The 56,544-nt window shown below is 66.4% G+C and carries 57 protein-coding genes (2 of these 57 cut by a window edge); 25 read left to right on the top strand and 32 right to left on the bottom strand.

The window, feature by feature from the left end:
- On the top strand, positions 1 to 1,764 hold the 3' portion of the coding sequence (locus N536_RS0117215; protein WP_029114730.1) for a CaiB/BaiF CoA-transferase family protein. The gene continues 642 nt to the left of window position 1, outside the view; the window shows 1,764 of its 2,406 coding nt (coding positions 643-2,406); its start codon lies beyond the left edge, outside the window; the stop codon is at positions 1,762 to 1,764.
- Positions 1,765 to 1,816: 52 nt separating this feature from the next.
- On the opposite strand, the gene N536_RS0117210 is transcribed toward N536_RS0117215, so the two are convergent.
- From N536_RS0117210 to N536_RS0117200, 3 genes are all read right to left on the bottom strand, one after another.
- Positions 1,817 to 2,656, bottom strand: a complete 840-nt coding sequence (locus N536_RS0117210) for a mycofactocin-coupled SDR family oxidoreductase (protein WP_029114729.1) — start codon at positions 2,654 to 2,656, stop codon at positions 1,817 to 1,819.
- Between the two features lie 156 nt (positions 2,657 to 2,812).
- Entirely contained in the window at positions 2,813 to 3,613 is an 801-nt protein-coding gene (locus tag N536_RS0117205) for an acyl-CoA thioesterase II (RefSeq protein WP_029114728.1), read from the bottom strand.
- A 48-nt stretch (positions 3,614 to 3,661) separates the two neighbouring features.
- The gene (locus N536_RS0117200; protein WP_081809246.1) at positions 3,662 to 4,378 is read right to left on the bottom strand and encodes a TetR/AcrR family transcriptional regulator; all 717 of its coding nucleotides are present in this window, start codon (positions 4,376 to 4,378) and stop codon (positions 3,662 to 3,664) included.
- Positions 4,379 to 4,537: 159 nt separating this feature from the next.
- Between N536_RS0117200 and N536_RS0117195 the strand changes: the two genes are divergently transcribed.
- Entirely contained in the window at positions 4,538 to 5,725 is a 1,188-nt protein-coding gene (locus N536_RS0117195; RefSeq protein WP_029114726.1) for an acyl-CoA dehydrogenase family protein, read from the top strand.
- Between the two features lie 10 nt (positions 5,726 to 5,735).
- On the opposite strand, the gene N536_RS0117190 is transcribed toward N536_RS0117195, so the two are convergent.
- From N536_RS0117190 to N536_RS0117160, 7 genes are all read right to left on the bottom strand, one after another.
- The gene (locus N536_RS0117190; protein WP_197040165.1) at positions 5,736 to 6,476 is read right to left on the bottom strand and encodes an acyl-CoA dehydrogenase family protein; all 741 of its coding nucleotides are present in this window, start codon (positions 6,474 to 6,476) and stop codon (positions 5,736 to 5,738) included.
- Between the two features lie 71 nt (positions 6,477 to 6,547).
- Positions 6,548 to 7,690 carry an acyl-CoA dehydrogenase family protein gene (locus N536_RS0117185; protein WP_036436660.1) on the bottom strand — a complete coding sequence of 381 codons (1,143 nt, stop codon included), beginning with the start codon at positions 7,688 to 7,690 and terminating at the stop codon, positions 6,548 to 6,550.
- Positions 7,687 to 8,136: a nuclear transport factor 2 family protein gene (locus tag N536_RS0117180; protein WP_029114723.1), complete on the bottom strand. Its 450-nt coding sequence runs from the start codon at positions 8,134 to 8,136 to the stop codon at positions 7,687 to 7,689. The genes N536_RS0117185 and N536_RS0117180 overlap by 4 nt, the downstream gene beginning before the upstream one ends.
- Positions 8,120 to 9,340 (bottom strand): amidohydrolase family protein, encoded by a 1,221-nt coding sequence (locus tag N536_RS0117175; RefSeq protein WP_029114722.1) that lies wholly within the window; start codon positions 9,338 to 9,340, stop codon positions 8,120 to 8,122. Before N536_RS0117175 ends, N536_RS0117180 begins: the two co-directional genes overlap by 17 nt.
- A 1-nt stretch (position 9,341) precedes the next feature.
- On the bottom strand, positions 9,342 to 9,671 hold the full coding sequence (locus tag N536_RS0117170; RefSeq protein WP_029114721.1) for a hypothetical protein: 330 nt from the start codon (positions 9,669 to 9,671) through the stop codon (positions 9,342 to 9,344).
- A complete protein-coding gene (locus N536_RS0117165; RefSeq protein WP_029114720.1) occupies positions 9,664 to 10,998 on the bottom strand; it encodes an aromatic ring-hydroxylating dioxygenase subunit alpha in 1,335 nt (444 codons plus the stop codon). The genes N536_RS0117170 and N536_RS0117165 overlap by 8 nt, the downstream gene beginning before the upstream one ends.
- A 2-nt stretch (positions 10,999 to 11,000) precedes the next feature.
- A complete protein-coding gene (locus N536_RS0117160) occupies positions 11,001 to 11,531 on the bottom strand; it encodes a carboxymuconolactone decarboxylase family protein (RefSeq protein WP_029114719.1) in 531 nt (176 codons plus the stop codon).
- Between the two features lie 268 nt (positions 11,532 to 11,799).
- On the opposite strand from N536_RS0117160, the gene N536_RS0117155 reads away from it, so the two are divergent.
- The 9 genes from N536_RS0117155 (at position 11,800) to N536_RS0117115 (ending at position 20,888) form a co-directional block, all read left to right on the top strand.
- The gene (locus tag N536_RS0117155; RefSeq protein WP_029114718.1) at positions 11,800 to 13,092 is read left to right on the top strand and encodes an amidohydrolase family protein; all 1,293 of its coding nucleotides are present in this window, start codon (positions 11,800 to 11,802) and stop codon (positions 13,090 to 13,092) included.
- A 139-nt stretch (positions 13,093 to 13,231) separates the two neighbouring features.
- On the top strand, positions 13,232 to 14,398 hold the full coding sequence (locus N536_RS0117150) for an acyl-CoA dehydrogenase family protein (RefSeq protein WP_029114717.1): 1,167 nt from the start codon (positions 13,232 to 13,234) through the stop codon (positions 14,396 to 14,398).
- Complete coding sequence (locus N536_RS0117145; protein ID WP_029114716.1) at positions 14,398 to 15,171, top strand: SDR family NAD(P)-dependent oxidoreductase; 774 nt, start codon at positions 14,398 to 14,400, stop codon at positions 15,169 to 15,171. The genes N536_RS0117150 and N536_RS0117145 overlap by 1 nt, the downstream gene beginning before the upstream one ends.
- Positions 15,171 to 16,409 carry a CaiB/BaiF CoA-transferase family protein gene (locus N536_RS0117140; RefSeq protein ID WP_051574565.1) on the top strand — a complete coding sequence of 413 codons (1,239 nt, stop codon included), beginning with the start codon at positions 15,171 to 15,173 and terminating at the stop codon, positions 16,407 to 16,409. The genes N536_RS0117145 and N536_RS0117140 overlap by 1 nt, the downstream gene beginning before the upstream one ends.
- Positions 16,406 to 17,212, top strand: coding sequence for an enoyl-CoA hydratase/isomerase family protein (locus N536_RS0117135; protein ID WP_036436657.1), 807 nt, complete (start codon positions 16,406 to 16,408; stop codon positions 17,210 to 17,212). The genes N536_RS0117140 and N536_RS0117135 overlap by 4 nt, the downstream gene beginning before the upstream one ends.
- Positions 17,212 to 18,357, top strand: a complete 1,146-nt coding sequence (locus tag N536_RS0117130) for a thiolase family protein (RefSeq protein ID WP_029114713.1) — start codon at positions 17,212 to 17,214, stop codon at positions 18,355 to 18,357. The genes N536_RS0117135 and N536_RS0117130 overlap by 1 nt, the downstream gene beginning before the upstream one ends.
- A 22-nt stretch (positions 18,358 to 18,379) precedes the next feature.
- Entirely contained in the window at positions 18,380 to 19,528 is a 1,149-nt protein-coding gene (locus N536_RS0117125) for an acyl-CoA dehydrogenase family protein (protein WP_029114712.1), read from the top strand.
- Positions 19,529 to 19,701: 173 nt separating this feature from the next.
- A complete protein-coding gene (locus tag N536_RS38735; protein WP_081809245.1) occupies positions 19,702 to 20,382 on the top strand; it encodes a TetR/AcrR family transcriptional regulator in 681 nt (226 codons plus the stop codon).
- Entirely contained in the window at positions 20,379 to 20,888 is a 510-nt protein-coding gene (locus N536_RS0117115; protein WP_029114711.1) for a hypothetical protein, read from the top strand. Before N536_RS38735 ends, N536_RS0117115 begins: the two co-directional genes overlap by 4 nt.
- Positions 20,889 to 20,891: 3 nt before the next feature.
- Here N536_RS0117115 and N536_RS0117110 read toward each other — a convergent pair whose 3' ends face one another.
- From N536_RS0117110 to N536_RS0117095, 4 genes are read right to left on the bottom strand one after another with little or no spacing between them, the layout of a single operon-like run.
- A complete protein-coding gene (locus N536_RS0117110) occupies positions 20,892 to 21,893 on the bottom strand; it encodes an NADPH:quinone oxidoreductase family protein (RefSeq protein ID WP_029114710.1) in 1,002 nt (333 codons plus the stop codon).
- Between the two features lie 5 nt (positions 21,894 to 21,898).
- On the bottom strand, positions 21,899 to 22,945 hold the full coding sequence (locus tag N536_RS0117105) for a phosphotransferase family protein (RefSeq protein ID WP_029114709.1): 1,047 nt from the start codon (positions 22,943 to 22,945) through the stop codon (positions 21,899 to 21,901).
- Positions 22,942 to 24,243: an acyl-CoA dehydrogenase family protein gene (locus N536_RS0117100; protein ID WP_029114708.1), complete on the bottom strand. Its 1,302-nt coding sequence runs from the start codon at positions 24,241 to 24,243 to the stop codon at positions 22,942 to 22,944. The genes N536_RS0117105 and N536_RS0117100 overlap by 4 nt, the downstream gene beginning before the upstream one ends.
- Positions 24,244 to 24,259: 16 nt before the next feature.
- Entirely contained in the window at positions 24,260 to 24,919 is a 660-nt protein-coding gene (locus tag N536_RS0117095; protein WP_029114707.1) for a TetR/AcrR family transcriptional regulator, read from the bottom strand.
- Between the two features lie 209 nt (positions 24,920 to 25,128).
- Between N536_RS0117095 and N536_RS0117090 the strand changes: the two genes are divergently transcribed.
- On the top strand, positions 25,129 to 26,556 hold the full coding sequence (locus N536_RS0117090; protein WP_029114706.1) for a wax ester/triacylglycerol synthase family O-acyltransferase: 1,428 nt from the start codon (positions 25,129 to 25,131) through the stop codon (positions 26,554 to 26,556).
- Here the strand turns inward: N536_RS0117090 and fadD12 are convergent, their stop codons facing one another.
- Both fadD12 and N536_RS0117080 read right to left on the bottom strand, forming a co-directional pair.
- On the bottom strand, positions 26,557 to 28,107 hold the full coding sequence (fadD12, locus tag N536_RS0117085) for an acyl-CoA ligase FadD12 (RefSeq protein WP_369798434.1): 1,551 nt from the start codon (positions 28,105 to 28,107) through the stop codon (positions 26,557 to 26,559).
- Between the two features lie 90 nt (positions 28,108 to 28,197).
- Positions 28,198 to 29,025: a lysophospholipid acyltransferase family protein gene (locus tag N536_RS0117080; protein WP_029114704.1), complete on the bottom strand. Its 828-nt coding sequence runs from the start codon at positions 29,023 to 29,025 to the stop codon at positions 28,198 to 28,200.
- A gap of 220 nt (positions 29,026 to 29,245) precedes the next feature.
- On the opposite strand from N536_RS0117080, the gene N536_RS0117075 reads away from it, so the two are divergent.
- The 3 genes from N536_RS0117075 to N536_RS0117065 are packed head-to-tail and all read left to right on the top strand — an operon-like array spanning position 29,246 to position 31,040.
- A complete protein-coding gene (locus N536_RS0117075) occupies positions 29,246 to 30,535 on the top strand; it encodes a cytochrome P450 (RefSeq protein ID WP_029114703.1) in 1,290 nt (429 codons plus the stop codon).
- Positions 30,535 to 30,723, top strand: a complete 189-nt coding sequence (locus tag N536_RS0117070; protein WP_029114702.1) for a ferredoxin — start codon at positions 30,535 to 30,537, stop codon at positions 30,721 to 30,723. The genes N536_RS0117075 and N536_RS0117070 overlap by 1 nt, the downstream gene beginning before the upstream one ends.
- A 32-nt stretch (positions 30,724 to 30,755) precedes the next feature.
- Positions 30,756 to 31,040 (top strand): DUF1330 domain-containing protein, encoded by a 285-nt coding sequence (locus tag N536_RS0117065; RefSeq protein ID WP_029114701.1) that lies wholly within the window; start codon positions 30,756 to 30,758, stop codon positions 31,038 to 31,040.
- Positions 31,041 to 31,152: 112 nt separating this feature from the next.
- Here the strand turns inward: N536_RS0117065 and N536_RS0117060 are convergent, their stop codons facing one another.
- From N536_RS0117060 to N536_RS0117025, 8 genes are all read right to left on the bottom strand, one after another.
- A complete protein-coding gene (locus N536_RS0117060; protein ID WP_029114700.1) occupies positions 31,153 to 31,350 on the bottom strand; it encodes a ferredoxin in 198 nt (65 codons plus the stop codon).
- A complete protein-coding gene (locus N536_RS0117055; RefSeq protein ID WP_029114699.1) occupies positions 31,347 to 32,549 on the bottom strand; it encodes a cytochrome P450 in 1,203 nt (400 codons plus the stop codon). Before N536_RS0117055 ends, N536_RS0117060 begins: the two co-directional genes overlap by 4 nt.
- Before the next feature lie 160 nt (positions 32,550 to 32,709).
- Complete coding sequence (locus N536_RS0117050; RefSeq protein ID WP_029114698.1) at positions 32,710 to 33,501, bottom strand: NAD(P)-dependent oxidoreductase; 792 nt, start codon at positions 33,499 to 33,501, stop codon at positions 32,710 to 32,712.
- Positions 33,501 to 34,319 carry an NAD(P)-dependent oxidoreductase gene (locus N536_RS0117045; RefSeq protein WP_029114697.1) on the bottom strand — a complete coding sequence of 273 codons (819 nt, stop codon included), beginning with the start codon at positions 34,317 to 34,319 and terminating at the stop codon, positions 33,501 to 33,503. The genes N536_RS0117050 and N536_RS0117045 overlap by 1 nt, the downstream gene beginning before the upstream one ends.
- A complete protein-coding gene (locus tag N536_RS0117040) occupies positions 34,319 to 35,203 on the bottom strand; it encodes an alpha/beta hydrolase (protein ID WP_029114696.1) in 885 nt (294 codons plus the stop codon). The genes N536_RS0117045 and N536_RS0117040 overlap by 1 nt, the downstream gene beginning before the upstream one ends.
- The gene (locus tag N536_RS0117035; protein WP_029114695.1) at positions 35,200 to 36,855 is read right to left on the bottom strand and encodes an OB-fold domain-containing protein; all 1,656 of its coding nucleotides are present in this window, start codon (positions 36,853 to 36,855) and stop codon (positions 35,200 to 35,202) included. Before N536_RS0117035 ends, N536_RS0117040 begins: the two co-directional genes overlap by 4 nt.
- Positions 36,848 to 37,090, bottom strand: coding sequence for a ferredoxin (locus tag N536_RS38730; RefSeq protein ID WP_051574564.1), 243 nt, complete (start codon positions 37,088 to 37,090; stop codon positions 36,848 to 36,850). The genes N536_RS0117035 and N536_RS38730 overlap by 8 nt, the downstream gene beginning before the upstream one ends.
- The gene (locus tag N536_RS0117025; protein ID WP_029114694.1) at positions 37,087 to 38,394 is read right to left on the bottom strand and encodes an NADH-ubiquinone oxidoreductase-F iron-sulfur binding region domain-containing protein; all 1,308 of its coding nucleotides are present in this window, start codon (positions 38,392 to 38,394) and stop codon (positions 37,087 to 37,089) included. Before N536_RS0117025 ends, N536_RS38730 begins: the two co-directional genes overlap by 4 nt.
- 45 nt (positions 38,395 to 38,439) lie before the next feature.
- Here N536_RS0117025 and N536_RS0117020 point away from each other — a divergent pair, with 45 nt between their 5' ends.
- Positions 38,440 to 38,913, top strand: a complete 474-nt coding sequence (locus tag N536_RS0117020) for a hypothetical protein (protein WP_036436653.1) — start codon at positions 38,440 to 38,442, stop codon at positions 38,911 to 38,913.
- Positions 38,914 to 38,930: 17 nt separating this feature from the next.
- On the opposite strand, the gene N536_RS0117015 is transcribed toward N536_RS0117020, so the two are convergent.
- From N536_RS0117015 to N536_RS0117000, 4 genes are read right to left on the bottom strand one after another with little or no spacing between them, the layout of a single operon-like run.
- Entirely contained in the window at positions 38,931 to 39,803 is an 873-nt protein-coding gene (locus N536_RS0117015; protein ID WP_231514557.1) for an alpha/beta fold hydrolase, read from the bottom strand.
- 17 nt (positions 39,804 to 39,820) lie between these two features.
- Positions 39,821 to 40,210: a Rieske (2Fe-2S) protein gene (locus tag N536_RS0117010; protein WP_029114691.1), complete on the bottom strand. Its 390-nt coding sequence runs from the start codon at positions 40,208 to 40,210 to the stop codon at positions 39,821 to 39,823.
- A 1-nt stretch (position 40,211) separates the two neighbouring features.
- Entirely contained in the window at positions 40,212 to 41,363 is a 1,152-nt protein-coding gene (locus N536_RS0117005; protein WP_029114690.1) for an amidohydrolase family protein, read from the bottom strand.
- A 21-nt stretch (positions 41,364 to 41,384) separates the two neighbouring features.
- Complete coding sequence (locus N536_RS0117000; RefSeq protein WP_029114689.1) at positions 41,385 to 42,494, bottom strand: amidohydrolase family protein; 1,110 nt, start codon at positions 42,492 to 42,494, stop codon at positions 41,385 to 41,387.
- A gap of 266 nt (positions 42,495 to 42,760) precedes the next feature.
- Between N536_RS0117000 and N536_RS0116995 the strand changes: the two genes are divergently transcribed.
- A complete protein-coding gene (locus N536_RS0116995; protein WP_029114688.1) occupies positions 42,761 to 43,759 on the top strand; it encodes an acyl-CoA dehydrogenase family protein in 999 nt (332 codons plus the stop codon).
- The gene (locus N536_RS0116990; RefSeq protein WP_029114687.1) at positions 43,743 to 44,918 is read left to right on the top strand and encodes an acyl-CoA dehydrogenase family protein; all 1,176 of its coding nucleotides are present in this window, start codon (positions 43,743 to 43,745) and stop codon (positions 44,916 to 44,918) included. The genes N536_RS0116995 and N536_RS0116990 overlap by 17 nt, the downstream gene beginning before the upstream one ends.
- Positions 44,919 to 45,296: 378 nt before the next feature.
- On the opposite strand, the gene N536_RS0116985 is transcribed toward N536_RS0116990, so the two are convergent.
- Genes N536_RS0116985 through N536_RS0116970 form a run of 4 tightly spaced genes read right to left on the bottom strand, consistent with a single transcriptional unit; the run spans position 45,297 to position 48,520 of the window.
- Positions 45,297 to 46,661 carry a cytochrome P450 gene (locus N536_RS0116985; protein WP_029114686.1) on the bottom strand — a complete coding sequence of 455 codons (1,365 nt, stop codon included), beginning with the start codon at positions 46,659 to 46,661 and terminating at the stop codon, positions 45,297 to 45,299.
- 31 nt (positions 46,662 to 46,692) lie between these two features.
- A complete protein-coding gene (locus tag N536_RS0116980; RefSeq protein ID WP_029114685.1) occupies positions 46,693 to 46,884 on the bottom strand; it encodes a ferredoxin in 192 nt (63 codons plus the stop codon).
- Positions 46,885 to 46,927: 43 nt separating this feature from the next.
- Positions 46,928 to 47,788 (bottom strand): mycofactocin-coupled SDR family oxidoreductase, encoded by an 861-nt coding sequence (locus tag N536_RS0116975; RefSeq protein WP_029114684.1) that lies wholly within the window; start codon positions 47,786 to 47,788, stop codon positions 46,928 to 46,930.
- 30 nt (positions 47,789 to 47,818) lie between these two features.
- The gene (locus N536_RS0116970) at positions 47,819 to 48,520 is read right to left on the bottom strand and encodes an SDR family NAD(P)-dependent oxidoreductase (protein WP_029114683.1); all 702 of its coding nucleotides are present in this window, start codon (positions 48,518 to 48,520) and stop codon (positions 47,819 to 47,821) included.
- A 243-nt stretch (positions 48,521 to 48,763) separates the two neighbouring features.
- Between N536_RS0116970 and N536_RS0116965 the strand changes: the two genes are divergently transcribed.
- The 7 genes in view from N536_RS0116965 to N536_RS0116935 are tightly spaced (at most 15 nt apart) and all read left to right on the top strand, a layout consistent with a single transcriptional unit that may run on beyond the window.
- Complete coding sequence (locus N536_RS0116965; protein WP_029114682.1) at positions 48,764 to 50,281, top strand: aldehyde dehydrogenase family protein; 1,518 nt, start codon at positions 48,764 to 48,766, stop codon at positions 50,279 to 50,281.
- Positions 50,278 to 51,486, top strand: coding sequence for a CaiB/BaiF CoA-transferase family protein (locus tag N536_RS0116960; protein WP_029114681.1), 1,209 nt, complete (start codon positions 50,278 to 50,280; stop codon positions 51,484 to 51,486). The genes N536_RS0116965 and N536_RS0116960 overlap by 4 nt, the downstream gene beginning before the upstream one ends.
- A gap of 15 nt (positions 51,487 to 51,501) precedes the next feature.
- Entirely contained in the window at positions 51,502 to 52,689 is a 1,188-nt protein-coding gene (locus N536_RS0116955) for an OB-fold domain-containing protein (RefSeq protein ID WP_029114680.1), read from the top strand.
- Entirely contained in the window at positions 52,686 to 53,855 is a 1,170-nt protein-coding gene (locus N536_RS0116950) for a thiolase (RefSeq protein ID WP_029114679.1), read from the top strand. The genes N536_RS0116955 and N536_RS0116950 overlap by 4 nt, the downstream gene beginning before the upstream one ends.
- On the top strand, positions 53,845 to 54,654 hold the full coding sequence (locus tag N536_RS0116945; RefSeq protein WP_029114678.1) for an ABC transporter permease: 810 nt from the start codon (positions 53,845 to 53,847) through the stop codon (positions 54,652 to 54,654). Before N536_RS0116950 ends, N536_RS0116945 begins: the two co-directional genes overlap by 11 nt.
- Positions 54,655 to 54,667: 13 nt before the next feature.
- Positions 54,668 to 55,513 (top strand): ABC transporter permease, encoded by an 846-nt coding sequence (locus tag N536_RS0116940; protein WP_029114677.1) that lies wholly within the window; start codon positions 54,668 to 54,670, stop codon positions 55,511 to 55,513.
- An 11-nt stretch (positions 55,514 to 55,524) separates the two neighbouring features.
- A protein-coding gene (locus tag N536_RS0116935) for an MCE family protein (RefSeq protein ID WP_029114676.1) crosses the window boundary here: on the top strand, positions 55,525 to 56,544 show its 5' portion. The gene runs 174 nt beyond the window's last position; 1,020 of the gene's 1,194 nt are visible here — the first part of the coding sequence; the start codon lies at positions 55,525 to 55,527; its stop codon lies beyond the right edge, outside the window.

Here is a 56,544-nt window from a genome sequence, read left to right as displayed (position 1 = left end):
TATCCCGTCACGTTCTTCGAGATGCTCGGCCGGCCGTGGCGCACCGAACGCCGACCCACGGTGCCCGGAGTGGCGCAGGCCGAGGACGGTCTGGTGGCGCTCGGCTGCGGCACCGCCCAACAGTGGCACGACCTGTGCGCGATGTCGGGTCACGACGAATGGATCGACGAGGGCACGCAACTGTCGATCACCGAGCAGGCGAACCTGCACGCCGACGAGCTCTTCGAGTGGCTGCGCCACCAGAAGGTCGACGACGTCCGCGACCTCGCGTCGGCGTTCCGCATCCCCAACTCGCCAGTGGGCAACGGCGAAAACGTCACCGCCATGGATCACTTCGTCGAACGCAAGGCGTTCACGGTGAATCCGCGCGACGGCTTCGTCCAGCCGAATCATCCCTACCGGCTCGTGGGCGCGACGCTGCGGCCCCCTGCCGCGGCGCCGCGGCTCGGCGAGCACACGGCAGTCCTGCGCGGTCTGACGTTGACGCCCCGCCCCGCACCGGCGGGCAAGCCGCACCGTGATCGGTTGCCGTTCAGCGGTCTTCGGGTGCTCGACATGACGACGTTCTGGGCCGGACCGTCCTGCACCCATGCGCTCGGCATGCTCGGTGCGGAACTGATTCACCTCGAGTCCACCCGGCGCCCGGACGGTACGCGGCTGATCGCGGGCATCCCGGCGACCGAGGATCAGTGGTGGGAGCGCTCGCCGATCTTCTCGGCGCTCAACACGAACAAGAAGAGCCTGACACTGGACTTCCAGACCAAACGGGGACGCGACCTGCTGCGTCGGTTGATTCCGAGCTGCGACGTCATCGTCGAGAACTTCACCCCACGGGTGATAGATCAACTCGGCCTAGACTTCGACTCGGTGCGGAAACTGCGCGACGACGTGATCATGGTACGGATGCCCGGTTTTGGGCTCGACGGGCCGTGGCGCGACAACCCCGCGTTCGCCTACATCATCGAGGACGCGTCCGGACTGAGCTGGCTCACCGGATACCCGGACCGCAACCCGTACGAGCCGTACTCGGTCGGTGACCCGAACGCCGGCGTGCACGCACTCAACGCCGTGCTGCTGGCGCTCGAGCACCGCAGGCGGACGGGGGAGGCGGTGCTCGTCGAGGCCGCCATGGTGGACGCGGCGCTCAACGTCGCCGCCGAGCAGGTGATCGAACACTCCGCCTACGGCTCGCTGTTGCAGCGGGAGGGCAATCGCGGCCCGGTGGCGGCACCGCAGAACCTGTACCGCACCGCCGACGTCGACGAGTTCGGCAGGGCCGACTGCTGGGTCGCCATCGCGGTGGCCACCGATCGGCAGTGGGAGGCGCTGCGCGACGCGCTGGGACGCCCGGAGTGGGCGATGGACCCCGAACTGGAGCGCGACGCCGGGCGGCGGGCCCGTCACGACCTCGTCGACGAGCGGCTCGCTGCGTGGTGCCTACCGCGAACCGGCGATGCGATCGTCGAAACACTGTGGCCCGCAGGCGTTCCAGTGGCAAAGGTGATGCAGCCGCACCGCCAGAACGAGTTGGCTCAGGTGCGGCACCGGCGCTTCTTCGAACACGTCGGCCACCCGGTGAACGTCGCGGCGGCGCACAGCACCCTGCCGATCGGATTGTCCAACGGACCGGACCACTTCCACCGCCAGGCCGCCCCGCTGCTTGGCGAGCACAACCACGAGCTACTCGGCGAGCTCGGCCTGTCGTACGCCGAGATCGCGGCGCTGGAGCACGACGGCGTCATCGGCACCGCACCGGCCCACTGAGCGATTCGGGCGTGCTCCGTCACGCTCACCGTGACGAAACACGCCCAAATCGCTATTTCAGGTTGCTACCCGCGTCGATGGGCAGCGTCACGCCGGTGAGGTAGCGGCCCTCGTCGGAGGCGAAGAACAGCACCGCGTTGCTCACGTCGATTGGATCCACCCACGGGATGGGCAGGGTGTGGAACATCTGGCAGATCGGCGCCATGTCGTCGGGGCCCGGATTCTCCAGGTCGGGGCGGAACATCTTCCAGGTTCCGTCGTTCATGATCATCGGGGTGCTGACGTGCGTGGGGTGCACCGAGTTGACCCGAATCATGTGCTGGCCCAACTCGACTGCGAAGGTACGCATCAACCCGACGACGCCGTGCTTGGCCGCCACGTAGTGCCCGCAGTGCGGGTAGGCCTTCAAGCCGCCGACCGAGCTGGTCAAGATGATCGACCCGCCGTTGCCGCCCGCGATCAGATGCGGGACAGCGGCTTTCACCGTCTTCCACACCCCGCTGAGGTTGATGTCGATCATGTCGTTCCAGTCGTCCTCGCTGGTCTTGTCCAGCGTGTCGCCGCCGTTGCCGATGCCGGCATTGGCGACGATGATGTCGAGGCGGCCGAGCTGCTCGACACCGCTGTCGACCGCGGCCTTGAGTGCGGCGTAGTCGCGCACGTCGACCTCGGCGGTGACGATGCGGCGATTGTGGCCCTTCACCAGGTCGGCGGTCTCGGCCAAGTCCTCCGGAGTGGACGGCGGGATGCCGCCCTCGGCGACCACCGGCTTGCAGACGTCGATGGCGATGATGTCGGCGCCCTCCTCCGCCAGGCGCACCGCGTGACTGCGGCCCTGACCCCGCGCCGCGCCGGTGATGAATGCGACCTTGCCTTCAACGCGCCCTGCCATGTGAAACCTCTGCTCCTCGTCGGCACCATTGCTGTGCACTTGCTCAGCACTCTGTCACCGCAGGTCCCATTGTGTCAACGGCACATTCGATCTGGGCCGTTTGTACTTTTCGCTTAGTTCTGCTCGACGATGCGTCGGAAGCCGTTGAGCCGTCGCTCAGGTCGGTATGCGCAGCAAGGCTTCTTGGGCGTACGAGGCGACCAGCACGCCGTCGTGGGTGAGGATGTCGCCCCGCCCGAAGCTGCGGCCCTGCGCAAGCACCGGACTGTGCTGGCGCAGCAGCAGCCACTGCTCGGTGGTGAACGGCCGGTGGAACCAGATGGTGTGGCTGGTGACAGCCGAGGTGAACTGAGTGCCGTTGCCGCGCTGGCTGAGTCCGTCGAGCGGGCGCAGCGCGGTCCCGATGAGCGTGAGGTCGGTGGCGTAGGCGGCCAGCGCGGGCGCCAGATCGGGATCGGCGGGCGGGGTACGCATCCACAGTTCGAACTCGGGTGGCCCGGTCGTCGTCGCGTTGAGATCGTCGAGCGCCCGCGTCTCCCACGGGATGAGGTCGAGTGCCACCTCGTGGTCGGGGCCTGGCACCGGACCGACGGGCGCGATGGTTTGCAGGGCAGGCCCGTCCTCCGTGACGTGCATGGAGACGGATGCGGTGCCGATGGGCCCCTTGCCCTGCGCCGCGACGATCGACACTGTCGCGAACGAGCGGCCGTCGTGCAGTCGGGTCAGTACGTAGTCGACCGGTTCGTCGGCCCGGCCCTCCCGAGGAAACACCGCGTGCAGCGACTTGACCGTCTTCTCAGGAGACGTCAGTGAGGCGAGCCGGATGAACTGCGCCAGCAGCTGCCCACCGAACACGCGGTGGTACTCGAGGTGCTGATTGGCGGCGGTGAAATGCGTCTCCGACGGTGCCGCTTCGAACTTCAGGCATGCCAGCAGGTCGGACCAGAGATCGGGCACCCGCCGAGTGTAAGCGAAATTCTACCGCTGCGAGAATGTAGTTCTCAGCTAGCTGGCGGCGAATCCGTGGGAACAGAAGTCCCACACTTCGCCAGCCGAAATCGGTTTGACGGTGGCGTCGTCCGAGCCGCTGGATTGGGCGACGAACATCACCGTCTGCATCGTCATGGCCGCCATGCGCTTCGGGTTGATCTCGGGACGCAACTTGCCTGCCGCGGACGCGTCCTCCATCAGCTCGGTGAGCAGCACCAACAGGGGTGCGTGCGCGATCTTCACCTCGGATGGATGCGACACCAGCAGGCGGGGCGCGAAGTCGGTGAACAGCGGCCGCTTAGCCGCGGGATCGGGGCGCGACGACTCGAACAGCAGCTCGACGGCGACCTTCAGACGATCGATCGGATCGGACTGACCGGCGACCGCCGCGCGGATCTGATCGGCCGACCGGCTGAGCGCATCCTCGAACAGGGCGAGAAGCAGCTCATGCTTCCCGTCGAATTGCAGGTAGAAGCTTCGCAACGACTGACGCGAGCGGTCGACGACCTCTTGCACGGTGAAGTCCGTGCTGCCCTTTTCGATGATGATGGCCTGAGCGGCGTCGAGGAAGCGCTGAACTCGCTGGGCGGCGCGCAATTTCGCCGTCTTGATCGAGCGCTCGACCGCGCGCTGCTTCCAGGCCGGCTCTTCGCTGGGGCTGCTCACCAGCTGCTCAGATGCAGGCCGATTGGGAAGAACATGAATGAACTGTACCGGAGAACGCTTGGGCATTGCGGTCCTAGACCCCCTCGCGACCGACGTGTCTGAGATTGTAACTTTCTCATGGCGAGAATAGTATTCTCATTTTGGCCTTTACAGAAGTCTTACCAGAAAAGCCGCCTTCCGCCCATCCTCGGACCGGCAGGTGAGCGCATCGAACGGAGACGTGCCGTGCAACTGACGTTCGACGCCGACGTCGAGGCCTTCCGCACCGAATTCGTGGCCTTCCTCGACGAGCACGCGCCGTCGGACGCCGAGGCGCTGCAACGGTCGCGGTCGTCGTCCGACGTGCCGGACTGGGCGCGTCGATGGCAGCGGCTGTTGTTCGACAACGGCTGGCTGGTTCCGGGCAACGCGCCCGAGTTCGGCGGCCGCAACGCGACCATCCTCCAGCAGTACGTCCATCAGACCGAGTTGGCCCGCCGCCGGATGGTGCCGAGCTTCAACTCGCAGGGCGTCGGGATCATCGCCGCGTCGCTCATCACCTTCGGCACGCCCGAGCAGCAGCAGAAGTGGGCGGTGCCGATCCTGCGCGCCGAGATCACCGCCGCGCTCGGCATGAGCGAACCGGGCGCAGGGTCCGATCTCGCGTCCTTGCGGACGCGCGCGGAACGCACCTCCGATGCGGACGGCGACTGCTTCGTCGTCAACGGACAGAAGGTGTGGACGTCGGGCGCTCACGACGCGGACGTGGTGCTGACGTTCGTGCGAACCGACCCCGATGCCGCCAAGCATGCCGGCATCAGCGTGCTGCTGATCCCCACCGACTCGCCGGGGATGACCCGGCGGCCCTTCGCATCCGCGGCCGACAGCGACGATCTCGACTTCAACGAGGTCTTCTTCACCGACGTGCGGGTGCCCGCGGCGAACCTCGTCGGCCCGCTCAACGGCGGATGGACGGTCGCCAGCGGATCGCTCGGACACGAGCGGAACATGTTGTGGCTCAGTTACGCCGACCCGCTACAAGATCTGATCGACGATTGGCGGCCGCGCACCACCGTCGAGAAGGACCACTTCGCCACCCTCGTCATGGACAACAACGCGCTGCGCCTACTCGGCTCCGCGGCGTTGGCCCGTGCGGCGCGAGGTGAGGAGGACGTCGCCGCTCTGTCGGTGCTGAAACTGCTCGGCGCCGAGACCGTGCAGACCGCGACCGAACAGGCGCTGGCGGCGTCGGGGCCGGACGGCCTGAGCCTGCGCGGCATGACCGCGCCCTACGTCCCGTTGAACCTCGACGCGTACGCGGGCAGCTGGGCCGACCGGTATCTGCGCTCGTTCGCGGGCACCATCGCCGGCGGTACGTCGGAGATTCAACGCAACATCATCGCCCAGCGGGTGCTTGGGCTGCCGAGGCGCTAGTGGGTCCGCCTCAGAGGTGGGCGACGCGCGGCGCCGTCCCCGTCGTGCGGGCGATGCGCCCTGCCTCCCTGGTCAGCTCGCGTGAGCTGCCGAGCAGGCCGTCGAGCAGCAAGGCACGCTTGACGTGGCGGTGCAGATCGTGTTCGGCGGTGAAGCCGATCCCGCCGAGGACCTGCTGACAGTGTCTGGCCGCCGTGAGGGCCGCCTGCCCCGCCGCGGCCTTGGCGAGCACGGCGCCGAGGTCGTCGGTCGCGAAACTCAGTGTGGCCTCGGCACCTTCGATCGCGACGAGCGTCTCGGCGAGACGGTGCCGCACGGCCTGGAACGACGAGATCGGTCGGCCGAACTGCACGCGGTCAAGGGCGTGTGTCCTGGCCAGCTGCAGCATCGCCCGCGCCGTACCGACCAGCCACCAACCCACGGCGGCGCGGCCCGCGACCAATGGCACCGGATCGCCCGCGTCGGTGCGGTGCACCGGCACCTCGGCGTCCACGGCGCCGTCCGCATCGGTCACGTCTCGCCGCTCCCAGCACACCCAGTGGCCGCCGGCGTATGGCAGCGCGACGGTGCCGCCGATCTCGCGGCCCGACGCGTGCAGCACGACGTCGTTGAGGATCGGGGCGTGCGAACCCGTCTCACCGAGTGCGCGAAACACCAGGGGCACGGCAATTTCCGGCATCTCGGCCAGCATCTCGGGCCAGCCCAGCTCGATGAGCGCCCCGTCCAGTTCGGGACCGGACGCCGACTGCATCGTCTTGCGCAGGGCGTCGTCGAGAAGGTTGAGGGATTCCGCGTCGAAGGCGGCGTCGGTCGCGCTCACGCTCACTCCTTGCCCAGGTCCAGCAGGCGCCGGGCGATGATGTTGCGCTGCACTTCCGCCGTCCCGCCGTAGATGGTCGACGATCGGGAGTACAAGAACTCCGTGCGCCAACGGGTTTCGTCGAGTTCGAGAGAACCGCCGAGGAGATCGCGGGCGGTGTCGTACAGGCGTTGTTCGGCAGTCGCGAGGAGCACCTTGTCGATCGAGGTATCCGCGCCCAGCCGGGCCCCGCCGGCCAGCCGGTCCTGCGTCTCGCGCGATTTGCACCGCAAGGTGTGCAACCCCAGGTATGCCGCGCCGAGTGCCGCGTCCTCCGTGTCGTCGGCCGCGTCGAGTTCGTCGAGCAGGGCGTCGAACCTGGAGTACAGGTAGGCGATGCGCTGCCAGAAACACGTCGAGCGTTCGAACGGCAGCAGATCCATTGCCAGCCGCCAGCCGTCGCCGGTGTTGCCGAGCATGCGGTCGGCGGGCACGACGACGTCGTCGAAGTAGACCTCGCAGAACTCGTCGACGCCGTGCATCGTGCGCAGCGGTCTGACGCTGATGCCGGGGGTGTCCATGTCGACGAAGAACGCCGTGATCGCCTCGTGGTTCGGGACTTCCGGTCCGCCGGTGCGGGTCAGGAGGACGCAGCGCGTGGCGAACTGGGCGAAACTGGTCCACACCTTCTGGCCATTGACCACCCAGACGTCGCCGCGTTGCTCGGCGCGGGTGGTCAGGGACGCCAGGTCGCTGCCCGAGCCGGGTTCCGAGAAGCCCTGGCACCACGATTCGCGGCCCGACAGCAGCCGGGGCACCATCTCGGCGGCGAGCTCGGGCCGCGCATAGTCGATCATCGTCGGCGTGAGCACCTCGAGCATCGAGTAGGGCCCGGGCTCGTCGAGGCCGCGACCGACGATCTCCTCGCCGACGACCGCACGCAACACAGCCGGCCCGCCCAGTCCGCCTGCCTCCACGGGCCAGCCGTACCGCATCCAGCCCGCGTCGTAGAGGGCGCCGAGCACCCGGCCGTGCTGACGGTGGTGTCCCTCCAGCGAGTGGCCCGGTGGGGGAGTGAGATCGTTGTCGTCCAGCCACGCAATGAGTTTCGACCGGAATTCGGCTGTGGTCGGAATCTCGTCGAATGTCTGCGGCGGTGCGGTCATCCCGCTGCGGGCCTGCCGATCGCATGCGGGCGCCCGTGGTCGTGGTCGCCGTTGCGACGAATGAACGTCATGGCCCTGGTCTTCAGACGCCACCCGTCGTCGGTCCGGACGTAGGTGTCGCGGTAGTAGCCGATGCGCATGTCGTGCTTGGAATGCTCGATGAAGCACAGCGGTTGGGTGCCCGTCGCATTGTCCGGGTCGGCCGGGTCGAGCTCGACCAGCGCGGTGCCCGTCATGAAGAGACCCTTCGGGGCCGCGTCGACCAGGACCGGAAACCGGTCCAGGGTGTAGGTTTCGCCGAACGCGCTGTAGGTGCCGTCGGGAGTGAAGACCTCGACGAGGCCCTCGATGTCGCCCTGCGTGATGGTGACGGCGTACTTGGCGAGGACCTGCTGGATCTCGACGATGTCGTCAGTTCGTGTTGGCTTACTAGTTGGCACTGTCATTTCGGAAGACCTTGCCCCCTTTCATTACAAAACTTACGTTCTGTGTAACGGTGATGTCCAGTAGCGGATCGCCGGGTACCGCGATGACGTCGGCCACCTGGCCCTCGGCCAGCCGGCTCCGATCGGTCACGTTGATCAGATCGGCGGCGATGACGGTGGCCGAGCGGAGGACGGCCGCGGGGGGCATGCCCCACTCGACCAACGTGACGAGTTCGTCGGCGTTGCGTCCGTGCGGAATGGCCGGAGCGTCGGTGCCGACGGCGATCTTGACCCCGGCGTCGTACGCGGCCTTGATCGACGTGCGGGCCTTGGGAAACATCTCGGCGGCCTTGGCCTGCAACACCGCCGGAGCCTTTGACACGTCCATCGCCTCGGCCAGCCGCCTCGTGGTGACCAGGAACCGGTCGTTGTCGACCAGCATCTGGATCGCCTCGTCGTCCATCAGGAAACCGTGCTCGATGCAGTCGATGCCGACCGCGACGGCATGCTTGACGGCCTCGGCGCCGTGCGTGTGCGCGGCGACGCGCAGCCCCCGGCGATGCGCCTCGTCGACGATCGCGCTCAATTCCTCATCCGAATAGTGCTGTGCCCCAGCCTCTCCGGTCAGCGACATCACCCCACCCGAACAGCAGACCTTGATCAATTGGGCGCCGTGCTTGATCTGGTAGCGCACTGCCTTGCGGATCTCGTCGACCCCGTTGGCGATGCCCTCCTCCACGGTCAGCTCGAGCACGCCCGGCATGAACGCGGCGAACATCGTCGGGTCGAGGTGACCTCCCGTCGGCGTGATGGCGTGGCCCGCAGGCACCACCCGAGGGCCCTCGATCCAGCCGGCATCGATCGCCTTGCCCAGTGCGACGTCGAGCAGGTAGCCGCCGGTCTTCACGAACAGCCCGAGGTTGCGCACGGTGGTGAAGCCCGCCCGCAGTGTGCGCCGGGCGTTGCCGACCGCACGCAGCACCCGGGTCGGAGGGTCGTCCTGCACCTGGGACAGGCCGGGGTTCTCCCCGCGCCCACCCATCAGCAGGTTGACCTCCATGTCCATCAGGCCGGGCAGCAGGATCGCCTCGCCGAGGTCGATCACCTCGCCCTCCTGCTCGCCGCCGATGCCGACGATGCGATCGCCCTCGATCTTGAGGATCGCCGGACGGACGATCTCACCGGCATCGACGTCGACGTAACCCGCCGCTTTGAGGGTGAGCAAGCTAGACCACCGGCTCCTTGATGAGTTCGATGTAGGCGGCACCGCTGTCCAGCACGCGGGGCTGCTTCCAGACCTCGATGGGGAAGCTCACCATGACGATCGACTGCCCCAGATGCACCAGGGCCTTGGCGTCGTCCGGCATTCCCTGCAGCGGGAAGCGCTCGTCGACGTAGACCATGATGTCCTCGAGACGCGCCATGCCGGCGTCGTACAACTCCTGCATCTCAGCCATCGTCGAGGCCAGGCGCTTGGCGTAGCGCTCCTCCTCGGTGGGCAAGCACCAGTCCGTGAAGCGTTCGAGATCGGCGAATTCCGCGGGCAACTTAGACATTCACTGCATCCTTCTCGTCCGTCGAGGCAGCGTGCTTCCCATTGGGGGATCCGTTGCGATCGGCCTTGTATCGGTTGACGTACTGGTGCGCGGTCAGGTGCAGGTGCCGAAGCAGGACCTCCTGGTCGCACAGCGGGAACTCCGTGACGACGCGCGTGCCGATCTGCGTCTGGGTGGCTTCCAAGGTGTTGGCGTCCTGGAACGCGTACTCCTTGAACGTCACCGCGGCCAGTTCCTGCGACAGCCGCTGGCGCGTATTCGTCGGCGGCACGAAGTAGAGGTTGGCCTCGAAGATGTGCTTGTCCACCGCGGTGGGCCAGTAGTGGTAGGTCAGGTACCAACCCGGCGCCCAGAACAGCAGCGTGAAGTTGGGGAAGAACTCGAATGAGTCGGTGCCCCACGTCTTCTGACGCGACGGGTTGATGGCCGGCGGCAACTCCTCGGGCGCGATGCCCTTGATGTCGGGCCGGTCCCACGGCCCGAACAGGCCGCTGTGCAGGATGCGTTCGATGGGCTTGACCATGTTCAGGTCCTTGGGCGGCGACATCCCGCCCCACGAGGACACCATGGAGTGGTCGCCCTTGATGTCGTAGGCCAGCGCCTCGAAGCCGAACTTGGCCAGCTTCTCGGCCTCCTCCTTCTCCGCCTGCTTCATGTGCAGGATCGGCGCGTGGTAGAACTCGGTGAACGCGTCGATGAACAGCTTCCAGTTGGCGTTGATCTCCGAACGGTAGCTGTAGACCTCGGTCATTTCGTGGAATGGATAACCTTCGAGGCCCTTGGCGAAGTCGCCGAGGTACTCGGTGAGCGGCGCGGCGGCGTCGTCGAAGTTGATGAAGATGAACCCTTCCCAGACCTCGCACCGCACGGGAACCAGTCCGTAGTCGGCCTTGTCGAGGTCGAAGAACTCACCCTCCTGCTGGACGAAGGTGAGATCGCCGTCCAGCGCGTAGCGCCAGGCGTGGTACTTGCAGGTGAACTGCCTGCAGACACCGGAGACCTCTTCACCGGGATAGTCGTTCCACACCAGCTTGTTTCCGCGGTGGCGGCACAGGTTGTAGAAGCACCGGACGACGCCTTCCTTGTCCTTGACGATGATCACCGACGTGCCGGGTCCGACCGAGGGCATCTCGCGGGTGAAGTAACTACCGGTCTTCGGCAGCCGCTCGACGCGCCCGACGTTGAGCCACGTCTTCTTGAAGATCGCCTCCTGCTCGAGCTTGAAGTGCTCGGGGTCGATGGAGTCGTTGTAGTTGACCGGTGCCGTGCCCAGTTCGGGCCAATTCTCGGTCCAGCTACCCGCATCGGGCTTCGGGAAGTGGGGCATGTTCAGTTCTCCTGTTCCGGGACTACGCCAAAGGTGTTGAACGCCATGGCCAGTAGGCCATAGCAACCGATCGTGAAGACGAGGTCCATCCGTTGACGCTCGTCCAGTTGTTGTGACAGCACCGCCCAGGTGGCGTCGGTGAGGTTCGACTTCTCTTCGAGCTCGTCGACCGCGGTGAGGATCGCCTGGTCGAACTCGTCGCTCGCCTCCCCGCGCTTGACGGCCTCGATGACGTCGGCGGACAGACCGACCTCGCCGCCCATCGCGACGTGGTGCACCCACTCGTAATCGCAGTTGCGCCGATGGGCGACGCGCAGGATCGCGAGTTCCCGCAGCCGAGGGGGCAGCGTGGAGCTGAATAGCAGGTAGCCGTTGAAGCGCAGGAACGCGCGCGTCAGCTTCGGGTGACGAACCAGGGTCGCCAGGGCAGTGCCGGGATCTCGCCGCTCGAGGCGTTCCGGCGACACCATGACCGACAGCGCCTTGTACACGTCGTCGTCCCACTCGTCGGGCTGCAAGGGGGCCAGGCGCACGGGGTTCCTCTCCAACTCGGTTGGACTTCTCAGAAGTGAGAATCATATTCTCATATCTGCCTAATAGATTTCCACCTTTGACCGGAATCGTCAATGGCAGGGTGCATGGAGAGGGTTCGCAACAGGCCGCCTTCGTGGCCCAAACTGCAGGTGGTGCCAGCTTTGACGGCATGGGTGATGTTGATTCTCGTTCTGTGAGAGGCTAGTTTCCTCTAGTAGAGAACATGGCTGGTTGTAGCGCCGCAGTCTTGATCCGAAAGGAACCACCGTGAACAAAGACGACATGATCTTGATCAGCGTGGACGATCACATCGTCGAGCCACCCGACATGTTCAAGAACCACCTGTCGGCCAAGTATCAAGACGAGGCGCCGCGGTTGGTGCACAACGCGGACGGCTCCGATACGTGGCAGTTCCGCGACACCGTGATCCCGAACGTCGCACTCAACGCGGTGGCCGGTCGGCCCAAGGAGGAATACGGCCTCGAGCCGCAGGGGCTCGACGAGATCCGGCCCGGCTGTTACAAGGTCGACGAGCGGGTCAAGGACATGAACGCGGGCGGCATCCTCGGATCGATGTGCTTCCCGTCCTTTCCGGGGTTCGCGGGCCGGCTGTTCGCGACCGAGGACTCGGACTTCTCGCTGGCGCTGGTGCAGGCCTACAACGACTGGCACATCGACGAATGGTGCGGGGCGTACCCGGCGCGGTTCATCCCGATGGCGATACCGGTGATCTGGGATCCCGAGCTGTGCGCCGCCGAGGTGCGGCGGGTGTCCAAGAAGGGCGTGCACGCACTGACTTTCACCGAGAACCCCGCAGCGATGGGGTACCCGTCCTTCCACGACGACTACTGGACGCCGCTGTGGAAGGCGTTGGTGGACACCGACACCGTGCTCAACGTGCACATCGGATCCTCGGGCCGGTTGGCGATCACCGCGCCCGACGCGCCGATGGACGTGATGATCACACTGCAGCCCATGAACATCGTGCAGGCGGCGGCGGATCTGTTGTGGTCCAAGCCCATCAAGGACTACCCGGATTTGAAGATCGGACTGTCCGAGGGCGGCACGGGCTGGATTCCGTACTTCCTGGAGCGGGTGGACCGCACCTACGAAATGCACTCCACGTGGACGCATCAGAACTTCGGCGGCAAGCTGCCGTCGGAGGTATTCCGCGAGCACTTCCTGACCTGCTTCATCTCCGATCCGATCGGCGTCAAGCTGCGCCACGAGATCGGCATCGACAACATCGCCTGGGAAGCGGACTACCCGCACTCCGACTCGATGTGGCCCGAAGCGCCCGAGCAGTTGCACGAGGTGCTGACCGCCAACAACGTCACCGATGCCGAAACCAACAAGATGACGTACGAGAACGCGATGCGCTGGTACCACTTCGATCCGTTCACCCACATCAGCCGCGAGCAGGCCACCGTCGGTGCGCTGCGCAAGGCTGCCGAGGGTCACGACGTCACCATCCAGGCACTGAGCAAGCACGAGAAGTCCGGCGACGGTGTCGCGAACTTCGCGGCGAACGCGAAGGCCGCGGCAGGCAACACGGACTGACCTGGTCGAACAGGTGGACCGGCCCATCGCCGGTCGACGTCGAAGCCGCCGGTGCGGATGCGGTGAAACGCCTCCGTACTGGCGAATTCGACTGTGTAAGAGTGTCTTAGAGGTGTAGGAGAGTGCTGTGACCGGCGGGATGAACTTCGAACTGACCGAGGATCAACAGCTGATCCGCAAGTCCGTGGCAGAGCTGGCGTCGAGGTTCGACGACCAGTACTGGATGGAGAAGGACCTGGCGCACGAATTCCCACGGGAGTTCTACGACGCCATCGCCTCGGGTGGGTGGCTCGGCATGACCATCCCGGAGGAATACGGCGGCCACGGCCTGGGCATCACCGAGGCGACGATCCTCGCCGAGGAGGTGGCACGCTCCGGCGGAGGGATGAACGCCGCCAGCGCCATCCACCTCTCGATCTTCGGCATGCAGCCCGTCGTCGTGTACGGGTCCGACGAGATGAAGGCAGAGACGTTGCCCCGCATCGTCAACGGGGACCTGCACGTCTGCTTCGGTGTCACCGAGCCCGGTGCCGGGCTGGACACTTCGCGCATCACCACCTTCGCCAAGCGTGATGGCGGCGACTACGTCGTGAACGGCCGAAAGGTGTGGATTTCCAAGGCCCTCGAATCCGAGAAGATCTTGCTACTGACCCGCACCACGCCCTACGACGAGGTCACCAAGAAGACCGACGGCATGTCGCTGTTCCTCACCGATCTCGACCGGGACCACGTCGACATCCGGCCGATCAAGAAGATGGGCCGCAACGCCGTCAGCTCGAACGAGCTGTTCATCGACGACCTGAGGATTCCCGTCGAGCACCGGATCGGCGACGAGGGCAAGGGTTTCAGCTACATCCTGCATGGACTCAATCCCGAGCGGATGCTGATCGCCGCCGAGGCGCTTGGCATCGGCCGGGTCGCGCTGGACCGGGCGGTGAAGTACGCCAACGAGCGCGTCGTGTTCGACCGGCCCATCGGCATGAACCAGGGCATCCAGTTCCCGCTGGCCGACTCGCTGGCTCGACTCGATGCCGCCGAGTTGATCCTGCGCAAGGCCACCTGGCTCTACGACAACGGCAAGCAGTGCGGCCGGGAGGCCAACATGGCCAAATACCTTTGTGCTGACGCCGGTTTCGATGCCGCCGACCGCGCCTTGCAGACCCACGGCGGCATGGGTTACTCGGAGGAGTACAACATCTCCCGCTTCTTCCGGGAGTCTCGCTTGATGAAGATCGCCCCGGTGAGCCAGGAGATGATCCTGAACTTCCTGGGCTCCCACGTCCTGGGCCTGCCGAGGAGCTACTGATGACCACGAAGACCGCCAATCCCATGTTCGACCTGACCGGGCGCTCGGCGTTGGTGACCGGCGCCGCCGGTGGCATCGGCTCGGCCGTCGCCCAGGCGCTGGCTACCGCCGGTGCCTCGGTACTGGTCACCGATCTCGACAAGGACGCCGCAGCCGCTGTGGCCGAACGCATCTCGGCCGACGGGGGCCACGCCGAGAGCGCGGGACTGGACGTCGCCGACCGATCGGCCGCCGACGCCGCCGCAGCACAGGCCGCCGCCATGACCGACGGCGTGCTCAACGTCGTGATCAACAACGCCGGCGTCACGGCGCCTGCGATGTTCGCCGACATCAGCGAGGACAACGTCAACCGCCTGATCGACATCCACGTGATGGGCGCGTTCCGCGTCACTCAGGCGGCGCTGCCGTTCCTGGCGACCGACGGCACCGGTCGCGTCATCAACGTCACCTCTGCCGCAGGCATCACCGGCACGCTGGGCCAGGTGAACTACTCGATGGCGAAGGCGGGCATCATCGGGTTCACCAAGTCGCTGGCCCGCGAGTTGGCCCGCAAGAACATCCTGGTGAACGCGCTGGCCCCGCTGGCGGCGACCCCGATGACCGAGACCATTCGGACCAACGAGAAGTTCTCCGCCAACATGATGCGGCGAATTCCATTGCAGCGGTGGGCAAGTCCCGAGGAGATCGCCGGCGCGTTCGTCTTCCTGGCCTCCGATGCCGCGTCGTACGTCACGGGTCAGGTGCTGCCCGTCGACGGCGGTATGGTCATGTGATGAATTCTGCGGGCAGGACCGGGGAATTGGCGCAGGCGCCGCTGGCCGGCATCACTGTCGTCGCGATGGAGCAGGCGGTGGCCGCACCCATGTGCACCCGCGTGCTCGCCGACTTCGGCGCCCGCGTGATCAAGGTGGAGAACCCCAAGGGTGGCGACTTCGCCCGCGACTACGACGACGTGGTCAACGGCCCCGGCGGTCTGGCCGCCCACTTCGTCTGGTGCAACCGGGGCAAGGAATCGGTCACACTGAACTTGAAGTCGCCGACGGGCATGGACGTACTGCACCGCCTGCTCGACAGGGCCGACGCGTTCGTGTCGAATCTCGCGCCGGGATCGACGGCGCGCCTTGGCCTCTCGCCCGCGGACCTCGCCGTGCGTCATCCCGGAGTCATTCCCGTCGAGATCGACGGCTACGGGCCGGGCGGACCCATCTCGGACAAGCGCGCCTACGACTTGCTGATCCAAGCGGAGGCCGGGTCCTGCGCGGTCACCGGCTATCCAGACATGCCGGCCAAGCCGGGGCCCGCGGTCGCCGACGTCTCCACCGGGCTGTACGCCGCGCTGTCGATTCTGGCGCTGCTGGTGTCGCGCGACCGGCGCACCGGTCCTGCCCCGGCCGTGGAGTTGAGCCTGTTCGACACCATGGTCGACATCATGGGCTACCAGCTGACCTACACCCAGCACTCCGGCATCGACCAACAGCCACTGGGCGTCAGCTCACCCGCCGTCGCACCCTACGGGGCGTTTCCCACGCGTGACGGGCAGACCGTGGTGCTCGGCACCACCAACGACCGCGAGTGGCAGCGGTTGGCCCGCGAGATCATCGTCCGCCCCGATCTGGCCGACGACCCGCGGTTCGGCACCAACGCCGACCGCTGCGCGCACCGCGACGAGCTCAACGCCGCCATCGAAAGCTGGTGTGCCCAACACGATCTCGAGCACATCCAGAAGACGGCCGACGCCGCGGGCATCGGGAACTCCCGCTACAACCTGCCAAGCGAGGTGATCGTGCACCCGCAGCTCGCCGCGCGCGACCGTTGGCGGCAGGTGAGTACTCCGAAGGGCGACATTCCTGCCCTGCTTCCGCCGCCGGTGATCAGCGGCTTCGAGGCGCCGATGGGCGCCGTGCCCGGACTCGGCGAGCACACCGATGCGGTGCTGGGTGAACTCGGCCTCAGTGCCGAGGAGATCGCCCGGCTACGGGCCGACGGCGCGATCGGGCCGGCCTACGCGTGACCACCACCGAAGCGATACTGCTGTCTCATGACCGCGACGGCATCCGCACGCTGACCCTGAATCGGCCGCACCGCAAGAACGCGATCGACGCCCGGTTGTGGCGCGAGTTGGCGGAGGCGCTGCGCGCGGCGGGCCGCGACGACGAGGTGCGCGCCCTGGTCATCACCGGTGCCGGCGGCGCGTTCTGCTCGGGGGCCGACATCGGGGTGCCCGACGACGCCCATCCCGGCCGCAAGTTGCAGCGGCTCACCGACGTGGCGCTGGCGCTGCACGAGCTGTCCGTCCCGACCATCGCGAAGGTGACGGGCGTGGCGGTGGGCGCCGGCTGGAATCTCGCGCTGGGTTGCGACTTCGTCGTGGCCACACCGGAATCCCGGTTCTGTCAGATCTTCGCCAAGCGCGGCCTGTCGGTGGACCTCGGTGGATCGTGGTTGCTGCCCAAGCTCGTCGGTCTTCAGCAGGCGAAGCGGCTGGTAATGCTGGCGGACATGATCGACGCCGCCGAGGCCCACGCGCTCGGCCTCGTCACCTGGGTGACGCCCGCCGAGGAGATCGACGGGTTCGTCGACGAGCTGGCAGGCCGCCTCGCCTCGGGGCCGCCGTTCGCCTTGGCGCAGAGCAAGGCACTGCTCAACGACGGTGCCAACGTCACGCTGCGGGAGGCGCTGGCGAACGAGGCCCGTGCACAACCGGGGAACTTCGCCACGGCAGACTCGGCTGAGGCGTATGCGGCGTTCGCGGCGAAGCGCGAGCCCGAGTTCACTGGCCGATGGGCCGTACGCAAGGACGAGGAGCAAAAGTAATGCGTGAAACCGTCATCGTCGGGGCCGTGCGCACACCGGTCGGGAAGCGCAACGGTGGCCTGTCCGGCCAGCACGCCGCCGACCTGTCCGCGGTGGTGCTCACCGAGCTCGTCGAGCGCACCGGCGTCGATCCCAACGTGATCGACGACGTGGTGTGGGGCTGCGTCTCGCAGGTGGGCGATCAGTCCAGCAACATCGGCCGCTACGCCGTACTCGCCGCGGGCTGGCCCGAACACATCCCGGGCACCACGGTGAACCGCGCCTGCGGGTCCAGCCAGCAGGCACTCGACTTCGCCGTGCAGGCCGTGATGTCGGGGCAGCAGGACGTCGTCGTCGCGGGCGGTGTCGAGGTGATGAGCCGGGTGCCGCTGGGTTCCGCGCGCGCCACCGGCATGCCGTACGGGCCGAAAGTCCTTGCCCGGTATGACGACTTCTCGTTCAACCAGGGTCTCTCCGCGGAGATGATCGCGCAGAAGTGGAATCTTTCCCGCACGCGCATCGACGAGTACTCCGCGCAGTCGCACGAGCGGGCGGCCGCTGCGCAGGACGCCGGCGCCTTCATCGACCAGATCGTCCCCGTCTTCACCGAGGGTGACGTCGTGACGGCGGACGAGGGTATCCGTCGCGGCACCACCGTCGAGAAGCTCGCCGGGCTGAAGCCGGCCTTCACCGAGGACGGAGTCATCCACGCGGGCAACTCATCCCAGATCTCCGACGGCGCGGCCGCACTGTTGGTGATGACCGCGGAGAACGCGGTGGCGCTGGGAATGACGCCGCTGGTGCGGTATCGCGCAGGCGCGGTCACCGGAGCGGACCCCGTGCTGATGCTCACCGGACCGATTCCCGCGACCGAGAAGGTGTTGCACAAGGCGGGCGTCCACCTCGACGAGGTCGGGGTCTTCGAAGTCAACGAGGCGTTCGCGCCGGTGCCGCTGGCTTGGCTGGCCGAGACCGGCGCGGACGAGGCCCGGCTCAATCCGTTGGGCGGGGCGATCGCGCTCGGCCACCCGCTCGGCGCGTCCGGTGCGGTGCTGATGACCAGGATGATTCATCACATGCGCGACAACGGGATTCGCTACGGGCTGCAGACCATGTGCGAGGGCGGCGGTACTGCCAATGCCACGCTCGTCGAACTCATCGCATAACGCCGTTTCGAAAGGGGGCGCCATGCGCCGGGATCTGTTCACCGAGGACCACGAGGCGTTCCGCGAGCTCGCCCGCAACTTCGTCGAGAAGGAAGTGGTACCGCACTATCCCGAATGGGAGAAGGGCGGCCGCATGCCTCGCGACGTGTTCAAGCAGATGGGGGATCTCGGCATCCTCGGCATCGCCATCCCCGAGGAGTACGGCGGCGGCGGCATGCCCGACTACCGCTACAACGTCGTGCTCCAGGAGGAGGCGGCGCGGGCCCTGGTCACGCTGTCCACGGTGCGCACCCAACTCGAGGTGATCCTGCCGTACTTCCTGCACTATGCGAACGCCGAACAGCGCGACCGCTGGTTCCCCGGGCTGGCTGCGGGCACCTTGCTGACCGCAGTCGCCATGACCGAACCCGGGACCGGGTCCGACCTGGCAGGCATGCGCACCACCGCGGTGCGCGACGGCGACGACTGGATCATCAACGGCGCCAAGACCTTCATCACCGGCGGCATGCAGGCCGACCTCGTCATCGTGGTCGCCCGCACGTCCACCGATCCCGACAACCGGCGTAAGGGACTGAGCCTCTTCGTCGTCGAGGACGGCATGCCCGGCTTCACCCGCGGTCGCGAGCTGGAGAAGATGGGCTGCAAGGTGCAGGACACCGCCGAGCTGTCGTTCGTCGACGTGCGCGTCCCAGCGGCCAACCTGCTGGGGGAGGAGGGCGAGGCGTTCGGCTACCTGGGCCACAACCTGCCGCAAGAGCGCCTGACCGTGGCCGTCGGGTCGGTCTCGCAGGCCCGCTCGGCGATCGCCGCGGCGATCGACTACACCAAGGACCGCAAGGCATTCGGCACGCCCGTGGCGTCATTCCAGAACACGAAGTTCGAACTCGCCGCGTGCTCCACGGAGGTGGAGGCCGGCCAGGCGATGCTGGACCGCGCAGTCACCCTGCACGTGGACGGCGAGCTGTCCGCGTCCGATGCTGCCCGCGTGAAGCTGTTCTGCACCGAGATGCAGCAACGGGTGATCGACCGCTGCCTGCAGCTGTTCGGCGGCTACGGCTACATGATGGAGTACCCGATCGCGCGGCTGTACACGGACGCGCGGGTGGCCCGGATCTACGCCGGGACCAGCGAGGTCATGAAGGTGATCATCGCGAAGTCGCTCGGCCTCTAGCTCCTTTTGCGGCTTCGGCGTGTTTGGTCACCTTGAGCGTGACGGAACACGCCGAAATCGCTCTGAGCTGGCTGTGTGACACCCGTCGACAATCAAATTCCCTGAGACCCTTGTCACAGCCGTCAAACCTACCTACTGTGTGTTCACTAGGTTGGTTCGAACGAAGGAGTTCCGTGTCCGCTCTCGACGCGCCGGGTCTTTCTGATCCGCGCGCTCAGGACACGTCGGATCCTCGCGCGAGCGCTCGTCAGCGGCCCTACGAGACACTCCTCGCCAAGGGTGAGGACCGCAAGCAGCGGATCCTCGCGGTCGCCGAGCGCCTCCTCGCACGCAACGGCTGGCGCAACACGTCGCTCGCGCAGATCGCCAAGGAGGCAGGCGTCAGCCCGGCCGGCCTGCTGCACCATTTCGAATCCAAGGAACAGCTGCTCAACGCGGTGCTCGACGCCCGCGACGACGACGACGACATGCACGCCGACCGGTCAGGTGACCTGGTCACCGAGATCTGCCGCGTCGCCGAGCGGTTCCGTCGCGCACCCGAACTGGTCGGCACCTTCACGGTCCTCCTGGTCGAGAACATCGCGCCCGACGCTCCGCTGCACGACCGCCTGCTGAAGCGGCAGCGCGACGCCGTCGACATCGTGGCGGGTCTCATCGCAAGCGGTCAGCGCGCCGGGCGCTACCGCCGTGACTTCGACCCCGCCATCAAAGCCGTCGAGATCTTGGCATTCGTCAATGGAATGGAGACCGCATGGTTACTCGATCCTTCGATTCCCCTCGCCGAGGTGTTCAAGGAGTACGGCGAGACGCTCGCGCGGGACTTCACGCCAGCGCCGGAAAGGAAGATGACATGAGGTATCGACTCAACGTCGTCGCCCGCAGCGTCCCCGAGGTCGTGAAGTTCGCAGGCGGCTGGCTGGTCGACCGCGTGATGGCCGGCTGGGACGTCACCGTGCTGATCTCCGTCGGCGACGACACCAGACCGCTCGAGATCCTCGGGGTCGAGACCCGTGACCTCGATGCGGCACTTGAGGCGTGGGCCGACAACCCGATCCCGCAGACGATCGCCGTCGCGGCAGACGTGTTCGTCAGCAACCAGCGCGTGCGTGAGGGCGTGCTCGCAGCGCTCGACCATGGGATGACCGAGGTAACGCTGTGGGGCGCGGAGTACCCCGAGGAGCTCTACGACACCGTCGGCTCCGTGTGTCACGAATTGAGCGGTGCCGCACGCGCATTCAAGGCTCAGGCGCTCGCCGCCATCGATGACCCCGACGCCGGGTTCGTCGGCACCACCGAGACGTTCCGGTGCGGGGTGATGGCCCGCCCCTCGGTGGCCGCTGACCTCATCCCCGCCAGCTAGCGGTTACGTCAAATCGATCAGCACCTTGCCGATCGCGCGCCCGTCGGCGACGTGCCGCAACGCATCCGCCGTCCGCTCGAGTGGATACACCGCGCAGACGTGAGGCGACACCGCTCCCGTCACGAGCAGCCCGCGTAGCTCGTCCTCGTTGCGGCCGAACTCGTCGCCGGGCACGTCCTGGAACTGGAAGCCGAGGACGTGAATCCCCTTGACCAGCACCAGGTTCAGTGGAATGCGGGGGATGACGCCGGAGGCGTAGCCGACCGTGACGAACCGGCCGCCGCGACGCAGCGCACGCAGTGCGGGTTCGGACAACTCGCCGCCGACCGGGTCGACGACCACGTCGGCGCCCTCGGGCAGAGCGTCGCGCAGCGCCGCCCGCAGGTTTCCATCGCCCGATTCATTCCCGGGTCGCTCCGCTCCTGCCCGCCGAAAGCCGACGAGGTTGGTCGCACCGTAACCCGCTGCGACATCGAGCTTTTCGCGCGACGACGCCACCGCGGTCACCCGTGCACCGAGTGCGGCGCCCAGTTGCACGGCCGCCAGCCCGACGCCGCCGCCCGCCCCGAGCACCACCAGTTCGTCACCCGCGGAGATCCGCGCCATCGAGCGCAGCGTGTGGTACGCGGTGCGGTGCGCGACACCGAAGGCCGCCGCGGTGCGGGCGTCCACGCCGTCGGGAATCCTGGCCAGCCCGGCCACCGGCGCGGCGACGCGTTCGGCGAAGGCGCCGAACAGCCCCGTTCCGGTGACGCGATCTCCGACGGTGAAACTCGTTGTCTCACCGGCTAGTTCGGTGATGACGCCGGCGAGCTCACTGCCTGGCACGAACGGTGGCGGCACGCTGATCTGATATTCGTTCGCGACGAGCAGCACGTCGGGAAAGTTGACCGCCGCAGCTTCCACGCGAACCACTGCCTGGCCGGATTCGGGAGTCGGTGCGGGCCGATCCTCTACCCGCACCACCTCCGGCGGCCCGTAGGCCGGGCACACCGCGGCGCGCACCCCGCTCAGCCCGTGTAGTCGGTGGACTCGGCGAGTTCGGCGGCCGAGGCCATCAGGTCGGTGACGACGGGTCCGAACGCCAGCAGCTTCTCGTCGTCACCGGCGCGCTGGAAACCCTGCTCCAGCACGATCGCCAGCTTCCACTTCGCCAGCACGAGGTAGTAGTCCAGGTCGTCGACCTGGCGGCCGGAGACCGCGGCGTAGTGCGCCACCACCTGGTCGCGCGACGGCATCCCGCGCATGTCGACGTAGCCCGAATCGGCGGCCGCGTCGGACGAGGTGTCCTCCGGCCAGCTCTGCACCATCCAGCCCAGGTCGAGCTTCGGGTCGCCGACGGTGCCCATCTCCCAGTCGACGATGGCCGCCAATTGCGCGGGGGCACCCTCGCGGTACATCACGTTGGCGAACTGATAGTCGCCGTGCATCAGGCCGGGGACGAAGTCGAGCGGTCGGTGGGCGCGCAACCATTCCGTCGCGACGTCAAGGCCGTCGATCTCGCGCGCCTTGATGCGTTCGAAGAACCCGGTCCACCGGTCGACTTGGCGTTCGTGGAAGCCGTCGGGGCGGCCCAGGTCCTGCAGACCCTTCGCCTGCCAGTCGACCTTCGACAGCAGCGCGATGCCCTCGGCGAGTTGGTAGGACAGGCCCGCGCGGGCGTCGACGTCGGAGTTGAACGGTTCCGGCCACCGGCCGTGCGTGTCCATCGGCGACCAGCCGTCGACGAAACCCATCAGGTAGAACGGCCTGCCGAGCACGGACGCATCCGCACACACGCCGACGGCCGCGGTGTGAGGCACCTCGGTCCCGTCGAGCGCCTCGATGATGCGCCACTCGCGCAGGATGCCCTTGTCCCGATCCGCAGGTGCGCCCGGCGGTGGCATCCGGATGACGCAGCGCTCGTCGCCGCGGGTCAGCTCGTAGATCACGTTTTGCGTTCCGCCGGAAAGGAATCGAGCCGCCAGTGGTTCGCCCTTGCCGGGCAGCGCGGCTTCGTCCATCCAGGCCGCGAGGCGTTCGACGTCGATGCCTGGGCCGCCGTCTGATTCGGTCATTGGTTCCCCACTTCCAGATCGAGATACTCGGCGAACTTCGCTACCGCAGCGTCGCGTTTGCGCGGGATCCACTCGGTGGGCCATACGTCGTCGGCGGCCTTGTAGCCACGCAGCACCTGCTTGGCCACCGTGGTCTTGTGCACTTCCGTCGGACCGTCGGCAAGCCCCATCACCGCAGCGCCGGTAACCATGCCAAGGAACGGCATTTCGTTCGTCACGCCGAGCGCACCATGTACTTGCATTGCGCGCCAGGCGATGTCGTGCAGGACGGTGGGCATGACGACCTTGACGGCGGCGATGTCCTTGCGCACCTTCTTGTAGTCGTTGTACTTGTCGATCTCCCACGCGGTGTAGAGCACCATCAACCGGAACTGCTTGAGCTGTGCGTAGGAGTCGGCGATGTACCCCTGCACGGTCTGCTTGTCCGACAGCAGGCTTCCCGCAGTCTGGCGGCTGAGCGCGCGCTCGCACATCATGTCGAGTGCCTTCTGTGCCAGTCCGATGGTGCGCATCGCGTGGTGAATCCGGCCGCCGCCCAACCGGGTCTGCGCGATGACGAACGCCTGGCCCTCCCCACCCAGCAGCGCCGAATCGGGCACGCGCACGTTTTCGTAGTGGATCAGCGCATGCGAACCCTCGTTGTCCCGCTCACCGTAGAGGCCGACGTTGCGGACGATGGTCACGCCGGGGGTGTCGGTCGGCAGCAGGAACATCGACATCCCTTGGTATGGGCTGACGTCGGGGTTGGTCACCACCATCACGATCAGGAAGGACGCGGTGTTGGCGTTCGACGAGAAGTACTTCCAGCCGTTGATCACCCAGTCGTCACCGTCGCGCACCGCACTGGTGGTGAACTGCGTCGGGTCGGCGCCGCCCTGCGGTTCGGTCATCGAGTAGCTGGAGAACACCTCGCCTTCCAGCAGCGGATGCAGGTAGCGCTCCTTCTGCTCGGGTGTGCCGTAGTGGGCGATGATCTCGGCGTTGCCGGTATCCGGTGCCTGACAGCCGAATACGATCGGCGCCCACTGCGAGCGGCCGAGGATCTCGTTGAGCAGCGCCAGCTTGAGCTGGCCGTAGCCCTGCCCGCCGAGCTCCGGCCCGAGGTGCGTCGCCCACAGGCCCTTGGCCCGCACCTGTTCCTTGAGCGGGGCGATCGCCTTGCGTCTGGTTTCGTCGAGCGGGGTGAACTGCAGGTGTGGCCACACCAAGTCGAGCGGTTCCACCTCGTCGGTGACGAATTGATCCGCCCAGTCGAGTAGTTCCTGGTACTCCGGGTCGGTCTCGAAATCCCACGCCATTGGGGTCTCCTTCGATTCAGCGGTCTTCGGGTTGCCGGTTGTGGCCGGCAATGACGGCGGTGATGTCGCTCGAGACGACGTCGGCGAACGAGCGGTCCCCGAAAGCCCCTGCCGCCCAATGCCTTGCTCCCTCGCTGACGAGCGTCATCGCCAGGTAGGACAGGTGCTCGATGTCGACGTGGGAGGCCAGTTTGCCGTCGGCCTTGGCCTTGGTGAACAGCTCGGTGAACATTCCCTCGTCGACGTCCGACGGGAGTCCCTCGGCGAGGATCCGATGCTCGTGTCGGTAACCCTCGAGGATGGTTTCGATGACGAGCTCGCGAGGATTGCGTGCCATTGAACGTTCGAGGGTCGCGAGGGCCGCGGTGATCACGTCGCCGATCTCGTACGGCTTCGAGAGTTGTGCGTGGATGGTGCGCCGCGCGGCCTGCGTCGACATGACGCCGACCTCGAACAGTACGTCCTCCTTGCGGGGGAAGTAGAAGTAGAACAGCGCCTTGGAGACTCCGGCTGCAGTGCAGATCTCGGCCACCGTGGTGGTGGCGTAGCCCTTGGTGCGCCACAGCGCCATCGCGGCCTGCACCAGCATGCGCTTGGTCTCGTGGGATCTAGCCCGTTGGAAGGACGCTCTACGCTGACCACCGTCAGCAATTGCCGTCGCCGTGTTCTTGGGCATATCTGGACGATAGCAGCTGGTTCCAATCCTGCCTAGAGCTGACCGGTGTCTAACTAACTTGGATCGATACAACCGATCGCAGGGGCTGGGTGGCACGCCTTCTGCCGAGTTGCGCCGTGCCGCCAACCAGCTTTCCGAAGTCGGCTCGTCACGCCGGTGAGCAGTGGTTGTATAGCCCCACGTTCTTCGTCGTGTGTGGAGAGGCAAGGGTGAAACGACTCAACGGTTGGGATGCCATGCTGCTGTACAGCGAGACCCCGAACGTCCACAAGCACACCTTGAAGATCGGCATCATCGACGCAGCCGACTTCGACGGCGAGTTCACTTTCGAGTTCTTTCGAACCGAGTTGCAGCGTCGGTTGCATCGGCTGGAGCCATTGCGTCTCAAGCTCGTCCACACCCCAATGAGATTGCATCACCCGATGTGGTCGGAGACGTCGGACATCGACCTGGACTATCACCTGCATCGAGTGCGGGTGCGTGCGCCAGGTGGCCGCAGAGAGCTCGACGAGTTGATCGGCGACATCGCCGGTACGCCGCTGGATCGCCGTCATCCCTTGTGGGAGATGTATTTCGTGGAGGGCATGGGAGGCAATCGGTTCGCGGTGGTCGGCAAGATTCACCACGCTCTCGCCGACGGAGTGGCGTCAGCGAATCTGATGGCGAAGATGATGGATCAGAGCCCCATCAACGACGTACCCGATACCGATGACGAAGAGCCGTCGCCGTCGAGAGGGGAGCTGCTTCAGGCTGCCTGGCGCGATCACGTCCGGCAGTTCGGCAAGCTGCCGACGTTGGCGCGAGAAACTGCGGCCGGTATCAGAAGGGTGCGCTCGCGCGTGAAGGAGCGCGGAGCGCAAGCTGGCCTCAGCAAGCAGCTCCCGCCGCCGACGTTCATCAACCACGTCGTGACGCCGGGGCGCCGGTTCGCGACTGCCACGCTGGCGTTGAGCGATGTCAAGGAAACCAGCAAGGCGTTGGGCGTCACGCTGAACGATGTGGTGCTGGCCTCCGCGGCCGGCGCACTTCGGGAGTTGTTGTTGCGTCGTGACGGACATGCCGATGCGCCTCTGATCGTTTCCGTACCAGTGGGTTTGGATACCTCGCCGGATCGGTTGACCGGCAACGACGTCTTCGGACTCAACGCGTCGTTGCCGGTGCACATCGCCGATCCGCTGGAGCGCGTGCGGCTGACCTCGTCCGCGATGCGAATCGCCAAGGAAGATCTCCACCTCATGGGTGGTGAAACCATGGCCCAGTGGGCGTCGTACCTCCCGCCGAACCTGTCGCCGCCCATCTTCCGATGGGTGGCCCGGCGTGAGGCGCAGAGCCGAATGATGAACCTGCTCATCTCCAACGTGCCCGGTCCGCGGGAACGGGGCAGCACGGGCGGCGCGACGGTCAGCGAGATCTATTCCGTCGGACCGCTACTTGCCGGCAGCGGCATGAACATCACGGTGTGGAGCTATGTCGATCAGCTCAATATTTCGGTGCTCACCGATGATGTGACCCTCGACGACGCGCACGAGGCCACCGATGCGATGGTGCGGGGGTTCGTCGAATTGCGTGCTGCCGCAGGGTTGTCGACGGAACTGACCGAGGTGCTGACGGCAATGGCCCCGGCTTCGGCCAATTGATCAGCGGTCGGACAACAAGCGGTACAAGTCGCTGCGGACGATCTTGCCGGTGGCATTGCGCGGCAGTTCGTGCAGCGCGACGACGTCTCGCGGCACCTTGTAGTTCGCCAGGCTGGCCCGCACGTGCTGCTTCAGTACGTCAGGCGTCGCCGAGGTACCGGCGTTGAGTACCACGAAGGCAGCCAGCCGCTGACCGTATTGTTCGTCGTCCACCCCGATCACCGCCGCGTCGGCGACGTCGGGATGCCCGAGCAGGGTCTTCTCGACCTCGATGGGATACACGTTCTCACCGCCGGAGACGATCATCTCGTCGTCGCGGCCGACTACGAACAGCCGTCCGTTCGCGTCGAGATACCCCAGATCTCCGGAGGCCATGAAGCCTTCGTGGAATCGCTTCGTCGTGCCGGAACTGTACCCCTCGAACAGCGTGGCACTGCGAACGAAGATCTGACCGACGCCTGTGGTTGGCAGCTCCTCGAGATCCTCGTCCAGAATCCGAAGCTCCGTTCCTGCAACGGGTTTGCCCGCCGTTTCCGGTGCGGCGCGAAGGTCTTCTGGTGTTGCGCTGGCGATCATGCCCGCCTCGGTGGCGTTGTAGTTGTTGACCACTACGTCGCCGAACCGATCCATGAAGGCGATCACCACGTCGGGATTCATGCGGGAACCCGACGCGGTGGCGAACCGCAGTGAGCGACAGGAATAGCGGTTGAGCACGTCCGTTGGTAGCTCCATGATGCGGTCGAACATCACGGGCACGACGACCAAGCCGGTCGCGCGATGGCGGTCGATCAACTGCAGCGTCGCTTCTGGATCGAACTTGCGACGCGTCACGATCGTGCACGCCATCAGCGCGGCGAAGAGCAGCTGCCCGTAACCCCACGCATGAAACATTGGCGCCGCGATCACGACGGTCTCTTCGGCGCGCCACGGCGTGCGGTCCAGGATGGCCTTCAGCGCGTTGGCGTCACCACTCGTGAGTTTGGCGCCCTTCGGCGCTCCCGTCGTACCGGAGGTGAGCAGAACCGTCCTGCTCTTCTTAGCCGCACGTCTGGGCCGCTGTCCGAGATGGTCCTCGATCAGGATTTCGAGCGTCAAGGAACCGGGGTCGAGCGGATCGTCCGCGAGGATGCGTGTCGCGTCCGGGTTTCCGGCGAGTGCGTGCTCGACGGTGTCGCTGAACTCGGCGTCGTAGATCACGGCGTCGACACCTTCACGGTCGACGACCCCTGCCAACGCCGGACCGGCGAACGACGTGTTCAACAGCAACAGGTCCGAACCCGCACGGTTCGCCGCAACCAGTGCCTCGACGAAACCACGATGATTGCGGCACATGATGCCGATCGTCTGAGACTGGTTGGGGGCCAGCGCTTGAAGTCCGGCGGCAAGCGCGTCGCAGCGTTCGTCGAGTTCACGCCACGTCAGCGTGCCGCGTTCATCGATCACGGCGGGCCGATCGGGACAACGCCGCGCCGCAGCCGCGAACGCGTACGTGGGTGCCATGTGCTCGCGTCGAGCTGCCGCGGCGATCCGCAGATACTTGTCGGGACGCATGAAGGCGATGAAGCCCGAACGATGAAGCGTGGACGCAAGTTCGCGTGAATCGTTGAGGCGCTTGAAGAACCGACTTGGTCGTCCCATGCATCAGCCCAGGATCGGCAGTCGGCGCTGGCGGCTGAGCTTGGTGAGGGCATCCTGCATGACCCTGCGCACGTAGGCATCGACGGCGGCGATGTCGGGGTGCTCGCCGAATTGCGCTGTGACGTCGATCGGTTCGAGCACCTGGGTGACGATCTTGGTCGGCAGTGGCAAGTTCGGCGGCAACAGGCCGCCGAGGCTGAGACCGAAGGGAAGGCCAAGCGATACCGGAATCGTCGTGAGGCGAGCTGCCTTCGCGATCCCGCCGAGGCGCCGTACGAGCTCGGTGCCGCGCGTCAGGTAGAGCTGATTCTCCTGCCCGCCGATGGAGACTGCGGGCACGATCGGAACGCCGGCCTCGATGGCAGCTCTGACGTATCCCGTCCGGCCGTTGAAGTCGACGACGTCCTGCTGGCTCGTCGGCCGGCACGCGTCGTAATCGCCGCCCGGGAAGACCATCACGACATCGCCCGAGCGAAGCGCCTCATCGGCGTTGGTACGAGTGGCCCGAATGATGCCGAGCCGTTGCAAGACGTCGGCGGCAGGCCCGGTGAACAGGAAGTCGTGGGCGAGGGTCCGGATGGGCCGGTCATAACCGAACTTCTCGTAGAACTCGATCGCAAGGATCGGAACGTCGAGGGAGAATTGGCCGCCGGAGTGATTCGACACCAGCAGCACGCCGCCTACCGGCGGGATGCGGTCCGCCCCGCGCACCTCGGCGCGGAAGTACCGCTTCATCACCGGACGAAGGAACCCGAACACACGTCGGGTGAAGTCCGGATCCCACTTCGAAATTTCATCCAGGTGGACGCGCTCCTCGTCGGCGTCGCTCATCGTCGTCCCCCTCATCGACTCCGCGTGGTCCACACGAGCCGGCGCCACGTGCAGCAACGCGGCTGCCGACGGACAGTAACACGGTTACTCATTGTCCGGATAGGGGTGAAAGTGGTGGCGCCACCGGTACCCGCGTTGACGGCGGAAGGGCACTGTGGAAATCTGATACTCAACAATGAGAGGCCCATTCTCGCTAGGCAGTGGCCGAACGGAGCAGTACATGGCGAACGATCCCACCGGCATCGACTTCTTTCGCGACGAACGGCTGGTCGACGACCCGTACCCGTGGTTCGAGGGGTTGCGGAACAAGTGCCCGGTCGCGCGCGAAGACCACTATGGCGTGACGATGGTGACCGGCTGGGACGAGGCGGTGCAGGTCTACAACGATGCCGAGACCTTTTCGTCGTGCACGTCGGTAACCGGTCCGTTCCCCGGCTTTCCGGTGCCGCTCGAGGGTGACGACGTGACGGAACTGATCAACGAGCACCGCAACGAGCTGCCGTTCAGCGATCAGCTGCCGACGCTGGACCCGCCGGTGCACACCGACCATCGCTCGCTGATGATGCGGCTGATCACCCCGAAGCGCCTCAAGGAGAACGAGGACGCGATGTGGCGGCTCGCCGACGAGGTCCTCGACGACTTCCTGGTCGGCGGTGAGGGGGAGTTCATCAAGGGCTTCGCCGGGCCGTTCACCCTGCTTGTCATCGCCGACCTGCTCGGCATTCCCGACGAGGACCGCGAGGACTTCGTCAACGGCATCCGACAGAACTCCGGTGGCGGCATCGGCAGCACCGGCAAGGAGTCGCTGTCGCACAGCCCGCTGGAGTTCCTCTACGGGCAGTTCTCCGACTACGTCGAGGACCGTCGCGCCAACCCGCGCGACGACGTCCTGACCGGTCTGGCGACGGCGACTTTCCCCGACGGCTCGATACCCGACGTCGGCGACGTCGCCAGGGTGGCCACCAACGTGTTCTCGGCAGGCCAGGAGACCACGGTGCGCCTCCTCAGCACGGCGCTCAAGGTGCTCGGCGATCAACCGGACATTCAGCGTCAGGTGCGTGAGGACCGCAGCCTGCTGCCCAACTTCATCGAAGAGGCGCTGCGCATCGAAAGCCCGGTGAAGGGCGACTTCCGGTTGTCGAGGGTGCCGGTCACGATCGGTGAGACCGAACTCGGTGCCGGCACAACGGTGATGGTGCTCAACGGCGCGGCGAACCGCGACCCGCGCCGATTCGATGACCCCGACACGTTCGACCCCAAGCGGAAGAACGCCCGTCAGCACCTGGCGTTCGGGCGGGGCATCCACAGCTGCCCCGGCGCACCGCTGGCGCGGGCCGAGACACGGGTGGGCTTGGAGCGACTACTGGACCGCACGACGGACATCCGGATCTCGGAGAGCCATCACGGCCCGGCGGGAAGCCGCCGCTACAACTACATTCCGACCTACATTCTGCGTGGACTCACGTCGCTGCACCTCGAGTTCGACGTCATCGAGCCCAGCGGCGCCTGATGCGGGTCACCGTCGACGAAGACCGTTGCGCCGGCCACGGCATGTGCCTGACGCTGTGCCCCGAAGTCTTCGAGATGTCCGACGACGGCTGGGCCGTCGCCGATCCCGGCGAGGTGCCCTCCGAACTCGAGGGTTCGGCGCGTGAGGCGATCGAGAACTGCCCCGAACGCGCAATCAGCGAAATCTAGCCCAATATGCACTACCGACAAGGAGATTCGCCATGGCCAAAGGTTATGTGATCATCACCGAGGACATCAAGGACCCGGCAGGCATGGCCGAATACGGCAAGCTCGCCATGAAGGCGATGGGCGGGGCCACCATCCTGTCCGTCGACCAGAAGCCCGAGGTGATCGAGGGCACGTGGCACGGCCACCAAACCGTCGTGCTCGAGTTCGAATCCGTTGAGGCAGCGCGTGAGTGGTACTACTCCGACGCCTACCAGGCGGCGGCGAAGGTCAGGCAGGGCGCGGCGCAGTGCAACGGGGTCATCGTCTCCGGCTTCTGAGCGGGCCGCGCCTGACGCGCGAGCAGACACATATGTCCCCGCACGCGCGGCGTGTCGGGGACATATGCGTCTGCTCGCGCATTCGTCAGTGCACGAAGACGAATCGCACGCCCTACTCGCGAATCGCGATGGCCTGACGCGGGCACTGGCGCACGGCTTCGCGCACCTGATCCTCGTTCTCCGGTGTCACCTCGTCGGTGAGCACGTGCAGGTAGTCCTGATCGTCGAGGTCGAACACCTCGGGGATGATGCCCATGCAGACGCCGTTGCTCTCGCACAGGCCGAAGTCGACGTCGATCTTCTTGGTCACCGCAGCACCTTGACTGGAACGTTCGAGAATCCCGCGACGTTCTGCATGTGGACCTTCCGCAGGCCGTCGAAGTCGACTTCGTAGCGCGGCATGAAGTCGAGCAACTTCTCCAGTGCGACTGCGCTTTCCATGCGGGCCAACGCCGCCCCGAGGCAACTGTGGATGCCGTATCCGAGGCCAAGGTTCTGCGCCTCGGAACGGTCCCGGTCGATGTCGAACTTGTCCGCGTCGGTGAAGGCCCGCGGATCGAGGTTGGCCGCCGCGTTCATCAAGAACACCGGCTTGTGTGCCGGGATCGTGCCGCTGGGAACCTCCACGTCCTTCAACGTGTAGCGCACGTTGTACTGCACCGGACCGACGTAGCGCAGCAGCTCCTCCACCGCGTCGGGGACCTTGCTCCGGTCGTCGAGCAGCTTCTGCCACTGATCGGGGTTTTCGGCGAAGACCACGACGGCACTGCCGACCAGCTTGGTCACCGTCTCCGCGCCTGCGCCGCCCAGCAGCGTCGTGAAACCGGTGATCTCGATGTCGTCGAGCTTGCGCATCTGCCCGTCTTCGCCGGGGATCTCCGCGGCGATCAAGCGGCTGATCATGTCGTCCTGCGGATTCGCGCGCCGTTCCTGCACCAGGCCGTAGTAGTACACGCCGGAGTCCATGTTGGCCTGCATGTTGGTCTCGTTGAGATCGATCTGTCCCGGCTCGCGGTGCAAGCTGATGTCGATCCAATGCCGGACCTGTTGGCGGAAGTCCTCGGGCACGCCCGCCATTCGGGTGATCACCTCGACCGGGAACGGCCCGGAGAAATCTTGGACGACGTCGAACTCGTCGGGGTTCACCGCGGACAGGAACCGATCGATCTGTTCGACGACGGTGTCCTTCTGCGCCTGCATTGCGCGCGGGGTGAACGCCTTGTTGAGCAGGCTGCGCATGTGGCGGTGGTCGGGCGGGTCCATGAAGATGATGGACCTCTGCGGCACTTCGCCGTTGCGCACCATCGACAGGTCGCAACCGCGGGACGACGAGAAGGACTCGTAGTCCTTCAACGCCGCCGCCACGTCCTCGTGGCGGGTCAGTGCGTAGAAGTCCTCGTCCTCGTCGTAGTAGATCGGTGCCTCGTCACGCATCCGCTTGTACACGTCGTACGGATTGTCGAAGTACTCCTGCGAGACGGGATTGAACACCAGCTTGGGCTTGGTCACTGCATCCTCCTCGGCGCCGAGCTTCGGGCCGGTAACGTTACGGAAGGCTGATTAACTGTAACGCAAACAGTATGCACCCTCAAGAACCGAAAGACTGACGAATCGCCAACCGTCGTAACCTTTTGCTTACTAAGCGAACCGCTCAATCGGCGATCCGTGTTTACCCCATCAGACCTGCGTTGACGACGTCGTCGAGCATGCCGAGATCGCCGCCCAATTCGGCCACCGTCTTGCGCACGACGGCCACGTCCTTGCCGATGAAGTCGCCTACCGCCGAGATGAAGGCCGCTGCCGAACCCGCTCGCGCGATGTTGCCCAGTGCCCGGCTGCTGGCGCTGCCGTGGGTCAGTGCCTGAAGCAGGGTCGACTCGTCGATGCCGAGCGTGGTTCCGAGGCGCACCCCCTCGGCGACCAGCCCGATTTGCGCGGCGAACAGGGTGTTGTTCACCAACTTCACCAGCTGTCCGCACCCCGTGGGCCCGCAGTGCAGGATCGGGTCGCCGTACGCGCTGAGCACCGGGTTGATGCGGCTCACCACGTCCACGGCACCGCCCACGAACAGGGTCACCCGGCCGGCCGCGATGTCGTGTGGGCCGCCGCTGACCGGGGCGTCGACGACGTCGACGTGCGGGGCTGCCTCGGCGATGGAGGTCGCGGTGCGCGGGCTACCGGTGGTGTGCAGGATCAGCGCCGTGCCGGGCCGCATCGCGGTGAGCAAGTCACCGTCGAGGCAGACCTGCCGCACCTGCTCGTCGGTGAAGACGCACACCGCCACCGCGTCCGCGTTCTCGGCAACGGCAGTCGCGTCGGCGACGGGCCGCGCACCCAATCCGATTGCCGCCGCGCGCTTTTCGTCGGTGCGGCCGAGTACGGTCACGTCGTGCCCGGCCTCGACCAGGCGGCGCACCATCGGAGCGCCCATCCGCCCTGCGCCGACGAAGCCGACCTCCATCAGCGCGGATGGTCCATGGACTCGAGCGCCGTGTCGGCCACCGTGAACACCGTGCCCTGCGGCGCGGAGGCATCGTCGGCGAGGCTCGCGGCGTGACGAACGTCCTTCTGCAACAACGCACCTGCGATCGGGGCCAAGCCCTCCAGCGTGCCCCCGAACATGGAGATGCTGCTGACGGCCTTGCTGGTGGCCGACCCGCGCGCCAGCACCTCACACAGCTCCTTGCGAGGCACGCCGAGCGCCTCACCCAGCTCGAGTGTGCTGACCGCCGCTCCGAGATTCGCGCTGAACAGCAGGTTGTTGAGAATCTTCGTCACCTGGCCACTGCCGACCCCGCCGAGGTGCACGATCGGGTCCGCGAACGTCGCAAACACCGGCCGCGCCTTCGCGACGACGTCCTCGTCCCCGCCCACCATCACCAGCAGCGTGCCCTCCGCAGCGGCCGGTGCGCCACCGCTCACGGGCGCATCGATCACCGAAACACCCTTGTCCGCAGCCATCTTCGCGATCTCGCGGCACGTGTCGGGATGCACGGTGCTGTGGATGGCGATGATGCCGCCCGGCGCCAGCCCGGCGAGCACGCCGGTGCCACCCTCCAGGACCTGCTTGACGTCGTCGTCACCGACGACGCACAGGCAGACCAGGTCACTCGCCGCGCCCAGCTCTGCCGGGGTGGCGGCCACCTTCGCCGCGGTGTCGGCGTACGGCTCGACCGACGCGGGCCTGCGTGCCCACAGCGTCAGCTCGTAGCCGCCCTCGACGATCCGCCGCGCCATTGGCGCGCCCTGACTTCCCAGTCCGATGAACCCGACGCGCATCAACCCGCCTCCACTTCGACATCCGTGCCCTCGCGGGCCTCCAGAACGCACTCTTCGACGAACGACAAGACGTGTTCGTGATACGACTCGGCAGTCAGGCCGACGCTGAGATTGTGGCCGCTGCCGGCCATTTCGTTGACGACCACGCGGGGCGCTGCAGTGAACAGCGCCGTGATCTCCGCGAGCGCGGCCGGCGAGGACGCCCACACGCTCTCGTGTTCGGCGGCGCTGAACTCGACCGGCACCGCAACCTTGGCCGCGACGGCGGGGAAGTCCCGACGCGGCCAATTCGCGGTGACCTCACTCTCGTAGCGCACACCCGGCGCCGACAGGGCGCCGGTCAGCACCTCCTGCGGATACAGCTCGGTGGGCTGCCACAGCAGGTCCCGCAGACCCGCGGGACGGTGGGTCGTGGTCGCCTCGCTCAAGATGACCTTCGCGTCCGGGTGGTAGGTCAACCCGGTGCCCGCCAACTCGACGCCGAGCACGTCGGAGACGCGTTCGTCGACCGCCATCCGCAGGGCCAGTTCACATCCCAGCGAGTGTGCGAACAGGAACACGCCCGCACCGCGCCCGCCCACCTGGGCGATCTTGTCGACCGCGCCGTAGGCCAGTTCGACGCGCCGCTCGGGCAGAGTCATCTCGTCCTGATACAGCGCCGAGGCGCCGTAACCCGGCCGGTCCAGGGCGATCGCGGTATAGCCGAGCGATGCGGCCTTGCGCAGCAAGGACAGTCGCGGGTGGCCCGGACAGTCGAAGTACGCCGACGAGGTCGCGCCGCCGTGGATCGCGACGATCACCGCGCGTGGATCGGGAACCTCGGCGACCAAACCCGACATGGGCACCGCGCCGACCATCACGACGCGCGGCCGCGGATGTGTCATGACTCGGTCCGCAGCAGGATCGCCCCGCTGGGCGTCAGTCCGCCACTGCTGACGACCGCTACCTGGGCTCCCGCGACCTGTCGCTCGCCCGCCTCGCCACGCAACTGGCTGACCGCTTCGTGGATCAGGCCCATGCCGTGGGTCCGTCCGTGCGAGAGCTGGCCCCCGTGGGTGTTGAGCGGGATCAACCCGTCGCGGGCGATGTTCTTGCCGCCATCGAGGAAGTCCTTGGCCTCGCCGATGCCGCAGAAGCCGAGCGCCTCCAGCCACGACAGGCAGTTGAAGCTGAACCCGTCGTACAGCTCGGCGACGTCGACGTCGCTGGGCCGCAACGATGTTCGGGTCCACAGGTGCGCGGCCTGGCCGAGCACCTGCGGCTCGTGCGTCATCGTGGTCTGGTCCCAGTCGGTGCGCTCGATGATCTGCGTGCCGACCGCCTCGAACAACACCGGAGGCTTGGGCAGATCGCGGGCGACGTCCACCGCCGAGACCACGACGGCGACCGCGCCGTCGCATGGCACGTCGCAGTCGTACAGCCCGAACGGCGTCGTGATCATGCGCGCGTCGAGGTAGTCGTCCATCGTCATCGGATCGCGGTAGATCGCCGTCGGGTTGAGCGCGGCGTTGGCGCGCTGGTTCAGCGCGATCCAGCCGAGCGTCTCGCGGGTGGTGCCGTACCGGTCGAAGTGCCGTTGTGCGTTGAGCGCCAACGTATGTGCGGCCGACGTCGCGCCGAACGGCATCTGCCAGCTGGTGGTGCGGGCACCGCCGGGCGGCGCCATCTTGCCCTCCTTCATCAGCTGGCCGAAGGTCGCCTCCCACAGGGTGCGGAAGCACAGCACGTGCCGGGCCATGCCGGTGGAGATGGCCAGCATCGCCGCGATTACCGAGCCGCCGGGACCGAACGTGTCCATTCCGCCGTTGATCCAGGTCGGCTTCAGCCCGAGCGCGCCCTCGAGTGCGCTCACACCGCCTTCGCCCATGCCGCCGATGTCGAGGCCGGGGTACGTGGACAGGCCGTCGATGTCGTCGAGCGTCAGGCCGGCGTCGGCGACCGCCGCCTCGCACGCCTCGATCGTCAGGGACAGCGGCGGAACCATCAGCCGCCTGCCGAGCCGGGATGCGCCGATGCCGGTGATCGCCGAGTGGTCCTCGAACTTCGTCCGCGTGAGCATGGGCCGGACGTGCTTGCCGAAGTCCTGCGGCGCGATCTCGTCGACGGGCTGGGCCAGCGGAGTCCGGTCGGCCGCAGGGGTGAACACCGGCAGCCACACATCGGCAAGGTGCTGGAACCGCACCTCGACCGGCTGGCCCAGTTCGAGATCCTCGGGGTCGCAGTCGACGATGTTCGTGGTCAGCCGGACTCGCGGGTCCTCCGCAATGGCGACCTGCGCAATGACGTACGGCGGTGGCAGATCGGGAAATCCGAAGCGGTGGTTGACGGTGAAGGCCGACAGCGTGCCCTTGCCGGAGACCGAACGCACGCCGATGTCGTGACTTCGGCAGTACCGGCAGATCGGCGCCGGCGGGTGGATCAGCGCCTGACAGCTCTGGCATTCCTGCAGCCGGAGCTGGCCGTCGGCACCCGAGGTCCAGAAGAACTCGTTCTCGAGCGTGAGCTGAGGCAGTGGACGCCCTGGCGCTTCAGACACGTTCCACTCCCCGCTTCGTCACGACGGCGCCGTTCGACTCGGCGCTCATCTCGATGATCGCGTGCACCGGGCAGTCCAACAGGGCTCGCTGCACGGCGTCGTGATCCTCGTCGGGAATGGTGCCGTTGCCGATCAGCGACGCGTAACCCCAGTCATCGAGCGAGAAGTACCCGGGCGCGTGTTTGGCACAGATCCCGAAACCGTCGCACATCGTGCGGTCCAGCCGAATCCTCATGACACCGCCTCCACTTCGTAGGGTCGCAGCACGCTGTAGGAGCCTGCGCGGCAGGAGTCGCAGGCTCCGTCGAGGTGACGGGCGACCAGTTGGGGGAACTGCAACACCAGCGTGGTGGCCACGTTGGTGGCCGCGTCCAACGTCGCGCAGGCGCCGCGGCCGCGCAGCACCACCGACCATCGCTCCAAACGGGCCATGTCCTCCGAGCTGGCGACGCCGTCGCGCAAGGCCTCGGTGACGGCCGACATCGCCGCGGTGCCGTTGAAGCACGACCCGCACTGGCCGGCGTTCTCCCGGTCGAAGTAGGCCATCACCGCCGCCGCAACGGCGACCGGACAGTCGTCGGTGATCAGGGCGACGGCCCCGCAGCCGAGGCCGCTACCCAGCCGGCGCATCGTCTCGTGATCGAGCGTGGCGTCCAGCACCTCGCGGTTCAGCAGCCCGGCGAAGTAGCCGCCCATCAGCACGCCGGTGAGTTGATCAGCCGAAACGCCATGCAAGGCAAGGAGATCGACGACCGCAGCGCCGTGCGGAATTTCGTAGAGGGCGGCGGGCCGCGCCGCGCCCGTGACGGTGGCCAGGAAGGTGCCTGGGGAGGCGGACGTACCCTCGGCGCGGAAGGCGTCGGCGCCATGCCGTAGCAGGTAGGGGAGATTGGCGAGCGTCTCGACATTGCTCACCAGCGTGGGGTGGCCGCCGACGCCGTGTTCGAACGGGCGCGGCGGCTTGTCGGTGGGCTTCGCCGGTCCGCCGTTGATGGCTCGGACGGCGGCGGTCTCCTCGCCGGCGACGTAGCCGGCGTCGACGGTGATGACGCTGACGGTGAGTGCGTCATCGGGTCGCGCGGCGGCGGCCTGGTCGATCGCCTCGTTCACGGCGCGGGCGGCCTGCGCGTCCGACACGTACACGTAGGCGCGTTCGGCGCCGACGATGCCTGCGGCCAGACGCACGCCGTCGAGGACCAGGTGCGGTCGGTTGCGCAGCAGCCACTTGTCCTTGATCGACGCCGGTTCGCCCTCTTCACCATTGGCGAGGACGACGGTGTCTCTGCCCGTCCGCCCCGCATCGCGGACCGTGCGTAGCTTGACCGCGAGGGGGAACGCCGCGCCACCACGTCCGAGCAGGCCGCTGCGGTCGATTTCGTCGAGCAATGCGTCCGGGTCGTCGAGAGGCTGATATCCACCGGTGCGCGCGTACTCGGGGTAGTCCTCGCGGTCGTCGGACAGGCGCAGCAGACGGGGAACCGTACCTGGCCAGGCGGCGACGGTGAGTTCGGTGGCCGTGGGCGGCGCAGCGGTGTTCATGACTGTTTCCTTCTAGCCGTTGTGCCGCGGGATAGGCTGGCGGGCATGAGAACTGCGGTGGTGCGCGTCGACGTCGACCCGTCGGCCGAGCTCACCGCCACCCGGTTGACGGAGGGCATGACGACGCTGTGCGAACTGGCCGCGTCCGCCGGTGCCGAGGTGGTCGACGCAGACCTGACGGCGATGCCCGCCAAGCGGCGACAGGTCGAGATCCTCATCGCCGGCGACGACGCCGACGAGCTGAAGCTGGCGGCGATCGCGTTGTGCAGCAAGGCGTTCGGCACGACGCCGACCGCCGGGGTGGTGACCTACGTCAGCAGGGGCACCGACGACGACGCCCATGGCGTACTGGCCGGCATGGGCCTGCGTGGAGACGTCGACAGAGTGGCGGGCAGCGAGGGCTGGGACATCGTGCACGTGACGCTGCGCAAGGCGGACCTGGAGCGGGTGCCGGAGAGTCGGGTGCACACCGCGCTGGAGGCGTCGCTCAACTGCGAGGTGCACATCCGCACGGTGTGACGCGATCCGGTTGGGCATCACTTCGCCAGGAAGTCCAGGATGGCCGGCGCAGCCTGCACCCACGTATCGAACAGGTTGAACCGCTTGGCCTTACCCGATGCATACTTTTCGCCGGCACGCTCCCAGGCATCCTCCGGCCACGGCGGGTCGATGAGCTTGGAACCCTTGATCAGGCAGCTGACTTCCAGCGACGTCCGCTTCGGGTGGTCCCAATCGTTCTCGCCACCGCGGATGATCAGCGTCGGAACCTTGATGTTGTCGAACATCTCGTCGGGCACGCCCGGGATGGTCTGACCCGGTTTGGACACGAACGCATTGAGCCAGCGCAGCATGACCTTGAGGAACTCGTCCTCGTCGAGCGCCAGGAAGCGCGCTTCATTGTCGGGGTTCTCCGCGATGCGCTCCTTCCATTCGGGAACGCGCAACAGGCCCTTGATGCCGAGCCCGCGGACGGCCAGGATGCTCGGCGTGATGTAGTGCCCGCCGAGCACGAAGGAGCCGTACACGCCGCCCACGATGTTCCACACCACGAGCTTCGTGACCAGTTCGGGGTAGAGCATCGTGGTGATCATCGAGTCCCGCGCACCGCCGGACCCGCCGGCGATGATGCACGGACCGATGTCGAGCTTGGTGATGAGTTGCTGCAACGTCTCTGCGCGCATGTGCGATTCGCTGAGGCCGTAGAACTGGACGTCGGACTTGCCGCAGTTGGGCCGGTCCCACAGCAGCACGCGGTAGCCGCCCTTGACCAGTTCGCGCGCCAGCGGTTTCAGACCGGGGATGTCCTTGCTGAACCGGCCACCGGGAGTGAGGGCGATGAAGTCACCCTCCTTGCCGAGGATCTCGTACACGACGTTACCGCCGTTGATCTCGATCTTCTTGTTGGGCAACGGATCTCCTGTGCTGGTCAGGCGGTGACGAGGACGTCGTCGCCGACGACCCGTACCGGGTAGGTGCGGATGCTCCACTCCGGCTTGACCGCAGTGGTCCCCGTGGCGAGCTCGAAACCCCATTGATGCCAGGGGCAGAAGATGAATTCCTGGTCGCGCACCATCACCGCGTCGCCCGGCACGCTCTCATCGACGATGTTGCGGCCACGGGCGCGGCCCGAACACAGCGGTCCGCCCTCGTGCGGGCAGTAATTCGCGATGGCGTAGAACGTGCCGTTGACGTTGTAGACGCCGACACCGTGGCGTCCGATCGGCACCAGTAGGTGTGTGCCCGGCGGGATTTCGTCGACCGTGGCCACGACGTGCTCCCGCCCCTGCGCCAGCCGGGGCGTCTTCTGGTTGTCCAACTCAGAACACCCGGACCTGGCCCTCGAGCACCGGCACCGTGTCCGGCAGCTTGTAGGTCTCGATGCCGTTGCGGAACATGATGGCTTCGCGCGCGTGCTCGGGCAGGTGCTTGACCAGCCAGCGGGGGTCGTCGAACGTCCAGTGCGGGTAATCGCTGCTGTAGAGCAGAATCTTCTCGCAGTCCATCCACTCGAATGCCCGCGAGAGCTCGGTCTTGTCCTCGGGGTAGTCCAGCGGCTGGGTGGTGAACTTGATGTTGTCCTTGACGTACTCACTTGGCTTGCGCTTGATGTCCATCCACGACTTGCGCTTCTCGTAGATGGCGTCCATCCGCCACATCAACGGCAGGATCCAGGTAAAAGCGTGCTCGATGAACACGATCTTCAGGGTGGGGTGTCGATCGAAGGTGCCGTCGAAGATCAGGCTCATCACCTGGTTGGCCGCCAGCAGCGAGTAGGTGACCATGAAGTCGTGGTTGTAGCTCGGCAGGCCCACCGGTGGAATCGGCAGCGTCTCGTAGACGCCGCGGGACAGGTGACAGCTGATCGGCATGTCGTACTTCGTTGCGGCGGCCCAGATCGGGTCGTAGATCGGGTCTCCCCATGACGGCCGCGGTTCGGCCTTGATCAGGATCTGCGACATGTAGGGGTGCTCGGCCCACTTCTCGATCTCGCGGACGCTGCCGACCGGATCCTCGATGGCGATGCAGATGGAACCTCGCCACCGTTCGTGCCAGTTGTTGTGGCTGTCCAGCCAGTGGTCGGCCAGCCAGGAGTTCGTGGCTATGCAGTAGGCCTGCGTGGCCTCGGCCAGACGGGACTCGACGTGCGTGGGCTCCAGGATCGCGATGTCGGAGCCGGCCTCCATGATCAACTGCCGCAACGCCATGTCGGGGTCGCTGCAGGCGAACTCGCCGTCGGGCGGGAAGCTGTCGACGCGCATGGCGTAGGAGTGTGCGTAGTCAGGGGCGTCGTAGTAGATCGTGTCGCCGACGTGGTGACTGAGGAAGTACTTGCTGCGCCACGGCTCGGGGATGTACTCCACCAACTGGCCGCGTTTGGGCATGGGGTGGACGTCGGAGTCCACGCACCGGACGGCGATGCGTTCGGCGGCAGGCACTCGTGGATTGGCTGACGTGCTCGACAAGGTCATATTGCCTCCCTCGCTATCCCTCTACTGTGCCGCAACGGCGGACGGAATGACTGAACTTTCAATGCCGTACAACTCGGCGGCGTTGCGCCAGCAGAGCTTGTCTCGCTGTTCGGCGCTGTAGCTGGCGGGCACCGCGAGAACGCCACTGTCCCAGTGCGGATAGCTGGAGCCGAACATCGTCATGTCGTCCTTGCCGGTGAAGCTGAACCACTCGCCCGCGAAGTCGACGTCGCCGGGGCCGTCGAGGCTGCCCTGCACGAAGTAGACGTGGCCAGGCAGGTAATCACTCGGCATCTTCGGTGCCCACGGCGTCTGCTCCAGGTGGGGACGGCCGAAGCAGTCCATCCGCCACATGAAGGGCGTCAGCATGTCGGCCGCACCGTCGGCCCAGACGAACTTCAGCGTCGGCGTCCGCTCGAACACGCCCTCGGCGATCATGTTCATCAGGTGGTACAGGTAGTTCAGCGACATGAAGGACAGATACTGCTCGTAGGTGCGGGCCTTCCCGCTCGGCGTCGGCGGGAACGCGATGCCCGCTCCGACCTCGATGTGGACTGCCACTGGCAGATTCGCCTCCGCCGCGGCGTCCCACAACGGCCAGAACTGCGGCTTGCCGTAGAGCTCGCGCGACTGCAGCGGGATGCCGATCTGCACGACTCGGGGGTGATCCTTGTACTTCTCGATCTCGCGCAGTGCTCCCGCGACGTCGTCCGGGTTGACCCTGATGGTGCCGCGGAACCCGTCCCCGAACTCGCCGTCCAGCCAGCGGGTCACCATCATCTCGTTGTGGGCGGCGGCGATCGCCGAGCCCAGGTGCCGGTCCGGCATGATGCCGCGCGTCATCGGATGCAGGATCGCGACGTCGACGCCGCGCTTGCCGAAGAGCTCCTCGGCGACCAACTCCGGCACCGAGCCCGGGTACTGGCGGTCGGGACCCTTGCTGCCCTTGACGTACTCGCCGCCGGGCGCGCCGTACCAGTCCATCTCGTAGTCGGGGAAGCCGCGGCTTCGGAACGGCTCGCGCAGGAAGTTCTGGCGCAGGTCCTTGTTGGACTGGCAGAAGATGTGCACGCTGGCGTCGACGACGGGCGTCTTCACGACATTGCCCGCCCCGTCACTGAGTTCTTTCACGTCGCTCCACGCCATCCGTCCTTTTGGGTGTTCGTCCAGCCGAGGACGCCGCCGGACCTAGCCTCAGTCTAGAGGCTTGTTCTTCATAAGCAAGAATAATGTTCTCCAGCAGTGTGCTTACGTCCGCGCTGGTCGGAGTGTGTGCTGGTCAGTCGCGTAGCGCCGATCAGGGGTAACGCGGTAGCGGTGACAAGAGAACGAATGCACCAATACCGAGAATGTTATTCTCATGCGGGACCAGGCGAGCGAAAGCAGGAGGCGGCCGGATGCTGTTGGAGATGGATGCTGATCAGCGGCTATGGCAGGAGACCGTGCGCGATGCCGTCGGCAAGCAGTGTCCGCCGTCGCTCGTTCGCGGCGTGGCCGAGGACGACGCCGACCCGCAGCCGCTGTGGAAGACCTACGTCGACGCCGGCTGGACGGAGCTGACCGATCCGGAGAACGCCGTCGAGTTGGCGATCGTGCTTGAGGAGTTGGGTCGCGCCACGGATCCGACGCCGTTCCTCGCCACCTTGACGCAGTTCGCGCCCCTGGTCGGCGACAGGTTCGACCCCTTGGGGGCCGGTACGGCCGTCTACGGCGGCGTCACCGCGCACCGAAACGCCGAAGGTTGGATCCTCGAGGGCACCGCCCGCCACGTGCTCGACGGTGACCGGGCCGAGCGCCTGGCGGTGGTGACGGCCGCCGGTGTCTTTCTGGTTGGCGCCGACGCGGTGACCACCCGGCGCAGCGAGATCTTCGACCCGGTGCTGCACGTCGCCGAAGTGTCGTTCGCGGGCGTTGAGGTCGCGGACTCGGAGCGCCTCGAAGCCGACACCGAGCGGGCCCGGCACGTCGCGCTGCTGGGCATGTCGATCACCATGGTCGGGGCGTGCCAGCGCATTCTGGACCTCGCCCTCGAGCACGCCAAGAGCCGCTACCAGTTCGGCGTGCCGATCGGTTCCTTCCAGGCCATTCAACACAAGGCCGTCGACATGCACGTCGCCATCGAGCGGGCCCGTGCGCTGTCCTACTTCTCGGCACTCACCATCGCCGCCGACGACCCCCGGCGACGTCTGGCGGCCGCGATGGCGAAGGCGTCGGCGGGGGAGTGTCAGGCGCTGGTCTTCCGGCACGGCCTGCAGACGTTCGGCGCGATGGGATTCACCTGGGAGAACGACCTTCAGTTCGCTTTGAAGCGGGCGAAGGCCGGAGAACTGTTGCTGGGCGGCGCCGCCGAGCACCGCGCGATGATCGCCGAGGAATTCGATGCAACTCAAATTTGATGCCGACGTCGAAGAGTTCCGCGCGGAGTTCTCCGCGTTCCTCGACGAGCACCTGCCGTCGCCCGCGGAAACCCTCGAGCGCCCTCGGTCGGTGTCGCACATGCCGCAGTGGGCCAGGGACTGGCAGCGGCTGCTCTACGACAACGGCTGGCTGCTTCCCGCGCAGCCGCCGGAGTTCGGCGGCCGCAACGCCTCGGTGCTGCAGCAGTACGTCCATCTCGAGGAGCTGTGCAAGCGCCGGATCTATCACAGCTTCAATCCGCAGGGCGTCAACATCATTGCGGCGTCGCTGATTTCGTTCGGCAGTGCCGAACAGAAGCAACGCTGGGCGGTGCCCGTGTTGCGCGGCGAGCGTACGGCGTCGCTCGGCATGAGCGAGCCGAGCGCCGGTTCCGACCTGGCGTCGCTGCGAACGCGCGCTGTTCGTGACGGTGACGACTTCATCGTCAACGGACAGAAGGTGTGGACGTCCGGCGCACACGACGCCGACTGGCTGCTGACCTTCGTGCGCACCGATCCAGATGCTCCGAAGCACAAGGGCATCAGCGTGCTGATCATCCCGACCGATTTGCCGGGCGTGGTGTGCCGGCCGTTCGCGGACATCTGCGGCGAGGAGAACAAGGACTTCAACGAGGTCTTCTTCACCGACGTTCGCGTGCCCGCCGAGAACCTCGTCGGCCCGCTCAACGGCGGCTGGAAGGTGGCGAACGGGTCGCTGGGCCATGAGCGGACCATGATGTGGCTGGGGTTCGCGGATCGAATCGCCAACTCCATAGCGGACTTTCGGCCGAGCAATGCACTGGAGCGCGACGAGCTGGCCAGCACGATCATGGACTACCAGGCGCTGCGGTTGCTCGGCTCCGTGGGCTTGGCGCAGGCGTCGCGCGGTGAGGTGGACGTCGCCGCGGTGTCGATACCCAAGCTGCTCGGCGCGGAGGCCGAGATGCGCGCCGCGAGCAACGCTCTGACCGGCGCCGGCCCGGACGGCCTGCTCCATCCGTCGATGTCGGGCCCCTACGCGCACATGAACCTCGACCACTACTTCGCCAGCTGGTTCGAGCGGTATGCCCGCAGCTTCTCCGGCACCATCGCCGGTGGAACATCGGAGATCCAGCGCAACATCATCGCCCAGCAGGTGCTCGGACTGCCCCGCCCGTAAGGGATTTGAGAGCGGTTTCGTTCTCACCGACCGAAAGCGCTCGTGAACCGGGAGGGCCGATGGGGGTCGGAGTATGCACTGAAAATGCCCACCTAACAGCGACTTTTCGATTCGCAGACGGGTGACCGCCTAGCGGAACTTCGCGGCGGTGCTGAAATGTCGCTCGTAGGCGGGCAATCGGTGTGTAGCGCCTGAGTTCTCGACCATCCCCGGGGGCGTGCGAGCGCGCGCGAAGTACCGGCATTTCGCTTCGTATTGCCCGCAAACACGCGCGCTTGCGGTAGGAAGGCACTCGCCCCTAGACGTCGCACTGGCCGCTTGACTTTGAGCACGAAAACTCGCACATACCTTCACACTCGGCGAAAGAAGGGAAGGGCGTCAGTCGATGACCGCTGCTTCCTTGCGCTCGGTGATGGGCCGTGCGAGTCCCTGCTCGTCGCAGATTCGTTGCAGCTTCTCGAGTGTCTCGTCCAGGCCGGCGCCGAGCCGCTTGCCGGGAGTGAAGTCGGCCGGCAGGTGCTTCATGCCCTGGATGACGCCGATGGTCTCGTAGTGCTCGGTGCCCTCGGGATCGCACCGGTAGTCGGGCATCCGGTCGAGCACCGCGGTCAACATCGACTTGAACACCGTGCGCGCGACGTTGGAGCCGACGCAGCGGTGGACACCGATGCCGAAACTGAAGTGCCTGTTGCCCTTCCGGTCCAGAACGATCTCGTTGGGTTCCTCGAACACCGCCGGGTCGCGGTTGGCCATCGCCCACGAGATCCAGAGCCGCTCGCCCTCCTTGAACCGGTGCCCTTCGACCTCGACGTCGTCGGCGAAGGTGCGGCCGTCACCAGGCGCGGGGGTGTAGTAGCGCAGGAACTCCTCGGTGGCCGGGTTGAGCAGGGTGTCGCGTTCCCGGCTGAGCAGCTCGCGCTCGTCCGGATGTTCCGACAGCCATTCCAGCGAGTGCGCGGTCAATGCGGTCGTGGTGTCGAACCCACCGCCGATGATCAGGCCCAGGTTGCCCATGATCTCCAAGTCGGGGGCGGGCTCGCCGTCGATGCGCAGTTGCAGAAGGGCATTCACCATCCCGGGCCGCGGATTCTCACGAATCTCGATCATGTTGGTGAGCAGATCGAGCCCCATCTGCCGGTTCATCTGCGCGACGCGCTCGGCGTCGGGCGAATGTTCAGGGGTGGACACCGAAAGGTGCGCGGGCTCACTGTAAATCGGCCACTTGTTCAGCTCGATGCCCATCATCGCCAACGTGAGCACAGCGGGCACGATGTTCGCGAGATCGTCGACGAAGTCGATTCGACCCGTTTCGATCTTCTCGTCGAGCGCCGCTCGGGTGATCTCGTCGATGAACGGCACCCACCGCTTCACCGCGGCGGGGGACAGGTAGGGGTTCAGCGCGCCGCGGTAGGTGCTGTGTTCGGGCTCGTCCATCTCCAGAATGCCGCCGCGCACCACCGTGGCGCGGCTGGCCTTGGGAATGGTGATGCCCTGATAGCCCTTGCGTTCACCGTGGATGTCGTGATCGTTGGAGACCACGGGGCAGCGGGCCAGTTCGAAGACGTGCTTGCTGTCCGCGGCGACCCAGTGCCCCTCGTAGGTATCGCTCCACGCCACCGGGCACCGGGACTGCATCTCCTCGGTGATCTTCTCGAATTGCAGCCGGTACTCGGGCGTGTGCCGGTCGAAGTGGTAGACGTTCTTCTTGCGCTCGTCGTCGGTCGCGACATCATCGATGCTCACGGCGTTGTCCCCCTGGTGGTTTCGGGTGGCGTCATTCGATGACGATGGCCTGCTCGGGACACGAGTGGGCTGCCTCGCGCACGGCGTCCTCCTGGTCGGCGGGCACCACGTCGGAGACCGGCGACGCGTGGCCGTCGACGTCGTCGAGTTCGAACGACTCGGGTGCGATCATCGAGCACAGCGTGTGCCCCTGACAGCGTTGTCCGTCAACCGAAACCTTCACGACTCCATACCTTTCCGATCCATGACTCCGGAGAGCTTCAACCTCAGATGTGGTAGTCGTACCACTTGAGGTAACCGCCGGCGTCGACGCGCATCTGCATGCCGGTGACGTAGCGCGCCTCTTCGGATGCCAGGAACAGGACCATGTTGCTGATGTCCTCGGGTTCGATGAACGGCACCTTCATCGCCTGCTGCACGTAGAAGACGGGTTCGGCATCCGCACGCGTCGGCTTCTCCAGATCGGGCCGGAAGGATTGGTACATCGGATCGCTCTGCAGCATCGGGGTGTTGCAGTTCGTCGGGTGCACGACGTTGGCGCGAATCCCGCGAGGCGCGAGCTCCGCGGCCAGGTCGTGGACGAAGTTCGACAACGCCCGCTTGGAGTGCACGTAGGCCATGCCACCGGGATCGTTGCCCGGGTTGTCGTTCTTGCTGGTGTCCATCAGGGCCGCCGTCGATCCGGTGGCGATGATGGATGCGCCTTCCTTCAGGTGCGGCAGCGCGACCTGGATGGCGTTGATGGTGCCGATCAGGTTCGTGTTGATGACGTCGATCCACGCCTTCAGGGGCGGTGTGCCCTTCATCCCCGCGATGCCGGCCTGGGCGACGACGATGTCGACCTTGCCGAACTCCTTCAGTCCGTTCTCCAGCGCCTCGCGCAGCTGGCTCGCCTCGCGGACGTCGGCCTGCGCGGTGAAACAGCGTTGGCCGGTCTTCTCGACGAACTGAGCCGTCTCTTCCAGATCCTCCGGCCGCGCCAAGGGGTAGCCGAGCGTGTCGATGTCCTGACACAAGTCGATGGCGATGATGTCGGCGCCCTCTTCGGCGAGGCGGACCGCATGACTGCGGCCCTGCCCGCGCCCGGCGCCGGTGACGAATGCGACCTTGCCTTCAACGCGTCCCACTGGATGTCCTTTCGTATGCCTGCTCGGCGATTAGGTGTTGCGTCCGCCGTTGACGCCCAAGAGCTGCCCGGTGATGTAGCCGGCTTCCTCTGAGACGAGGAAGGAGCAGGCGGCGGCGATGTCCTCGGGCCTGCCGATGCGTCGCACCGGCGTGGCGGCGATGGTCTTGTCGATGTCGCCGAGGAACCCCTTGTCGGCGGCGGCGCGCAGCATGGGCGTGTCGATGAACCCCGGTGGCACCGCATTGACCGTGATGCCGCTCGGCCCGTACTCCAGGGCCAGGGTCTTGGTCAGTCCGTTCACGGCCGACTTCGCCGCCACGTAGGGCGCCATGTACGGCGCGCCGGAATGCGTGCTGGACGAGGAGATGTTGACGATGCGGCCCCAGCCCGCCTCGATCATGTCCGGCAGCACGGCCTGAATGCAGTGGAAGACGCCGTTGAGGTTGACGTCGATGACGCGCTGCCACCGCTCGAACGAGACGTCCTGGAACTTCTTGAAGCTGTCGAGGCCGGCGGCGTTGACCAGGATGGTGATCGGGCCCAGTTGACCACGGACTCCGTTCAGCGCCTCGTCCACCGCGGCTCGGTCGGTGACGTCGGCCGTAAAGGCGAAGTCAGCGTCGGAGGGATTCAGGTCGAGGGTGGCCACGTGATAGCCATCGGCGCGGAGCCGATTGGCGATGGCCTGGCCGATGCCCGAGCCGCCTCCCGTGACGACGGCGTTCTTCACCTACAGGCCTCCTTGCGAGGTCGTGTCAGATACTCAAGAATACTGCTTCCGATTATGAGAACCGTACTCTCGTAGTCGACGATCGTGCAAGATCGCAAGCGTATCCGGTCACCTCGAACGACACCCATCAAGTCTGCTGCAACCCCATGACTAGGTCGTCTACGCTTTCTTGTGTTCTCATGTCGCGAATGTATGATTCGCCGGTGATGAGAATGAAATTTCCATCACAGCTAAGGAGTGTGCATGTCGGAGACCTCGACGATCGCCAGTGACGGCCACCCGGACACGGGTTCCGACACGTCCTCAACGCCCGCCGACCGGCGCATGCTGATCGACGGAAAACTCGTCGAGACGCAAGCGACCTTTGCCTCCGTCAACCCCGCCACCGGTGAGGTCCTCGGACACGCCCCTGAGGGCACCGTCGCCGATGCCGAGGCCGCAATCGCCGCCGCGCGCAAGGCGTTCGACACGTCGCGCTGGGCCACCGACGTCGAGCTGCGCATCCACTGTCTCGAACAGTTCCACCGGGCGCTGGTCGACAACCGCGACGAACTCGCCGCGCTCACCACCGCCGAAGTCGGGGCCACCCCCGCGCTCATCGCCGGCCCCCAGCTCGATCAGCCCGTCGAGATCGTCCGCTACTACACCGACCTCCTCAAGACCTATCCATTGACGGAGGATCTCGGCAACATCGAGAGCCGCGGCATGCAGCACCACCGCTGGGTGGAGAAGGAAGCCGCAGGCGTCGTTGCGGCGATCATCGCCTACAACTACCCCAACCAGCTCGCGCTGGCGAAGCTCGCTCCCGCGCTCGCCGCCGGCTGCACGGTCGTACTGAAGGGTGCGCCCGACACGCCGCTCATCACGCTGGCGCTGGGTGAACTGATCGCCAAGCACACCGACATCCCAGCCGGCGTGGTCAACGTGCTCAGCTCCTCGGATCCCGAGGTCGGCGCCGTGCTCACCACGAGTCCCGATGTCGACATGGTCACCTTCACCGGTTCGACACCCACCGGGCGACGGATCATGGCCGCGGCCAGCGAAACGCTCAAGCGGGTGTTCCTCGAGCTCGGCGGGAAGTCGGCCGCGATCGTGCTCGACGACGCCGACTTCGCCACCGCCGCGATGTTCTCGGCCTTCAGCATGGCCAGCCACGCCGGCCAGGGCTGTGCACTGACGTCGCGCCTGTTGGTGCCGCGCAAGCACCACGACGAGATCGTCGAGCTGGTCAAGACCAACTTCGCGCACGTCCGCTACGGCGACCCGAGCGATCCCAAGACCTACATGGGTCCGCTGATCAGCGACCGCCAGCGCGACAAGGTCGACGGCATGGTCAAGCGCGCCGTCGAGGCGGGCGCCACCCTCGTCACGGGCGGAGAGAAGAAGGACCCGGGCTACTTCTATGCGCCCACCCTGCTGTCGAACGTCGACCCCGACGCCGAGATCGCCCAGGAAGAGGTGTTCGGGCCGGTACTCGTCGTCATCGCCTACGACGACGACGATGACGCCGTCCGGGTGGCCAACAACTCGATCTACGGACTCTCCGGCGCGGTATTCGGCAGCCCCGAACGTGCGCTGGCGGTAGCCCGCCGGATTCGCACCGGCACCTTCTCCATCAACGGGGGCAACTACTTCAGCCCCGACAGCCCGTTCGGCGGCTACAAGCAGTCGGGCATCGGCCGGGAGATGGGTGCAGCCGGACTCGAGGAGTTCCTCGAGAGCAAGACCTTCGCCGAGGTCGTTACGGGGGCAGAGGCGTGAGCAAACCGCTGGAGGGCATTCGGGTCCTCGAAGTCGCGATGTACGGGTTCGTTCCGTCCGCCGGTGCCGTGTTGGCCGAGTGGGGTGCCGAGGTCATCAAGATCGAGCACGCCGTGACCGGCGATCCGCAGCGCGGGCTACGTCAGACCGGCCCGCTGCGCGTAGAGGGCGACCCCAACCCGAACATCGAGCACGCCAACCGTGGCAAACGCAGTGTCGGACTGGACATTTCGAATCCCGACGGCCTAGAAGTACTGCTGGAGCTGGCCCGTCGCGCCGACGTGTTCCTCACCAGCTTCCTGCCGGGGCACCGCAGGAAGTTCGGCATCGACGTCGACGACATCCGCGCAGTCAACCCAAAGATCATCTACGCCAGGGGAAGTGCGCTCGGTCCCCGTGGTGTCGAGGCGGAGAAGGGCGGCTACGACATGACCGCCTTCTGGTGTCGGGCAGGCACTGCCGCCACCATCACCCCGCCGGGGATCGAGGGCATGATCGGCCCGCCCGGCCCCGCCTACGGAGACACGATCTCCGGCACCAACCTGGCAGGCGGCATCGCGGCGGCTCTGCTCAAGCGGGAACGCTCCGGTGAGCCGTCGGTCGTCGACGTGTCACTGCTCGGCAGTGGGCTGTGGGCCATGGGCCACACGATCGCGTTGACCACGCATCTGCAGGAGCTGATGGTGCAGCCCGCGCCCGGCGTGCACGGCTCGCCGATCAACCCGCTGGTAGGCGTCTACGAGACGAAGGACAACCGCTACATCTCCCTGGTGATGATGCAGCCGACGAAGTTCTGGGCCGACGTATGCAGGCACGTCGACCGCGAAGACCTCGTCGACGACCCGCGGTTCGCCACCGCCGAATCGATCGCCGAGCACACCGCAGAAGCCGTCGAGATCCTGCGCGAGGTCATCTCCACTCGCACGCTGCCCGAGTGGAGCCAACGCTTCGCCACGCTCGCCGGTCCGTGGGCTCCCGTCCAGGACACGCTGCAGGCGGCCGACGATGCCCAGGTCCGCGCCAACGAATACATCGTCACAGCAGGTGAGCTCGAGCTGGTGGCCAACCCCGTGCAGTTCGACGTCTCCGCGCCCCACACGGGTCCGGCCCCGGCATTCGCCGAACAAACCGACGAGGTGCTCGAAGAACTCGGCTTGGACTGGGACCGCATCATCGAGCTCAAGACCTCCGGCGCCGTTACCTAGGTATCTGGAGAATCCATGCCACACGTCGCGTCGATCGGCACCTACCTGCCGTGCTGGGGTACTCCCGCACGGCGGGTCGTCGGCGACGACGAGGACGCGATCACGATGGCCGTCGAGGCAGGCCGGGCCGCGCTGCAATCCGGCGGGGGCGTCGAACGCGTCGTCCTGGTCAGCCGGAACCTTCCGCTGCTGGAGAGCAGCAATGCCGCGGTACTGCTCGCGGGGCTGGGGCTCGACCCGGAACTCGAGGTCGACGAACGGCTCGGCGGCGCCCCCGCCACACTCGACGCCGTCAGCTCGGCGCGACCGCGCACCCTCGTCATCGGCGCCGACCTCGAACCCGCCGGTGCGGCAGCGCTGCTGACCGCCGAGGACGGCCTGCGCGTGCGGACCGCCGCCCGCGTGGCACGCAGCCTGCCGGTGCGGACCCGCAACGCCACCGGTGCCGTGCACGAGTACGGGGACCCGCGGTTGCTGCACGAGCGCGGGCTCATCGCCTCGCTCGAGGCTGCGTGGCTGGACACCCCCGCCGCGCTGGCCGGCGTCGACCACGACCGTGCCGCCGACCTCTGCGTGGGCGACCCGCCCCGGTTGCCGACGACCGGCGCCAGCTCCAGTCTGTTCGCGCTGGCCGGAATGGCCGAGACGGGAACCACCGGACCGCTCGTCGCGGTCGAGCAGGCCAGCCTGTCGGGGATCACGGTCAGCGAAGGGGCCGCGAGCGTTCACCGGCACGAGCCCGCGCCGCGGGCGATGCCCGACGGCGTCTATGCCGACGGTGCCCAGATACCGATCTCGCTGGCCGCCTACGAGCGGGCCTTCGAAGCCAAGACCCGTTGGGAGGCAGGAAAGTTCGTCGACAGCGACGAGTTGGACTTCCCGCCGCGGTACCGGGTCGCCGACGACGGTGACCTCGCCACCCTCTACGAGTTGGTGCCACTACCGCGCGTTGGCACGGTCTACACCGAGGCGACGGTGCACATGCCCGTCCCGGGATTGCGGACGCCCTACTCGCTGGTGATCGTGGAACTCGACGACGTCGACGTCCGCGCCCTGGTGAAGGTGACCGGCGCCGAGCCAGGCTCCGTTGCGATAGGGGAGCGTGGGCGGCTGACCCTCCGCCGCGTGGCGATGCGATCGGGCGTCCCCGACTACAGCTACATGTTCGAACCGGAGTCCGTGTCGGGTCAGGGGGCCGCGTGAGGAACGTGGCCGTCGTCGGTGCCGGGATGACGCCGTTCGGCGAGCACTTCGCGCTCGGTCTCAAGGACCTGTTGCCGATGGCGTTCGCCGACTGCGCGGCGAGCGTCGACAAGGGCATCGACAAGCACGACCTGCAGGCCGCCTGGTTGGGCGCGATGGGGACCACGGACGGCTTTCCGTCAGGGAACCTGGCCGACACCCTCGGCTTGCCGAATCTTCCGGTCACCCGCGTGGAGAATTCGTGTGCGACCGGGAACGACGCGGTGCGCAACGCGCTATTCGGCGTCGCCTCAGGCGCTTTCGACGTCGCACTGGTCATGGGCGCGGACAAGCTTCGCGACACCACGTCGGCGGACATGCTGTGGGAATGGGAGGCGATGACGCGCGACATGGCCTGGGACTATCCCCTCGGTCTGGTGTCGCCTGCCGGATTCGCGCTGCACGTCGGCAGGTATCTGCACGAGTCGCCGGCCACCCGCGAACACCTGGCGATGATCGCGGTGAAGAACCACCACCACGGCGTCAACAACCCCAAGGCGCGCTTGCGCTTCGAGATCACGGTGGAGCAGGCGCTGGCCGCGCCGATGGTCGTGACGCCGTTCGGGCTCTACGACTGTGCGCCGCAAAGCGATGGTGCGGCAGCGCTCGTCATCGCCGCCGAGGACGTCGTGGACCGCTTCACCGACCGGCCGGTGTGGATCCGCGGTGTCGGATTGGGGCTGGATTCGGTGATGCACCAACACAAGCCCGACATGACCACGTTCCCTGCGACGACGCGGGCGGCCAAGCAGGCGTTCGCGATGGCAGGCATGACGCCGTCCGACGTGGACGTCGCCGAAGTACACGATTTCTTCACGGGCATCGAACTGATCAGCTATGAAGATCTTGGCTTCGCCGAGCGGTTCGGAGGTTACAAGCTGATCGAAGCGGAGGTGACCTCCGTCGGTGGTTCGCTGCCCGTGAATCCCAGTGGAGGGTTAAAGGCCAAAGGCCACCCGCCGGGGGCCACCGGTGTGGCACAGTGCGTCGAGTTGTTCCAACAACTCCGCGGAGAAGCTGTGAACCAAGTCGACGGAGCGCGAATCGCACTGGCGCACAACATCGGCGGTCCGACCGCCGTCTCTGCAGTAACTATCCTGGAAGGACCCGGGGCCAATGGCAGTTAAAGGGCCGGAGCGGTGGTCCGCAGGCATCGCGCTCCCCAAGGGATTGTCCGGGGCGTCGCAGGCCGTCGGTGGGTTGTTCTCGATGGGCGTGGATGCGGTCAAGTTCATGTTCGTGCGGCCGTTCCAGTGGCGGGAGTTCGTGGAGCAGTCGTGGTTCGTGGCCAAGGTGTCGTTGGCGCCGACGCTTCTGGTGGCCATCCCGTTCACCGTGTTGGTGAGCTTCACGCTGAACATCCTGCTTCGGGAGTTGGGCGCCGCTGACCTCTCGGGCGCGGGTGCGGCGTTCGGTGCGGTCACGCAGGTCGGTCCGGTCGTGACGGTGTTGATCGTCGCGGGCGCGGGCGCGACGGCGATGTGCGCCGATCTCGGATCCCGCACCATCCGCGAGGAGATCGACGCGATGGAGGTGCTGGGCATCAACCCGGTGCAGCGGCTGGTGACGCCAAGGATGCTGGCCTCGGGCCTGGTGGCGCTGCTGTTGAACAGCCTGGTGGTGATCATCGGCATCCTGGGCGGCTACTTCTTCTCGATCTTCGTGCAGGACGTCAACCCCGGCGCGTTCGCGGCGGGCATCACGCTGCTGACCGGGGTGCCCGAAGTCATCATCTCCTGCGTGAAGGCGGCGCTGTTCGGTTTGTTCGCCGGCTTGATCGCCTGCTACCGCGGGCTGACCATCACCGGTGGTGGCGCCAAGGCCGTCGGCAACGCGGTCAACGAGACCGTGGTGTACGCGTTCATGGCGCTGTTCGTGATCAACGTGGTCGTCACGGCCATCGGCATCCAGATGACGGCGAAGTAGGGGTGAGCTGACCGTGGCGCTACGAGCTACCTATCCCCGCCTCACGCGGACGGTGCAGAAACCGGTCGGCGTGTTGGGCCGGATCGGTGACCAAACCCTGTTCTTCGGCAAGGCCATCGGTGGAATACCGCATGCGGTCACCCACTTCCGCACCGAACTCATTCGCCTCATCGCCGAGATCAGCATGGGGGCGGGTGTTCTGGCCATGATCGGCGGAACCCTGGTAATCGTCGGGTTCCTGACCCTGGCGACCGGCGGCACCCTGGCGGTGCAGGGCTACAGCTCGCTAGGCAACATCGGCATCGAGGCACTGACCGGATTCCTCGCCGCGTTCATCAACGTGCGCATCGCGGCGCCCGTGATCGCGGGCATCGGACTGGCGGCGACGTTCGGTGCCGGTGTGACGGCGCAGCTCGGCGCGATGCGGATCAACGAGGAGATCGATGCCCTGGAGTCGATGGGCATCCGGCCGATCGAATATCTGGTCAGTACGCGGATCGTGGCGGGCATGATCGCGATCACTCCGCTGTACGCGGTCGCGGTGATCTTGTCCTTCATGGCCAGCCGGTTCACCACCGTGGTGCTGTTCGGCCAATCCGGTGGCCTCTACGACCACTACTTCAACACGTTCCTGAACCCGATCGACCTGTTGTGGTCGTTCCTGCAGGCGGCGTTGATGGCGCTGACGATTCTGCTGATCCACACGTACCACGGCTATTTCGCGTCGGGCGGCCCTTCGGGTGTCGGTGTGGCGGTAGGTAATTCGGTGCGCACGTCGCTCGTCGTGGTGGTGTCGGTGACGCTGCTCGTCTCCCTTGCCGTCTACGGCTCCAACGGCAACTTCAACCTGTCGGGCTAGGAAGGACTTCGATGTCTAGTAGCGCAGTCCGCCCGCTGGCAGGATTGGCGACCGTCCTGGTGATCGGCGGGATCGTCTTCTTCTCCATCGCCATGTTCCGCGGTGGCTTCGGACGGATGGAGCCGGTGACCGTCGTCTCCGAACGCGCCGGTCTGGTGATGAATCCCGAAGCCAAGGTGAAGATGCGCGGCGTTCAAGTCGGCCACGTCGACTCGATCGAAACCACCCCGGATGGCCGCGCAGTCCTGCATCTGGCGATGGACCCGGATCAACTGAAGGACATCCCGGCCAACGTCCGCGTTGACATCGCGTCGTCGACCGTATTCGGCGCCAAATCCGTTGAGCTAGTGGCGCCTTCAGATCCGTCTACCGATTCGCTGAGGCCAGGCAGCCAGCTCGACGTCGAGCACGTCACCGTCGAGACCAACACCCTCTTCCAGCAGCTCACCTCGGTCTTGAAGGCGATCGACCCGGTGAAGTTGAACGAGACCCTCGCCGCGATCTCGGGAGCGTTGAACGGGCGCGGCGAGAAGCTTGGTGAGACGGTGACCGACTTCTCCCAGCTCCTCGGACGGATCAATCCGAGTCTGGGCAGCATCAACCGCGATATCGAAGTGGCTCCCGCGGCCATCAACGCCTACGCCGACAGGGCACCCGAACTCATGGACATCGTGGAAAGCACCACGCGAGTGAGCCAGACCCTGGTCGAGGAGGAAGACAACCTCGACCGGTTCCTCGTCAGCGCCGTTGGGCTGGCCGATACCGGCAACGACGTGATCGGCACGAATCGGCAGGCTCTCACCGACGTCCTGCACATGCTCGTCCCCACCACGGCACTGACCAGTCAGTACCAAGACAACCTCCGGTGCGGAATTCAGGGCTTGATCCCGTTCATCCACATCCCGTCGCCGGACCGACCGGGTGTCGACGTGACGGCCAACTTCACCCTGGGCGTCGAGCGCTACCGTTACCCGCAGGACCTGCCAAAGGTGGCGGCCAAGAGCGGGCCATCCTGCAAGGACCAGCATCTG

Source organism: Mycobacterium sp. URHB0044 (genome assembly GCF_000620625.1).
GTDB lineage: Bacteria > Actinomycetota > Actinomycetes > Mycobacteriales > Mycobacteriaceae > Mycobacterium.
The sequence above is the reverse complement of the archived record's forward strand: the minus strand, read 5'-3'. Positions and strand labels throughout refer to the sequence as shown.

What these genes read in the sequence shown, in the direction of transcription:
- N536_RS0116965 (WP_029114682.1), top strand. Translation starts at nt 48,764, where the DNA reads ATGTCGGAGACCTCGACGATCGCCAGTGACGGCCACCCGGACACGGGT.
- N536_RS0117025 (WP_029114694.1), bottom strand. Translation starts at nt 38,394, where the DNA reads ATGAACACCGCTGCGCCGCCCACGGCCACCGAACTCACCGTCGCCGCC.
- N536_RS0117185 (WP_036436660.1), bottom strand. Translation starts at nt 7,690, where the DNA reads ATGACCGCACCGCCGCAGACATTCGACGAGATTCCGACCACAGCCGAA.
- N536_RS0117115 (WP_029114711.1), top strand. Translation starts at nt 20,379, where the DNA reads ATGAGGTATCGACTCAACGTCGTCGCCCGCAGCGTCCCCGAGGTCGTG.
- N536_RS0117140 (WP_051574565.1), top strand. Translation starts at nt 15,171, where the DNA reads ATGAATTCTGCGGGCAGGACCGGGGAATTGGCGCAGGCGCCGCTGGCC.
- N536_RS0117130 (WP_029114713.1), top strand. Translation starts at nt 17,212, where the DNA reads ATGCGTGAAACCGTCATCGTCGGGGCCGTGCGCACACCGGTCGGGAAG.
- N536_RS0116945 (WP_029114678.1), top strand. Translation starts at nt 53,845, where the DNA reads ATGGCAGTTAAAGGGCCGGAGCGGTGGTCCGCAGGCATCGCGCTCCCC.
- N536_RS0117075 (WP_029114703.1), top strand. Translation starts at nt 29,246, where the DNA reads ATGGCGAACGATCCCACCGGCATCGACTTCTTTCGCGACGAACGGCTG.
- N536_RS0117070 (WP_029114702.1), top strand. Translation starts at nt 30,535, where the DNA reads ATGCGGGTCACCGTCGACGAAGACCGTTGCGCCGGCCACGGCATGTGC.
- N536_RS0117180 (WP_029114723.1), bottom strand. Translation starts at nt 8,136, where the DNA reads ATGACAGTGCCAACTAGTAAGCCAACACGAACTGACGACATCGTCGAG.
- N536_RS0116955 (WP_029114680.1), top strand. Translation starts at nt 51,502, where the DNA reads ATGCCACACGTCGCGTCGATCGGCACCTACCTGCCGTGCTGGGGTACT.
- N536_RS38730 (WP_051574564.1), bottom strand. Translation starts at nt 37,090, where the DNA reads ATGAGGATTCGGCTGGACCGCACGATGTGCGACGGTTTCGGGATCTGT.
- N536_RS0117050 (WP_029114698.1), bottom strand. Translation starts at nt 33,501, where the DNA reads ATGGAGGTCGGCTTCGTCGGCGCAGGGCGGATGGGCGCTCCGATGGTG.
- N536_RS0117165 (WP_029114720.1), bottom strand. Translation starts at nt 10,998, where the DNA reads ATGCCCCACTTCCCGAAGCCCGATGCGGGTAGCTGGACCGAGAATTGG.
- N536_RS0117200 (WP_081809246.1), bottom strand. Translation starts at nt 4,378, where the DNA reads ATGCCCAAGCGTTCTCCGGTACAGTTCATTCATGTTCTTCCCAATCGG.
- N536_RS0117065 (WP_029114701.1), top strand. Translation starts at nt 30,756, where the DNA reads ATGGCCAAAGGTTATGTGATCATCACCGAGGACATCAAGGACCCGGCA.
- N536_RS0117105 (WP_029114709.1), bottom strand. Translation starts at nt 22,945, where the DNA reads ATGACCGAATCAGACGGCGGCCCAGGCATCGACGTCGAACGCCTCGCG.
- N536_RS0117190 (WP_197040165.1), bottom strand. Translation starts at nt 6,476, where the DNA reads ATGCAGTCGGCGTCCGGTCCCGAACTGGACGGGGCGCTCATCGAGCTG.
- N536_RS0117005 (WP_029114690.1), bottom strand. Translation starts at nt 41,363, where the DNA reads ATGACCTTGTCGAGCACGTCAGCCAATCCACGAGTGCCTGCCGCCGAA.
- N536_RS0117145 (WP_029114716.1), top strand. Translation starts at nt 14,398, where the DNA reads ATGACCACGAAGACCGCCAATCCCATGTTCGACCTGACCGGGCGCTCG.
- N536_RS0117040 (WP_029114696.1), bottom strand. Translation starts at nt 35,203, where the DNA reads ATGACACATCCGCGGCCGCGCGTCGTGATGGTCGGCGCGGTGCCCATG.
- N536_RS0116995 (WP_029114688.1), top strand. Translation starts at nt 42,761, where the DNA reads ATGCTGTTGGAGATGGATGCTGATCAGCGGCTATGGCAGGAGACCGTG.
- N536_RS0117100 (WP_029114708.1), bottom strand. Translation starts at nt 24,243, where the DNA reads ATGGCGTGGGATTTCGAGACCGACCCGGAGTACCAGGAACTACTCGAC.
- fadD12 (WP_369798434.1), bottom strand. Translation starts at nt 28,107, where the DNA reads ATGCGTCCCGACAAGTATCTGCGGATCGCCGCGGCAGCTCGACGCGAG.
- N536_RS0117045 (WP_029114697.1), bottom strand. Translation starts at nt 34,319, where the DNA reads ATGCGCGTCGGGTTCATCGGACTGGGAAGTCAGGGCGCGCCAATGGCG.
- N536_RS0117020 (WP_036436653.1), top strand. Translation starts at nt 38,440, where the DNA reads ATGAGAACTGCGGTGGTGCGCGTCGACGTCGACCCGTCGGCCGAGCTC.
- N536_RS0117170 (WP_029114721.1), bottom strand. Translation starts at nt 9,671, where the DNA reads ATGTCTAAGTTGCCCGCGGAATTCGCCGATCTCGAACGCTTCACGGAC.
- N536_RS0117080 (WP_029114704.1), bottom strand. Translation starts at nt 29,025, where the DNA reads ATGAGCGACGCCGACGAGGAGCGCGTCCACCTGGATGAAATTTCGAAG.
- N536_RS0117125 (WP_029114712.1), top strand. Translation starts at nt 18,380, where the DNA reads ATGCGCCGGGATCTGTTCACCGAGGACCACGAGGCGTTCCGCGAGCTC.
- N536_RS0116990 (WP_029114687.1), top strand. Translation starts at nt 43,743, where the DNA reads ATGCAACTCAAATTTGATGCCGACGTCGAAGAGTTCCGCGCGGAGTTC.
- N536_RS0117095 (WP_029114707.1), bottom strand. Translation starts at nt 24,919, where the DNA reads ATGCCCAAGAACACGGCGACGGCAATTGCTGACGGTGGTCAGCGTAGA.
- N536_RS0117210 (WP_029114729.1), bottom strand. Translation starts at nt 2,656, where the DNA reads ATGGCAGGGCGCGTTGAAGGCAAGGTCGCATTCATCACCGGCGCGGCG.
- N536_RS0117150 (WP_029114717.1), top strand. Translation starts at nt 13,232, where the DNA reads ATGAACTTCGAACTGACCGAGGATCAACAGCTGATCCGCAAGTCCGTG.